Annotated in this window: 55 protein-coding genes and 1 tRNA gene (1 of these 56 only partly in view); 14 read left to right on the top strand and 42 right to left on the bottom strand. The window is 65.5% G+C overall.

The genetic code is table 11. The features are described from left to right. From ACO056_RS08630 to ACO056_RS08620, 3 genes are all read right to left on the bottom strand, one after another. Positions 1-1360: the 5' portion of a M2 family metallopeptidase gene (locus ACO056_RS08630; RefSeq protein ID WP_421854694.1), read on the bottom strand. The gene continues 461 nt to the left of window position 1, outside the view; only the first 1360 of its 1821 coding nucleotides appear in the window; its start codon is at positions 1358-1360; its stop codon lies beyond the left edge, outside the window. Positions 1361-1442: 82 nt separating this feature from the next. Next, positions 1443-2147 carry an alpha/beta fold hydrolase gene (locus ACO056_RS08625; protein WP_421855406.1) on the bottom strand — a complete coding sequence of 235 codons (705 nt, stop codon included), beginning with the start codon at positions 2145-2147 and terminating at the stop codon, positions 1443-1445. Positions 2148-2194: 47 nt separating this feature from the next. After that, positions 2195-2977, bottom strand: coding sequence for a sulfite exporter TauE/SafE family protein (locus ACO056_RS08620; RefSeq protein WP_421854691.1), 783 nt, complete (start codon positions 2975-2977; stop codon positions 2195-2197). A 208-nt stretch (positions 2978-3185) separates the two neighbouring features. On the opposite strand from ACO056_RS08620, the gene ACO056_RS08615 reads away from it, so the two are divergent. Further along, positions 3186-3923 (top strand): hypothetical protein, encoded by a 738-nt coding sequence (locus tag ACO056_RS08615; protein WP_421854688.1) that lies wholly within the window; start codon positions 3186-3188, stop codon positions 3921-3923. Positions 3924-3973: 50 nt separating this feature from the next. On the opposite strand, the gene ACO056_RS08610 is transcribed toward ACO056_RS08615, so the two are convergent. The 11 genes from ACO056_RS08610 to ACO056_RS08560 all read right to left on the bottom strand — a co-directional run bounded on the left by ACO056_RS08610 (position 3974) and on the right by ACO056_RS08560 (position 13763). Further along, positions 3974-4999: an aspartate-semialdehyde dehydrogenase gene (locus ACO056_RS08610; protein ID WP_421854685.1), complete on the bottom strand. Its 1026-nt coding sequence runs from the start codon at positions 4997-4999 to the stop codon at positions 3974-3976. A 171-nt stretch (positions 5000-5170) separates the two neighbouring features. Then, positions 5171-7429: a DPP IV N-terminal domain-containing protein gene (locus ACO056_RS08605; protein WP_421854682.1), complete on the bottom strand. Its 2259-nt coding sequence runs from the start codon at positions 7427-7429 to the stop codon at positions 5171-5173. A gap of 121 nt (positions 7430-7550) precedes the next feature. After that, a complete protein-coding gene (rplS, locus tag ACO056_RS08600; protein WP_421854679.1) occupies positions 7551-7931 on the bottom strand; it encodes a 50S ribosomal protein L19 in 381 nt (126 codons plus the stop codon). Between the two features lie 3 nt (positions 7932-7934). Further along, positions 7935-8804 (bottom strand): tRNA (guanosine(37)-N1)-methyltransferase TrmD, encoded by an 870-nt coding sequence (gene trmD / locus ACO056_RS08595; protein WP_421854676.1) that lies wholly within the window; start codon positions 8802-8804, stop codon positions 7935-7937. Continuing rightward, positions 8801-9100, bottom strand: coding sequence for a hypothetical protein (locus ACO056_RS08590; RefSeq protein WP_421854673.1), 300 nt, complete (start codon positions 9098-9100; stop codon positions 8801-8803). The genes trmD and ACO056_RS08590 overlap by 4 nt, the downstream gene beginning before the upstream one ends. After that, on the bottom strand, positions 9100-9480 hold the full coding sequence (locus ACO056_RS08585) for a type II toxin-antitoxin system VapC family toxin (protein WP_421854671.1): 381 nt from the start codon (positions 9478-9480) through the stop codon (positions 9100-9102). The genes ACO056_RS08590 and ACO056_RS08585 overlap by 1 nt, the downstream gene beginning before the upstream one ends. Continuing rightward, positions 9477-9749, bottom strand: a complete 273-nt coding sequence (locus tag ACO056_RS08580; protein WP_421854669.1) for an AbrB/MazE/SpoVT family DNA-binding domain-containing protein — start codon at positions 9747-9749, stop codon at positions 9477-9479. Before ACO056_RS08580 ends, ACO056_RS08585 begins: the two co-directional genes overlap by 4 nt. 60 nt (positions 9750-9809) lie before the next feature. Continuing rightward, positions 9810-11330 carry a serine hydrolase domain-containing protein gene (locus ACO056_RS08575; protein WP_421854666.1) on the bottom strand — a complete coding sequence of 507 codons (1521 nt, stop codon included), beginning with the start codon at positions 11328-11330 and terminating at the stop codon, positions 9810-9812. A gap of 93 nt (positions 11331-11423) precedes the next feature. After that, positions 11424-12260 carry a TIGR04222 domain-containing membrane protein gene (locus tag ACO056_RS08570; protein ID WP_421854663.1) on the bottom strand — a complete coding sequence of 279 codons (837 nt, stop codon included), beginning with the start codon at positions 12258-12260 and terminating at the stop codon, positions 11424-11426. Then, the gene (locus ACO056_RS08565) at positions 12257-12832 is read right to left on the bottom strand and encodes a glycine-rich domain-containing protein (RefSeq protein WP_421854660.1); all 576 of its coding nucleotides are present in this window, start codon (positions 12830-12832) and stop codon (positions 12257-12259) included. The genes ACO056_RS08570 and ACO056_RS08565 overlap by 4 nt, the downstream gene beginning before the upstream one ends. A 37-nt stretch (positions 12833-12869) precedes the next feature. After that, positions 12870-13763, bottom strand: coding sequence for a LysR substrate-binding domain-containing protein (locus tag ACO056_RS08560; protein WP_421854657.1), 894 nt, complete (start codon positions 13761-13763; stop codon positions 12870-12872). Between the two features lie 133 nt (positions 13764-13896). On the opposite strand from ACO056_RS08560, the gene ACO056_RS08555 reads away from it, so the two are divergent. Further along, a complete protein-coding gene (locus tag ACO056_RS08555; RefSeq protein WP_421854654.1) occupies positions 13897-14118 on the top strand; it encodes a hypothetical protein in 222 nt (73 codons plus the stop codon). Here ACO056_RS08555 and rimM read toward each other — a convergent pair. The 3 genes from rimM to ffh are packed head-to-tail and all read right to left on the bottom strand — an operon-like array spanning position 14103 to position 16626. Further along, positions 14103-14606 carry a ribosome maturation factor RimM gene (rimM, locus tag ACO056_RS08550; protein WP_421854651.1) on the bottom strand — a complete coding sequence of 168 codons (504 nt, stop codon included), beginning with the start codon at positions 14604-14606 and terminating at the stop codon, positions 14103-14105. The genes ACO056_RS08555 and rimM overlap by 16 nt on opposite strands. 8 nt (positions 14607-14614) lie before the next feature. Beyond that, the gene (gene rpsP, locus ACO056_RS08545; protein ID WP_421854647.1) at positions 14615-15082 is read right to left on the bottom strand and encodes a 30S ribosomal protein S16; all 468 of its coding nucleotides are present in this window, start codon (positions 15080-15082) and stop codon (positions 14615-14617) included. Positions 15083-15129: 47 nt separating this feature from the next. Further along, a complete protein-coding gene (ffh, locus tag ACO056_RS08540) occupies positions 15130-16626 on the bottom strand; it encodes a signal recognition particle protein (RefSeq protein WP_421854644.1) in 1497 nt (498 codons plus the stop codon). Between the two features lie 273 nt (positions 16627-16899). Between ffh and ACO056_RS08535 the strand changes: the two genes are divergently transcribed. From ACO056_RS08535 to ACO056_RS08505, 7 genes are all read left to right on the top strand, one after another. Further along, complete coding sequence (locus ACO056_RS08535; protein WP_421854641.1) at positions 16900-18570, top strand: putative bifunctional diguanylate cyclase/phosphodiesterase; 1671 nt, start codon at positions 16900-16902, stop codon at positions 18568-18570. A 40-nt stretch (positions 18571-18610) separates the two neighbouring features. Next, positions 18611-19420 carry a diaminopimelate epimerase gene (gene dapF, locus ACO056_RS08530; protein WP_421854638.1) on the top strand — a complete coding sequence of 270 codons (810 nt, stop codon included), beginning with the start codon at positions 18611-18613 and terminating at the stop codon, positions 19418-19420. Continuing rightward, positions 19417-20595 (top strand): MiaB/RimO family radical SAM methylthiotransferase, encoded by a 1179-nt coding sequence (locus tag ACO056_RS08525; RefSeq protein WP_421854635.1) that lies wholly within the window; start codon positions 19417-19419, stop codon positions 20593-20595. Before dapF ends, ACO056_RS08525 begins: the two co-directional genes overlap by 4 nt. Continuing rightward, the gene (ftsY, locus tag ACO056_RS08520) at positions 20592-21542 is read left to right on the top strand and encodes a signal recognition particle-docking protein FtsY (protein ID WP_421854632.1); all 951 of its coding nucleotides are present in this window, start codon (positions 20592-20594) and stop codon (positions 21540-21542) included. Before ACO056_RS08525 ends, ftsY begins: the two co-directional genes overlap by 4 nt. Further along, a complete protein-coding gene (locus ACO056_RS08515) occupies positions 21539-22186 on the top strand; it encodes an inner membrane-spanning protein YciB (protein WP_421854629.1) in 648 nt (215 codons plus the stop codon). Before ftsY ends, ACO056_RS08515 begins: the two co-directional genes overlap by 4 nt. 112 nt (positions 22187-22298) lie before the next feature. Beyond that, a complete protein-coding gene (locus ACO056_RS08510; protein WP_421854626.1) occupies positions 22299-22871 on the top strand; it encodes a urate hydroxylase PuuD in 573 nt (190 codons plus the stop codon). A gap of 124 nt (positions 22872-22995) precedes the next feature. Next, entirely contained in the window at positions 22996-23295 is a 300-nt protein-coding gene (locus ACO056_RS08505; RefSeq protein WP_421854623.1) for an entericidin EcnAB, read from the top strand. A 39-nt stretch (positions 23296-23334) separates the two neighbouring features. On the opposite strand, the gene ACO056_RS08500 is transcribed toward ACO056_RS08505, so the two are convergent. From ACO056_RS08500 to rpsB, 23 genes are all read right to left on the bottom strand, one after another. After that, positions 23335-25281: a potassium transporter Kup gene (locus tag ACO056_RS08500; protein ID WP_421854620.1), complete on the bottom strand. Its 1947-nt coding sequence runs from the start codon at positions 25279-25281 to the stop codon at positions 23335-23337. A 158-nt stretch (positions 25282-25439) separates the two neighbouring features. Then, on the bottom strand, positions 25440-26132 hold the full coding sequence (locus tag ACO056_RS08495; protein WP_421854617.1) for a tetratricopeptide repeat protein: 693 nt from the start codon (positions 26130-26132) through the stop codon (positions 25440-25442). After that, positions 26129-26554 carry a cytochrome c-type biogenesis protein gene (locus ACO056_RS08490; protein WP_421855403.1) on the bottom strand — a complete coding sequence of 142 codons (426 nt, stop codon included), beginning with the start codon at positions 26552-26554 and terminating at the stop codon, positions 26129-26131. Before ACO056_RS08490 ends, ACO056_RS08495 begins: the two co-directional genes overlap by 4 nt. Before the next feature lie 110 nt (positions 26555-26664). Beyond that, complete coding sequence (locus tag ACO056_RS08485) at positions 26665-27216, bottom strand: DsbE family thiol:disulfide interchange protein (protein ID WP_421854614.1); 552 nt, start codon at positions 27214-27216, stop codon at positions 26665-26667. Continuing rightward, positions 27213-29162, bottom strand: a complete 1950-nt coding sequence (locus tag ACO056_RS08480) for a heme lyase CcmF/NrfE family subunit (RefSeq protein ID WP_421854611.1) — start codon at positions 29160-29162, stop codon at positions 27213-27215. The genes ACO056_RS08485 and ACO056_RS08480 overlap by 4 nt, the downstream gene beginning before the upstream one ends. A gap of 12 nt (positions 29163-29174) precedes the next feature. Further along, positions 29175-29645, bottom strand: a complete 471-nt coding sequence (ccmE, locus tag ACO056_RS08475) for a cytochrome c maturation protein CcmE (RefSeq protein WP_421854608.1) — start codon at positions 29643-29645, stop codon at positions 29175-29177. Further along, positions 29642-29797, bottom strand: a complete 156-nt coding sequence (locus ACO056_RS08470) for a hypothetical protein (RefSeq protein ID WP_421854605.1) — start codon at positions 29795-29797, stop codon at positions 29642-29644. Before ACO056_RS08470 ends, ccmE begins: the two co-directional genes overlap by 4 nt. Positions 29798-29807: 10 nt before the next feature. Next, positions 29808-30536, bottom strand: a complete 729-nt coding sequence (gene ccmC / locus ACO056_RS08465) for a heme ABC transporter permease CcmC (protein WP_421855400.1) — start codon at positions 30534-30536, stop codon at positions 29808-29810. 146 nt (positions 30537-30682) lie between these two features. Then, positions 30683-30759: transfer RNA gene (locus ACO056_RS08460), tRNA-His, on the bottom strand. A gap of 275 nt (positions 30760-31034) precedes the next feature. After that, positions 31035-33431: a TonB-dependent receptor gene (locus ACO056_RS08455; RefSeq protein ID WP_421854602.1), complete on the bottom strand. Its 2397-nt coding sequence runs from the start codon at positions 33429-33431 to the stop codon at positions 31035-31037. 186 nt (positions 33432-33617) lie between these two features. Next, a complete protein-coding gene (locus ACO056_RS08450; RefSeq protein WP_421854599.1) occupies positions 33618-34067 on the bottom strand; it encodes a MarR family winged helix-turn-helix transcriptional regulator in 450 nt (149 codons plus the stop codon). 111 nt (positions 34068-34178) lie between these two features. Then, positions 34179-34403 (bottom strand): 50S ribosomal protein L31, encoded by a 225-nt coding sequence (gene rpmE, locus ACO056_RS08445; RefSeq protein ID WP_054123190.1) that lies wholly within the window; start codon positions 34401-34403, stop codon positions 34179-34181. Positions 34404-34665: 262 nt separating this feature from the next. After that, complete coding sequence (gene fabZ / locus ACO056_RS08440; protein ID WP_421854596.1) at positions 34666-35148, bottom strand: 3-hydroxyacyl-ACP dehydratase FabZ; 483 nt, start codon at positions 35146-35148, stop codon at positions 34666-34668. 11 nt (positions 35149-35159) lie between these two features. Continuing rightward, a complete protein-coding gene (locus tag ACO056_RS08435) occupies positions 35160-35867 on the bottom strand; it encodes an OmpH family outer membrane protein (RefSeq protein ID WP_421854593.1) in 708 nt (235 codons plus the stop codon). Next, on the bottom strand, positions 35867-38506 hold the full coding sequence (gene bamA / locus ACO056_RS08430; RefSeq protein ID WP_421855397.1) for an outer membrane protein assembly factor BamA: 2640 nt from the start codon (positions 38504-38506) through the stop codon (positions 35867-35869). The genes ACO056_RS08435 and bamA overlap by 1 nt, the downstream gene beginning before the upstream one ends. Positions 38507-38782: 276 nt before the next feature. Further along, positions 38783-39895 (bottom strand): RIP metalloprotease RseP, encoded by a 1113-nt coding sequence (gene rseP, locus ACO056_RS08425; RefSeq protein WP_421854590.1) that lies wholly within the window; start codon positions 39893-39895, stop codon positions 38783-38785. 8 nt (positions 39896-39903) lie between these two features. After that, positions 39904-41061 (bottom strand): 1-deoxy-D-xylulose-5-phosphate reductoisomerase, encoded by a 1158-nt coding sequence (locus tag ACO056_RS08420; protein ID WP_421854586.1) that lies wholly within the window; start codon positions 41059-41061, stop codon positions 39904-39906. Then, positions 41058-41807: a phosphatidate cytidylyltransferase gene (locus ACO056_RS08415; protein WP_421854583.1), complete on the bottom strand. Its 750-nt coding sequence runs from the start codon at positions 41805-41807 to the stop codon at positions 41058-41060. The genes ACO056_RS08420 and ACO056_RS08415 overlap by 4 nt, the downstream gene beginning before the upstream one ends. Next, positions 41794-42438, bottom strand: coding sequence for a polyprenyl diphosphate synthase (uppS, locus tag ACO056_RS08410; RefSeq protein ID WP_421855394.1), 645 nt, complete (start codon positions 42436-42438; stop codon positions 41794-41796). Before uppS ends, ACO056_RS08415 begins: the two co-directional genes overlap by 14 nt. A gap of 89 nt (positions 42439-42527) precedes the next feature. Beyond that, positions 42528-43085 carry a ribosome recycling factor gene (gene frr, locus ACO056_RS08405; RefSeq protein ID WP_421854580.1) on the bottom strand — a complete coding sequence of 186 codons (558 nt, stop codon included), beginning with the start codon at positions 43083-43085 and terminating at the stop codon, positions 42528-42530. Positions 43086-43101: 16 nt separating this feature from the next. Continuing rightward, positions 43102-43827, bottom strand: a complete 726-nt coding sequence (gene pyrH, locus ACO056_RS08400; protein ID WP_421854577.1) for a UMP kinase — start codon at positions 43825-43827, stop codon at positions 43102-43104. 150 nt (positions 43828-43977) lie between these two features. Then, complete coding sequence (tsf, locus tag ACO056_RS08395; protein ID WP_421854574.1) at positions 43978-44904, bottom strand: translation elongation factor Ts; 927 nt, start codon at positions 44902-44904, stop codon at positions 43978-43980. A 137-nt stretch (positions 44905-45041) separates the two neighbouring features. Next, positions 45042-45809 (bottom strand): 30S ribosomal protein S2, encoded by a 768-nt coding sequence (gene rpsB / locus ACO056_RS08390; RefSeq protein WP_421854571.1) that lies wholly within the window; start codon positions 45807-45809, stop codon positions 45042-45044. Between the two features lie 489 nt (positions 45810-46298). Between rpsB and ACO056_RS08385 the strand changes: the two genes are divergently transcribed. Then, complete coding sequence (locus tag ACO056_RS08385) at positions 46299-46577, top strand: hypothetical protein (protein WP_421854568.1); 279 nt, start codon at positions 46299-46301, stop codon at positions 46575-46577. On the opposite strand, the gene ACO056_RS08380 is transcribed toward ACO056_RS08385, so the two are convergent. Continuing rightward, positions 46528-47280 carry a CDP-alcohol phosphatidyltransferase family protein gene (locus ACO056_RS08380; RefSeq protein ID WP_421855391.1) on the bottom strand — a complete coding sequence of 251 codons (753 nt, stop codon included), beginning with the start codon at positions 47278-47280 and terminating at the stop codon, positions 46528-46530. The two genes, ACO056_RS08385 and ACO056_RS08380, sit on opposite strands and share 50 nt — an antisense overlap. 98 nt (positions 47281-47378) lie before the next feature. Then, positions 47379-48128, bottom strand: coding sequence for a phosphatidylserine decarboxylase (locus tag ACO056_RS08375; protein ID WP_421854565.1), 750 nt, complete (start codon positions 48126-48128; stop codon positions 47379-47381). A gap of 538 nt (positions 48129-48666) precedes the next feature. Between ACO056_RS08375 and ACO056_RS08370 the strand changes: the two genes are divergently transcribed. The 4 genes from ACO056_RS08370 to ACO056_RS08355 all read left to right on the top strand — a co-directional run bounded on the left by ACO056_RS08370 (position 48667) and on the right by ACO056_RS08355 (position 56455). Beyond that, positions 48667-49560, top strand: a complete 894-nt coding sequence (locus ACO056_RS08370) for a hypothetical protein (protein WP_421854562.1) — start codon at positions 48667-48669, stop codon at positions 49558-49560. A gap of 19 nt (positions 49561-49579) precedes the next feature. After that, on the top strand, positions 49580-50071 hold the full coding sequence (locus tag ACO056_RS08365; RefSeq protein WP_421854559.1) for a hypothetical protein: 492 nt from the start codon (positions 49580-49582) through the stop codon (positions 50069-50071). Between the two features lie 74 nt (positions 50072-50145). Beyond that, a complete protein-coding gene (locus ACO056_RS08360) occupies positions 50146-51216 on the top strand; it encodes a hypothetical protein (RefSeq protein ID WP_421854556.1) in 1071 nt (356 codons plus the stop codon). A gap of 121 nt (positions 51217-51337) precedes the next feature. After that, on the top strand, positions 51338-56455 hold the full coding sequence (locus ACO056_RS08355; protein WP_421854553.1) for an isopeptide-forming domain-containing fimbrial protein: 5118 nt from the start codon (positions 51338-51340) through the stop codon (positions 56453-56455). Positions 56456-56520 lie beyond the last annotated feature (65 nt).

Raw genomic sequence — 56520 nt, 5'->3', positions numbered from 1 at the left:
GACCGAAGGGCAGGAAGGCGACCTTGTCCATCGCCTGGCGGAGCAGCAGGCCGGTGTCCTTGTCCACCGATGGAACCTTGGCCCGGTCGAGCAGGCCGATCTGGACGAGATATTCGGGCGTGATCGAGAGCGCCATGGTATCGCCAATCGCTTCGTGGAAGCCGTCGTTGGCGCCTTCCATGTAGTAGCGGGAGGGTTGGCTGTTGTAGGCGCGCTGGTAGTAGTTGTGGCCGAGTTCGTGGTGGATCGTGACGAAATCGTCCGAATTGACCTTGATGCACATCTTGATGCGCAGGTCCTGCTTGTTGTCGATATCCCACGCGGAGGCATGGCAGACGACCTCGCGGTCGCGCGGCTTCGTGATCTGCGAGCGCTGCCAGAAGGTTTCAGGCAGCGGCGCGAAGCCGAGCGAGGAATAGAAGCCCTCGCCGGTCTTGACCATCTTCACCGGATCATAGCCCTTGGCGGTGAGCAGATCGCCGATATCATAGCCGATATCGCCCGCGCCCTTGGGGGCGACCACATCGTAGATATTGCCCCATTCCTGCGCCCACATATTGCCGAGCAGATCGGCGCGGATCGGGCCGGACTTGCCCTGCACGGCGGCGCCATACTTTTCGTTTAGCTTGGTGCGGGTGTAGCAGTGGAGCTGGACGTAGAGCGGGCGGACCTCGTTCCAGATCTTTTCGGTCAGCGCGGCGAAGGCGGCCGGGTCCATATCGTAGTTCGAGCGCCACAGCGCGCCGGTATCGGCAAAGCCCAGTTCGCGCGCGCCCTCGTTCGAAAGCTCGACCATGCGGGCATAATCGGCCTTCATCGGCTTGCCGACGCTGTCGTGCCACGAGAGCCACATTTCCTTGAGCTCATCCGGATTGCGATTGGTGCCCATTGCGGCCTCGATATCGCTGCCGTTGATGACCTCGCCCTTCAGGGTGCCTTGGCCCTTGCCGTAGAGGCCCTGAATGCGCGCCTGCCGCGTGCCGAATTCTTCCGCCGCGCCGGGAGTGGTGGGCACCGGGCTGGTGATCTGGGTGCGCATCATCACGAGCTTGCGCTCATCTTCCGCGGTCAGGCCGGGGACCTTGGCCATACGCGCGGCTTCGGCGGCGGTCTTGACCATGAACGTGTTCTGCTCGGCATTGGAGGCGGCGACGAGCGCTTCGGTATCGTCCGTGATGTTGGTTTCGTAGACCCACTGGGTGCGGCCGGCGCGGATGGTCTCAGCGAAATAGGCCTGATCGGCAGCCTTGATCCACGCCTGCGCGGCGGCGGCATCCGGGGCTGGGGCGGCCTGCTGCGCGAGCGCGGGCACGGCGGCAAGGGACGCCGCGAGCGCGGCGATGGAAACGAGGTTTTTCATGGGGCTGGCTCTCCGGTCAGTGCAACTGGACCGTGTTTGCGCCCGGTCCTTGCTGCCACCGATAGCCGCCCGGGAAATAGCGTCAAGCGGTAAGGAATGAAACCAGTTCGGCGCCCATCGCCGGCTCGGTCACGCTCGACATATGGCTGCCGGGGATGACTGCGCGGCGGGCATCGGGGAGCGCATCGGCCAGGCGGTCGGCGCTGCCGTTGTCGCTGTCCTTGTCGCCGCAGAGCACCAGCGTGGGCATGGTGATCGCGGCGAGCGCGGCGGGCGGCGTATCCTCCATCGAGCCGAGCAGAAGGCGCGCCGCGGCGGGATCGGTGCCCATGGTCTTCAGGAACTGCTGCGCGGCATAGGCAGGGTCGCCGAGCCGGATCGTGCCGAAGCGGTCCAGCATATCGAGGAAGAACGCCTGCCGCCGCGCCCAGCCGGCGAGGCCTTCGAGCCCCATGCCGGCCAGCACCAGCCGGCGGGGCCGCGCACCGGCGATGACCGCGCGGGCCGACGTGCGCGAGCCGAGCGAAAAGCCGACGAGATCGTAGTCCGTGAGGCCGAGGTGGGCGATCAGCGCTTCGAGATCGCGGGCGAGGACATCGGGCGGATAAGCAGCGGGATCGTGCGGGGCCGCGCTGGCACCATGGGCGCGCAGATCGGGCATCAGGCACTCGAACCCGGCCGCGACAAGCTGCGCAGCGGTGCCGAACTTGATCCAGTTGACCTGCGCGTTGGAGAACAGGCCGTGCAGCAACACGACGGGCCTGCCGCCGCCACCTTCTGGCCCCATGCGGTGCAGCACCAGGGGCGCGCCATCGAAGCCGGGATAGGTCTCGCTCACTGGCTGAGCAGCCTTACGCCGGAGAGCATCAGGACGGCGGCGAGCGCGGGGCGCAGCACGTGATCGGGCGAGCGGGTCGAAAGCATGCTCCCTATTACCGCACCGGGCAGCGAGCCGACAAGCAGGCTGGCGAGGAGGCCGAAATCGACATCGCCGATGATCCAGTGGCCGAAGCCCGCGACAAACGTGAGCGGGACGGCGTGGGCGATATCGGTGCCGACGATCTTGGCAACGCGCAGCGCGGGATAGAGCATGAGCAGCACCGTCACCCCGATCGCGCCCGCGCCGACCGAAGTCATCGTGACAGCCACACCGAGCAGCGCACCGAGCAACACCGTGGGAATGCGCGCCTGCCGATCATCCAGTCGGTCGTGCTGCTTGGCGAGCACCGCGAGCTGCTTCTGGAACAGGGTGGCGACCGAGGTGACGATGAGCATGGCGCCAAGACCGAGCAGGACGACATGGCTGGAGCCTTTGCTCATCTTGCCGAAATCGGAGATCAGGATCAGCGTGACGATGGCGGCGGGGACGCTGCCGATGGCGAGGCGGCGCATGATGTGCCAGTCCACCGTTTCGCGCTGTCCGTGGATCGCCGAGCCGACGACCTTGGTCACCGAGGCAAAGAGCAAATCGGTGCCGACCGCCGTGCCCGGCGCGACGCCGAACAGCAGGACGAGGATCGGCGTCATCAACGAGCCGCCACCCACGCCTGTCAGGCCGATCAGAAAACCCACGAGCAGCCCGGCGACGCCGTGTAGCAGATCGAAATGGGCCAGCATGGCAATCCCCCGGCAGGTCCCGTGGTCGGGTCCCTTTCGTTCGAGGTGGAGTAGAGCCGCAAGGGCCGCGCGGCAATGCAAGAAACTCTATCAGCAGGGTTGACGTTTCTATTGCCTGCAGCCGCTGCGACGGAACATCGCGGGCTGCGGCTCATTCAAGGAACCATGCGGCCCAACGCTCCCGTTCGGCTGCACGGAGTTCCCGATCATGAATCGCCCCACCCCCCGCCACGCCGCTTTCGGCCGCCTGCTCATGGCGACAGCGCTGTGCCTCTCGTTTGCCGCCCCCGCCTATGCCGAGGGCAAGGCCGACCGGGCCCGCACCGCGATTGCCGAAGCGCAGACCAAGATCGATACGGCCGAAAGCATGGGCACCTCGACTGCGCAGCCGGGCCGGACCGCCGAAGCCAACGCGGCACTGGCGCACGCCAAGGAAAACCTTGCGGCCGGGCACAAGCCTGAAGCCATCGCCGACGCGATCCGCGCCTCTGCACTGGCCGATACGGCGCTGGGCCAGATGCAGAAGAATGCAGCCCAGCACAGCGAAGCCATGCAGGCTCAGGCGCAGGCCCAGATGCAGGCCCAGATGCAGACACAGTCCAATGATATGGCCCGCGCGCAGATGAGCGTCGATGCCGCACACCAGCAGACCGACATGGCCAATGACCGGGCAAACCGCGCCGAAAACGCGGCCGCGGCTTCCGCTACCGATGCGGCGTTCTCACGCAATGCCGCGATGGCGGCTCAGGCTCAGGCTCAGGCTCAGCCGACGCAGGTGCAGACGACCGTTTCGACCGAGCGGTCGGAAACGGCGATGGAACGCCCCGCCCCCGCTGCGCAGGCGCCTCGCCATGCCGTGCACCACCGCCGCGTCGTCCATCACCGCCGCATGATGCATCACCGCAAGGTGACCACCACGACGACCGTAACGCATACGGGGATGTAAGCTGCTGTGCGGCCCCTCTCCGCAAGGGGAGGGGCCGCAGAGGCCGCGCGTCAGCCCTTCTTGAGGTGGCGGCGGCCGAGGAGTTCGGCGATCTGCACCGCGTTGAGCGCGGCGCCCTTGCGCAGGTTGTCCGAGACGCACCACAGCGAGAGGCCGCTATCGACGGTCGGGTCTTCGCGCACACGGGAAACGAACGTGGCATAATCGCCCACGCATTCGATGGGAGTGACGTATCCGCCGTCCTCGCGCTTGTCGATCAGCATGATGCCCGGCGATTCGCGCAGGATATCCTGAGCTTCCTTGGCCGAGATCTCTTCCTCGAACTCGAGGTTGATCGCCTCGGAGTGGCCGACGAAGACGGGCACGCGCACGCAAGTTGCGGTGATCTTGATCTTGGGATCGAGGATCTTCTTGGTCTCGGCGACCATCTTCCATTCTTCCTTGGTCGAACCATCATCAAGGAAGCTATCGATGTGCGGGATCACGTTGAAGGCGATCTGCTTGGTGAACTTGCGCGGCTCGACAGAATCGCCAACGAAGATCGCACGGCTCTGCTCGAACAGTTCGTCCATGCCGTCCTTGCCCGCGCCCGAAACCGACTGGTAGGTCGCGACGACGACGCGCTTGATCCTGGCCTTGTCGTGCAGGGGCTTGAGAGCCACGACCATCTGCGCAGTCGAGCAATTGGGGTTGGCGATGATATTGCGCGCCTTGTAGCCATCGATGGCGTCCGGGTTCACCTCGGGCACGATCAGCGGCACGTCCGGGTCCATGCGGTAGAGCGAGGAATTGTCGATCACCACGCAGCCCGCCGCCGCCGCGCGCGGGGCGTGGACCTTGGTCGCGGTGCTGCCGATGGCGAAGAGCGCGATATCCCATCCGGTGAAATCGAAGTTCTCGATGTTCTGGACCTTGATCAGCTTGCCGGTCTCGCCGAAGTCGATCTCGGTGCCCTGCGAGCGCGAAGAGGCAACCGCCGCGATCTCGTCGATCGGGAACTCGCGCTCGGCGAGGATATTAAGCATCTCGCGCCCGACATTGCCGGTCGCGCCTGCGACCACTACCCGGTAACCCATTGTACTCTCCTTGCGGCGGCCTTCTCGGCCCTATCTGATAGCCCTCTCCCCTTGAGGGGAGAGGGTTGGGAGAGGGGAAAAGCGCTGCGCTTGCCCCTACCCCCTCTCAACTGCGGCTAGGCACTCCGTGCCAAGCCTTCGTATCTCTCCCCTGAAGGGGAGAGAGCAAAGCTATTTGCCCGTTCCTACCCCATGACGGTCGAGGAAACGGAATACGGTTTCATAGAGATGCTTGCTGACTTTCGGCCCGCCGATGCGGTGGGTGAAGCCGGGGTATAGCATCATTTCGAACGGCACGGCCTCACCCTGCAGCTTGGCGATCAGCGCGGTGGAGTTTTCGAACACCACGTTGTCGTCGGCCATGCCGTGGATCAGCAGCAGCGGATCGCTGATTTTCGCGGCGTCGGCCAAGGCGCCCGAGGTTTCATAGACCTTGGGCTCCTTGTTCGGATCGCCGAGATAGCGCTCGGTGTAGTACGTATCGTAGAGCTCCCAGCGCGTGACAGGAGCGACGGCCACGCCGGCCGCCCATTCGCCGGGATGCTGTTCGAGCATCTTGAGCGTCATGTAGCCGCCGTAGGACCAGCCGAACGTGCTGACCCGCGCCGGATCGACGAAGGCGAGTGACTTCAGATAGCGCGCGCCCGCAAGCTGGTCCGCCACTTCGACCGAACCCATCGCGCGGTTGATCGCGCTTTCGAACTTGACGCCGCGGTTGTCGGAGCCGCGCCCGTCGATGGCGAAATAGATATAGCCCTTGTCCACGATCGCCTGCGCCAGCGCGCCCTGCCAGCCCTTGGCTACGACTTGCGCGTGCGGGCCGCCATAGTGGTAGGAGAACACGGGGTAGCGCTTGCCGGGCTCCAGCGGCGGGGTGATCATCATCCAGTGGAGCGGAGTGCCGTCTGCCGCCGGGATCGTGCCGAACCGGGCAGGCCGGTGACTGGCGAGAAATGGCGCATAGGGGTGCGCTCCCTCGACGCGGTTCTCCTCGATCCACGCGAGGCGCTTGCCGGCCGCATCGGCAAGATAGGACTGCGGCGGCTGATTATCGGCGCTGCGGGAGACAACGAGCGTCTGGCCCTTGCGGTCCATCGCGGCGCTGTTGTGGAAGGCAAGGTCGGTCAACCGGTCGAGCTTCTCAGGCGTCTTGAGATCGAAGGCGTAGACTTGCGGCGCAAGCACATCATCGCGCGTGCCAACAAAGGTGACGCGGCCCGCCTTCTCGTCAACGCCGACGAGATCGGTGACCACCCAGGGCCCCTTGGTGAGCTGGGTGAAATGGCCCGCCTTGTAGTGATAGAGATGCGCGAAACCGTCACGCTCCGAAAGCCAGATCAGGCTGCCATCGGCGAGGAAGCGGTAGGCGTCCGAGAGGTTGATCCAGCTGTCCTTGGCGGCGGTTTCGGTGAACAGCACCTCAGCCTTGCCCGTGGCGGGATCGACCTTGAGCATATCGAGCTTGGACTGCGCACGGTTCTCGCGCTGGACGTAGAGCGCCTTGCCATCGGGCGCCCAATCGACGCGCGCGAGGTAGATGTCCTTGTCTGCGCCAAGGTCGACCTGAACGCGGCTCTGGCCGTCTGAGCCGATTACCCAGAGCGAGACTTCGGCGTTGGCGCTGCCGGCGACGGGATAGCGCTGCTCGAAGGTCTTGGTGCCTTCGGCGCCGATGGCAGCGCGGGTGACGGTGCCGACCTTGGCTTCATCGAAGCGCTCGACAGCAAGGCGTGCGCCATCAGGCGACCACCAGTAGCCCTTGAGGCGGTTCATTTCCTCCTGCGCGACGAACTCGGCCTCGCCCCAGTGGACCGTGGCGGCGGTTTCGGCGGGGGTTATGGGTCGCGGCAGAACATCGCCAAAAACTTCACTCACGTAGAGTTGCCGATCACGGATGAATGCGAAATGGTCGCCTTTGGGACTGAGGGTTGCATCAAGATCACCCCCCTCGGTCCATTGAAGCTTGCGCGCAGAGCCTTCGAGATTGGCCAGATACAGCTCACCATCGATGGGGACGAGCACGGCGGAGCTGTCCGCCGTCCATTCGTAGCTGACGATGCCCTTGAGGTCCCCGATGCGCTGGCGCTCGCGCTGCATCTTCTCCGCTTCGGAAAGTTCGCGGCCCGAGGAGAGCTTCTTGGAATCGACCAGCATCTTCCAGCCGCCGGCCTTGCGGTCGAAGCCCCACAGGTCATAGCGCTCGCGGTCGTCCGGGCGGCCCCGCAGCACGGTGACATAGCGGCCATCGGGCGAGAGCTTGACCGCGCGCGGCACTGGCCCTGCCAGACTGGGGCTGGCGAAGACGCGTTCGAGCGTGAGGGCAGGTGCGGCTTGCGGTGCGGTCACGGCACTATCCTTCGTCTCGGCAGCAAGAACGGGCAAGGCAGCGACAAGCGCGCTGGCGGCAAGCAGAGAAGTCAGCAGTCGCATGGGTGCGATGGTCCTTGCTGGAGGTGGGGCAAAACGAAAAGAGGCGCCCTGGCCGGGTTGCCAGGGCGCCTCTTGAAGCACGCTACGGTGCCCGGGCGATGGGCTTATGGGCCCTCCCTGGTCAGCTTTCCGTAGTGGTTTTAATCGCCTTGCGCTCGGCAATACGCGCCGACTTGCCGGTGCGGCCACGCAGGTAATAGAGCTTGGCACGACGCACCACGCCGCGGCGGACCACGGTGATGCTATCGATGTTGGGCGAGTAGAGCGGGAACACGCGCTCCACGCCTTCGCCGAACGAGATCTTGCGAACGGTGAAGTTCGAGCCGAGGCCGCGGTTCGAACGCGCGATGCACACGCCTTCGTAGGCCTGAACGCGGGTGCGCTCACCTTCGACGACGCGCACGCCAACGCGCAGCGTATCGCCGGCGCGGAATTCGGGGATGGTCTTCTTCGCCTTGAATTCGGCGATGGTCTCAGCTTCGATCTGCTGAATGATGTTCATGACTCAATCGTCCTGCACTTCACGCTGCGCGCCAGAGGCAGACTGGACCCGAACGCCGGTGTGGCGCTCCCAAAGGTCCGGCCTGCGTGACCGGGTATCGTCTTCAGACCGGCGTTTCCGCCATGAAGCGATTTTCGCATGATCCCCCGATCGCAGCACTTCAGGGATCGTGCGCCCTTCCCATTCAGCGGGTCGGGTATAGTGCGGGTACTCGAGGAGGCCGTTCTCGAACGACTCCTCTGACCCACTGGAAGGGGCGCCCATTACGCCGGGAAGCAGCCGAATGCAAGCATCGAGGAGCATCAGCGCGGCAGGCTCCCCGCCCGACAGGACGATATCGCCGACGGAGACTTCTTCCACGCCCCGCCCTTCGAAGATGCGCTCGTCGAAACCTTCGAAGCGGCCGCACAGCAGGATGACGCCGGGGCCTGCCGCAAGCTCGCGCACGCGGGCCTGCGTGAGGGGTTTTCCGCGGGGGGTGAGCGCGATGACGGGGCGTTCCTCCCCGGCACGGGGAGGGGGACCATCCGCAGGATGGTGGAGGGGCACGGGCGGTTGTTCCGACCCGGCGAGGTCAGGCGCGTCCGAACCTGCCCCTCCACCACCTTCGGTGGTCCCCCTCCCCGTGCCGGGGAGGAATTGGCGCGCATGGTCGATAGCCTTGGCGAGCACATCGACGCGCAGAACCATGCCTGCGCCGCCGCCTGCGGGGGTGTCGTCCACTGTGCGGTGCTTGTCCGCCGCAAAGTCGCGGATCTGGACGGTATCGATGGCCCACTTGCCCTCCGCCATGGCGCGGCCTGCAAGGCTGACGCCGAGCGGGCCGGGGAACATCTCGGGGTAGAGCGTGAGGACGGTGGCTTGGAAGGTCATTTGGAGGCCCAACGGGCTACGGCCATATTCGCGGCCAAATTGATAAGTATCACGGGAAAGCCAACGAGCAGGAACATTGCTGGGCTGTACGCAGAATGATCCGCCGCGCCCTCACCCAACAGCCAGTAAATGTGACCGAACAAGGCCGCAGCGAATACAAAAATCGTCGGCACGAGACCAGCCAACGCCTGCCCAATCCCCAACTTGCGACCATGCCTGATCAATAGCAGCACAACAGGGACTGAGATAATCATCGGCACCAATACGAGCACAAAAACGTCGAAGAGATGGTTCATCACACCGTCCAGTTCTCAAGCCTGAGCCCCGGCACATAGGCGAAATCGGCTTCGTTGTTTGTCACCACCGTCGCCCCGATGCTGAGGGCATGGGCGGCCAGCATCCGGTCGAAGCGGGCGCGCTTGAATGGCAGGCGCGCGTATTCGCGCGCGGCGGCTTCATCGAAGGGCAGGATCGGAATCACGGCGACGAACGCATCGAGCACGTCTTGGCGTGGCGGCTTCCCGTTCCATGTGCCAAGCGCGACTTCAGCGAAGCTAATCGCCGAAATGCCAAGCGCGCCAGCGTCGCATCCCGCCAAACGCTGGTTGAGGCGCGAGTCTGCTGCGCCGCCCATAGCATAGATCGCGAGGTCTGAATCGATCAGATAACGGATCACTCGCCAGACAGTGCCTTGCGCCGCGCGATGGTGCTCGGGCGTTCTTCGAAGTCCTCACGCGGCGCAGGCTTGAAGCCCGGCAGTTTGCCGGCAAACCCACTGATATCGATCTTGCGCTTGGGGGCGTCTACCGGCTCGATCCGAAACGTCATTCGGTCCTCCTTGACCATGCGCACTTCGGTGCCTTCCTCGAAGCCCATGCCCTTTGGAAGGCGCAGGGCGACGGAATTACCGGACTTGAAAGTCTTGCCGAGGAATTCTTCGCTCATCACCGTCTCCGTATACACACACCGTATATACACAAGCTGCGCCGATTTGCAACCGCGCCCTCAATCCTTCCCCTCGAACGCAAACTCCAGCGATTGCAGCGTGATCGGCTTTGTCGGCGCCAGCAGCACGGTGCCCTTGATGCTGCCCTTCTCGCACTTCCACGCGAAAGTACCGCTCATCGCGCCTTCCGCCATGATCGGCGCGGCGGTTTCACACGCGCCGGACTTGGCCTTGGTTTCTGCCAGCACCTTGGCCCAGTTCGCCACCGTGCGGTCCATCGGGAAGTTCATCGCGACGCGGCCTTGGAGCGCGTCGATGGTCCCGGCGCTCCAGACTGTCTGCGCGGCGGTGTAGAAGCTGGCGAGGTCCGCCGAGACGGGCTCCACTTGCTTGGCCAGCGCGCCCTTGGCGGTGAGCAGGGCGGCGACGTCCCAGACCGCCTTGCTGGGGCCTGCATAAGTCCTGTTGGTGAGCGCAAAGAGCGCGGCGCCGTATTCGGGGAGGACCATCACGTGGCTGCCGTAGCCCGGGTAGCCGCCGCTGTGGGCGAGGACGGTGCCGTAGTCGCAATCGGTGAGGACGCGCCAGCCCATGCCATAGGCGGCCGCGCCCGGGCACTGCTTGTCGCCGCCGGTGGCGGGGCGGTGGAATACGGCGGAATTGTTTGCTCCGCGCATGATCTGGCGGACGGTGGCGCGCTTGACGAGGCCGGTATCGGCGCCATCACGCGGGGGCCAGGCGGAGACGATGAAGGCGAGCCACTTGGCGTAGTCGGTCGCGCTGACTTCGAGGCCGCCCATGCTGTTGAAGGCGCCGTCCTTCATCGTGGGTTCTTCGGCCCAGGCCTCGTTTTCCCAGCGGTAGCCCACGGCGCGCTTGTCCTTGGGGTGGGCGAAGACGTCGAAGCCGCTGGCGCTCATGCCGAGCGGGGCGAGGAGGCGGGTTTCGACGAATGTGCGGTAGGGCGCCTTGGTGATGTTGGCGATCACGCGGCCGAGGATGGCGTAGCCGAGGTTGGCGTATTCGTAGCGCATTTCGGGCGCGCGGGTGAAGGGAATGCCCGCGCGCAGCATCGCGGTGAAGGCGGTCTGCGGGAGGACCGTCTGCCTGTCCCCCCACGGATCGTCCGTCACGAAACCGGCGCTGTGGGTGAGCAGATCGCGGATGGTGATGCGCGGGGAATCGGTGGTGGGATAAGTCCAGCCGCGCATTTCAGGGACATAGCGGTCCGCCGGATCATCGAGCGCGAGGCGGCCTTCATCGCGCAGCTTGAGGATCGACATCGCGGTGAAAGCCTTGGTCATCGAGGCGATGCGGAACAGCGTATCGGGCGTGACCGGGCGCTTGGCGGTGATATCCTGCACGCCTTCGGTTTTCACATAAGCGAGGCGGCCGTCCTTCACTACGCCGAAGACCATGCCGGGGATGTGGTTTTCGGCCATCCAGCCCTTGAGGATGGCATCGATCTCGCTGTCGAACGCGGCTGGATCGGTGGCGGCGGGCGGCTGGGCGGTCTGGGCGAGTGACGGCAGCGGAGCGGTGATAGCCAGCGCTGCCAGAAGAAGTGTCGTGAACTGCATCGCCTGTCTCCCGCCCTGTGGAGTGGGACACTGGCACCAATTGCGGATCATGACGAGTGCAGCGCACCAATTTCGAGCAGTCTTTTCGGCGCCTCAGCTGCCGCAGCCGCCGCAGCCGCCACCGCCGCAACCTCCGCCCCCGCCCCCGCCGCTGCAGCCGCCGCTGCTGGAGCCATCGCCCCCGGTTCCGGCGCTGCGCATGCGATGGAAATCCGAGAGGTAGGAGCCTGCGAGCACTGCAGTGCCGAACAGCGCGACCGCGAGGGGCGCTTCATCGTTCGGCGCGGCACGGCGCAGGCGGGCGGCTTCCAGGCGAGCGTCTGCAAGCGCGGCCTTGCCGGCGCGGGTGCGGCGGTCAAACGCGGCGAAGCGAAGCACTATGGCGAAGAAGGTGAGGAGCAGCAGTCCGGCGAGGATGCCGACCGGCCGATCACGCAGCGTGCCGACGATAAGTTTGGCGAGGCCGAAGAGGAAGAGGAGCACGAACGGGGCGGTCTGGATCAGACGCATCTGCCGGACCGTCGCCGCGTCCATCAGGAGGCCGCGCTGCTCCAGCTTGCGCTCGGCCGTTTCGGCGGGGCCGGCAACCGCGAGGAGCATGTCGCGCCAGCGCACCGGGGAGCCGAGCGCGATCACCCGGCGCTCGGCCAATGTGCGGCCGCCATTGGTGTCGCGGATCTGGAGCGTGCCGCCTGCCTGCACGATGGCCGAGCCTGCCGCCAACAATCGCACCGCAACGGCTTCGGCAAAGCGTTCGCGGCCACCGGCGAGCACGGCAAGTTCGTCTTCGTCGGCAGGGCGGCCCGGGCGGCCATCGGGGCGCAGGTACCGGGGGATGACGATGCTGGCGAACACGGCGATGAAGGCAAGCATCAGGTAGAGCTGGAGAAACTCGGGGCCATGCAAATCGAGCGGGCCAAGGCCTGTCATAAAAGACTCCACAAGGCATACATCAGAAGCGCGAGCAGCCCGCCGCCGAAAAGCCAGCGCCAGGGCAGGATCAGCGCATCATGGGGGTGAACGCGACGCGCCATGGGATCGATCAGCAGGCGGCGGCGCGCATCAGGCCAGATATCCGCGGGCGCTGGGCCGAACGCGGCTTCGTAGCTGCGCAGCGTGAGCGCGTATTGCTCGAAGAAGCGCTCACCCTCGGCGCGGCCACCCATGGTCGGGCCGTGATGCAGCGCGCGGCCAAGCACTTCCGGGCAGAGCCGCTCCCAGTAATCGCGCGTGTAGGTGAGGTGGAGGTGCCAGGCCTGATCGACCGCGTCGGACGGGGTGACTGGATGCGGGGCCGTGACGGCGAGGTAGAGGAACCGGCGATATTCCTCGAAAACGCGGGCGGCGTGCGCATCGGTCCAGCCGTTTTCACGGGCGAGGCGCTGGACGAAGGAAAGATCGGCGGCGGCAGGCCCGACTTCGTAGGTGCAAAGAAGGGCCCAAAGGGTGTCGCACAGCGGGCTTGCTGTTGCCGAAAGTGACGAAGCGAAAGGCGCGTTCATCTGATCTTTCATCTAGCAGCGCGACGTTACCGGAGCGTTACTGCGGCGGGATCCAGATTTCGGGCGGGGCCAGCCCGCGTGCGCGTTCGGCAGCCATTTCGGCGAGGAGCCATTCGCGGAAGCGTTCGATCTTGCGCACGCCGTGGCGGCCTTCGGGGCGCACCAGCCAGAGCGAGACGGGGGGCATGAAGACCGGGGGGAACGGCTGGACGAGCGTGCCCGCCGCAAGCTCGTCGCGCCAGAACACCGGCGTCATCAGCGCGGCACCAAAGCCGGCGCCGGCGAGGCGGGCCTCTTCCATCTGGCTATCGAACGCGATGCCGGCACGCGGCGCTGCATCAGGCATGGTGACCCCCGCCAGCGCGAACCAGCCGGTCCACCATGGGTCTTCGGGCGCGAGGCGCTGGACGCGCAGGAGGTCTGCCGGTTCGCGAATGTCATTCGCCTCAAGGAAGCCGGGCGAGCAGATCGGCGTGACATGGTAGCGCATGAGGAATTCGCGAGTGAGGCCCGGCCACGGCCCCACCCCCGAACGGATCGCCACGTCGATCCCGTCGCGCGCGAAATCGGTGATGCGCCCGGTGGTGGCAAGGCGCAGCGCCAGATCCGGCATGGCGACCTGAAAGCGCCCGATCCGCGTGCTGAGCCAGGTGCCGCCGAACGAGGGGATCGTGCTGATCGCGAGAACGCCGCTATCGTCCGCGCTGAGATTGGCGAAGGCAGTGGCGAGATCGGCGAGCGCGGACGAGACCGCCGGGGCAAGGCGGCGGCCGGCTTCGGACAAGCGCACGCGCCCCTTTTCGCGCAGGAACAGCGGGCGGCCGACCCGGTCTTCCAATTGGCGTACCTGATAGCTGACGGCCGCCTGCGTCATCCCGAGTTCTTCGGCGGCGCGGCTGAAATTTTCCAGCCTTGCGGCAGCTTCAAACACGCGAACAGCGGACAGGGGCGGAAGCTCGGGCACTCGCCAACAATAAGGCCACCTTATAGGATATGCCAGACCTTTTGTTGGCCGGGCGCGCGGCGACAAGGCACAATGCGGCCATCAGCGAAGGAGACAGGCGATGATGGACGAATTCTGGAGCCGCGGTTGGGCCGAAGCCCACAAGGCAGCCTTGCAGGCGCGCGAGAGCAGGGCGAACGATGGTCGCCCGGTGCCGACGCTGTGGGACGACCTGCGCAAGCTGGTTCGTGACGTGGTTTCTCCGCCAGTGCGCAAGCAGGCTGAAGATGCGTGCGGGGAAGCGGCGACCTGCCAGCTACCTGCTTGTCAGTCAGCAGCGTAAGCCGCTTCGATAACCAGCCGTTCACCGTTCCATTCAGGCACGGCCTGCAGGCGCATCGGCACCATGAAACGTTTGGGGGGCTTGCCCTCTTCGGCAGGCCGCTCGATCTCGAGCACATCGCCCGCGCCGAAGTTTTCGACCGCGATGCAGGTGCCGAGCACCTCGCCCGCAGTCGAGACGGCGGGAAGGCCGATCAGATCAGTGTAATAGTATTCGCCTTCTGCCAGCGGCGGGAGGCTGGCGCGCGGCACCGTCAGCACGGTGCCGCGCAGCTTTTCAGCAGCAGTGCGATCAGCCACTTCGGCAAAGCGGCCGATGGCGCCGCCCTTGCCGTCATCACGCAGCTTGGTGAGCGTGAGAGCGCCGTCGTTGAAGCGGGCGTGAGCCTTGAGGCTCTCCACCCCTTCCCCGAACAGCTTGAGCCGCACTTCGCCGCCCACGCCATGCGCACCGCTGATGGCAGCGAGCGTGACGGGGCGGGCGTGCATGGTCCGGCTTAGCCTTCGGTCTGCTCGGCAGCAGCTTCCTCGGCGGGCGCTTCTTCAGCAGCCGGGGCTTCTTCAACTGCGGGAGCAGCGGCAGCAGCCGCGGCGGCCTCTTCGGCCTCACGCTTGGCTTCTTCGGCCTCGGCGATCTTCTTGGCGCGGTCTTCAGCGCGATCCTTGGCCTTCTTGCCCGGCTCACCCTTTGCGGGGTTCACAGTGGCGGTGCGTTCCTTGATGCCGGCCTTGTCGAGCATGCGGGCAACGCGGTCAGTCGGCTGCGCGCCGACGCCGAGCCAGTAGCGCACGCGGTCTTCGGTCAGGCGGACGCGGTTCTCGTCATCCTTGGCGAGGAGCGGGTTGTAGGTGCCGACCTGCTCGAGATAGGCGCCATCGCGGGGCGAACGGCTGTTGGCGACCACGACCTTGTAATAGGGGCGCTTCTTCGAGCCACCGCGCGAGAGACGAAGGGAAACCGACATACTTCAAACCTTTCCGAGTAAAACTGAAACTGAAACTGAACTTGAAATCACTTTTTCCTGAGCAGATCGCCGAGGTTGGCGGGCATGTTGCCGCCGCCAAGGCCGGGCAGGCTTCCGGGCAAGCCGGGCATGCCGCCCATCCCTGCCCCCATGCCGCCGCCGGGAAGGCCACCGGGGCCTGGACCGGCATCGCCGCCGCCCATTCCGCCGCCACCGAACATGGCAGCAAGGCCCTTGAGCCCGCCCATCTTGCGGATCTGCTTCATGGCTTTCGCCATTTCCATGTGCATCTTGATGAGCTTGTTGACGTCCTGCACTTGCGTGCCGGAGCCCTTCGCGACGCGGATCTTGCGCTTGGCGTTGAGCAGTTCGGGGCGCTCGCGCTCCTTGGGCGTCATCGAACCGATGATCGCGTCCATGTGGAGCAGCACGCGGTCGTCCATGCCGGACTGCGCCATCGCCTGCTTGGCCTTCTTCATGCCGGGCATCAGGCCCGCCAGCACGCCAAGACCGCCCATGCGCTGCATCTGCTGCAGCTGGGTGCGCAGGTCGTTCATATCGAACTGGCCCTTGGCCATGCGCTGCGCGAGCTTTTCGGCCTCGTCGGCCTTGACCGTGGCGGCCGCCTTCTCGACGATCGAGACGATATCGCCCATGCCGAGGATGCGGCCGGCAACGCGTTCGGGATTGAACTGCTCGATCGCATCGAGCTTTTCACCGGTGGCAGCAAACTTGATCGGCTTGCCGGTGACAGCGCGCATCGAAAGCGCTGCACCGCCGCGCGCATCGCCGTCCATGCGGGTGAGCACCACGCCGGTGAGATCAACCTCGCCCGCGAAATTCTGCGCGACGTTGACCGCGTCCTGACCGGTCAGCGAATCGACCACCAGCAGCGTTTCGCGCGGGGCCGAGACTTCGGCGACGGCCTTCATCTCGTCCATCAGGGCCTGATCGACGTGGAGGCGGCCCGCAGTATCGAGCATCAGCACGTCGACCGCCTGGAGCTTCGCGGCGCTCAGCGCGCGGCGGGCGATCTCGACCGGGGACTGCCCGGGCACGATCGGCAGCGTGGCAACGCCGGCCTGGGTGCCGAGCACCGCAAGCTGTTCCTGCGCCGCCGGACGATTGACGTCGAGCGAGGCCATCAGGACCTTCTTGCCCTGCTTTTCCTTGAGCAGCTTGCCGATCTTGGCGGTCGTCGTCGTCTTGCCCGAGCCCTGCAGGCCGACCATCATGATGACGACCGGCGGCGTGGCAGCGAGATCGAGCTCCGCCGTCTCGGAGCCGAGCATTTCAACGAGCGCGTCGTTGACGATCTTGACGACCTGCTGGCCGGGGGTGACCGAGCGCAGCACCTGCTGGCCGGTGGCCGCTTCGGTGACCGAATCGATGAAACGGCGGACAACCGGGAGCGCGACGTCGGCTTCGAGGAGCGCGATCCGCACCTCGCGCATGGCGGCCTGAACGTCTTCCTCGCGCAGCGCGCCGCGACCACGCAGGCGATCGAAGACGCCTCCAAGCCGGTCTGACAGACTATCGAACACGCAGCGACGCTCCTTTTCCCGGTGACCTGCAGCGAAACGCCAAAAACGCCGGTGGGCGAAACCTCGCCGACCAGCGTATGGTGTATCCACGGAAACCGGGATCAAACTACCCTGACAAGACGACCGGGGCCACCTTTCAGTGAGGCGCGCCTACGCGAAATGCGGCTGCGGCGCAAGTCCCTCCGCCCTGCGGTGCGAGACGCCCTCAGGCAAGCGGAGCTTAACCAAAACTTCAGGGCACTGCATTAAATATCCGGATCGGACCCGAAAGGAATGGGTAAGCCGATCATGGCCAATGCTGGGCAGGACAGGATTGATGCGACGGGCTTCGCGCCTTCGCCCCAACGCGCCGAGCGCGATCTCGTCGCGCTTGGCATCCTTGTGTCGGCCATTTTCCTGTTCGTCGGCACAGGCTCGACCGTGCTTACCGGCATTGCCCGCAGCTGGCTCTATGGTGTGGGCAGTCCGGACGTGCTGCTCACCAATGCACTGATCCTCAACATCGCGCTGCTGATCTTCGGCTGGCGCCGCTATACCGAACTGCAGACCGAGATCACCGAACGCCGCAAGGCCGAGCAAACCGCGACGCGGCTGGCGCGCACCGATGCGCTGACCGGCTGCCTCAACCGCCGCAGCCTCGACGATGCCATCGCGGCGCTGGTCGATGAGGGAGCGCAGCACGGCGACGAGATCGCCGTGATGATGATCGACCTCGACAAGTTCAAGCGCTCGAACGATCTGCTCGGCCACAAGGTGGGCGATGCCGTGCTGGTCGAAACGGCGCGGCGGATCGAAGCGCTGATGCCCCCGCGCGCCGTGGTTGCGCGGCTGGGGGGCGATGAATTCATCTGCGCGGTGATCTTCCCGCCGCGCAGTGACAGCGCCATCGAGCAGCTCGCCGTGCGGATCAATGACGCGCTGGCCCAGCCGATCTTCTCGGGCGACTTGCGCGCCGAAGTCACGGCCTCGATCGGGATCGCCGTAGGCGCGCGCGGGGCGGTGCACAGCGCCGTGCATGTTGCGCAGGATCTGCTCCACCGCGCGGACCTGGCGATGTATCAGGCCAAGCGCCGCGGGCGGAACCGCTTTGCGTGGTTCGAGCAGAGCATGGAAAGGGAGCTGCGCTTCCGCGGCGAACTTGAGCAAGGCATCCGGGAAGGGCTGAAGCACGGCGAGTTCGTGCCTTATTACGAAAAGCAGATCGACCTCGACACCGGCGAGATCACCGGCTTCGAGATGCTGGCCCGCTGGCTTTCGCCGCGCCACGGCATCGTCAGCCCGGAAGTGTTCATCCCGGTTGCCGAGGAAATCGGCCTGATCGCCGAGCTTTCCGAGGCGCTCATTACCCTCGCGCTGGTGGACGCCAAGGCCTGGGATCCGCGCCTCACGCTCTCGGTCAATATCTCGCCGGTGCAACTGCGCGATCCGTGGTTTGCGCAGCGGCTGCTGCGGATGCTGGTTGCGGCCAATTTCCCGCCGACCCGGCTGGAAATCGAAATCACCGAGACCTGCCTGCACGAAAACATCGCGATCGTACGCTCGCTCATCACCAGCCTGAAGAACCAGGGCATCCGCATCAGCCTCGACGATTTCGGCACCGGCTATTCGAGCCTCGCGCAGCTGCGCACGCTGCCGTTTGACCGGATCAAGATCGACCGCAGCTTCGTCTCCACGCTGGCGCGCAGTGCGGACAGCGCCTCGATCGTGGAAGCGATTTCGTCGCTGGGGCGCGGGATGGCACTGCCGATCACGGCAGAAGGCATCGAAAGCTCCGAAGTGCTTGCCGCGCTGCGCCAGTTCGGCCAGTTCAAGGGCCAGGGCTATCTCTATGGCCAGCCCGCATCGGCTGAGGACGTGAAGGCCGAACTATCGGCGCATGGGCTGCTTAGCGGCCAGTCCACCGGCAGCGCTGCCCCGGAGGGCCCGAGCGCCTGCAGCGCCTGAAACCGTTGCGCCGCGCGGCGCAGCCCCCTAGACGGGCGGCATGTCTGTCGCTTTCCGCAAGATGCATGGCCTAGGCAACGATTTCATCGTGATCGACGCGCGTGCGGCACCCGTGGCGATGTCTGCCGCGCGCGCCGCTGCCCTTGCCGAGCGCCGCACCGGGATCGGCTGCGATCAGCTTATCGTGCTCGAACCTTCGACCACGGCCGATGTGCGCATGCGCATCTTCAATGCCGATGGCAGCGAAGTGGAAGCCTGCGGCAATGCCTCGCGCGCGGTCGGCCTCATGCTGGGCGGCGCGCAGCGGATCGAGACGCTGGGCGGGGTGATCACCTCCACCGCTGGCGACAACGGCGTCACGGTCGATATGGGCCCCGCGCGCTTCGGCTGGGACGAGATACCGCTGGCTTACGGGATGGATACTCTTTCCATGCCGGTGGGCTGGGAGGATCTCGAGGCTCCGGCGGCAGTCAATCTGGGCAATCCGCATGTGGTATTTTTCGTGCCCGATGCCGATGTGGTGGATCTCGCGCGGTTAGGGCCGGTGATCGAGACTGACCCGCTGTTTCCCGAGAAGATCAATGTCGGCGTCGCTTCCGTGCTGGGGCCGCGCCATCTCAAGCTGCGCGTGTGGGAGCGCGGCGTGGGCCTGACGCGTGCCTGCGGGACGGGCGCCTGCGCGGCGGCGGTGCTGGCGCTGCGGCGGCGGCTGGTGACGGGGCCGGTGCGCGTGGACCTGCCCGGCGGGCCGCTCGAGATCGCATGGGAGGCGGGCGGCACGATCCTGATGACGGGGCCGGCTTCGTCCAGCTTTTCCGGTACCTTTGACGAGGATGCCTATCCGCTGTGACTGACGGTGTGGTCACGCTGGGCTGCCGGCTCAATCTGGCCGAGAGCGAAACGATCCGCAGCCTGATCGCAGGGGCGGAACGGCGGACAGTCGTGGTCAATTCCTGCGCAGTGACGGCCGAAGCCGTGCGCCAGTCGCGCCGCGCGGTGCGGCGGCTGCGCGCGGCCCATCCGGACGCGCGGCTGCTGGTGACGGGCTGCGCGGCAACGATCGCGCCCGAGGATTTCACCGCGATGCCCGAAGTCGACGGCGTGGTGGCCAATGCGGTGAAGCTCGATCCCGCGGCATGGAAGGTGCGTGCTACCCCCCTGCCCGCACCTAGTGCCCGCCACACCCGCGCTTTCGTGCCAGTGCAGACGGGGTGCGATCATGCCTGCACGTTCTGCATCATCCCAGCGGGGCGCGGCAAAAGTCTGTCGCAGCCGGTCAGCGAAGTGCTGCGCGTGGTGGAAGGGCACCTTGCCAGCGGCGCGCGCGAAGTGGTGCTGACCGGGGTGGACGTGACCGGCTGGGGCGCGGACTTGCCCGGCGCGCCGCGCCTCGGCGATCTGGTTGCCGCGATCCTTGCCGCGTTCCCGGCCCTGCCCCGCCTCAGGCTCTCCTCGCTCGACGGGGTGGAAATCGATGGCCTGCTGTTCGAGCTGATCACCGGCGAGGCGCGGATCATGCCGCATGTCCACCTTTCGCTGCAGGCCGGGCACGACCTTACCCTGAAGCGCATGAAGCGCCGCCACACGCGCGCCGAGGCGGTGGCGCTGAGCGAGCGGCTGCGCCGGGCACGGCCCGAGATCGCCATCGGGGCGGACCTGATCGCCGGGTTTCCCACCGAGGACGCGGCGATGCATGCGGCCAATCTCGCCATCGTGGCGGACTGCGGGATCGTCCACGGGCATGTCTTTCCCTATTCCCCGCGCCCGGGCACGCCCGCCGCGCGCATGCCGCAAGTGCCGCCACCCATCGTGCGCGAGCGGGCCGCCGAAGTCCGCGCCGCAGTCGCCGCCATGCGCGCGCGCTGGCTGGAGGGGCTGATTGGACGCAAACGCGAAGTGCTTGCCGAGCGCGACGGAACCGGCCATTCCCCCGAATTCGCCCCCTACCGGCTGCCTGAAGGCACCGCGCCGGGGGATATCGTGATGCTGCAACCGACCCGTATCCGCGAAGGCGTGCTGGAATGACCCCCGACGAGAGTGCAACCACGAGCGAGGCAGGCTGGACCGACCGCCTGCTCGGCGGCTTGCGCAAGACTTCCGAACGCCTGACCGAGAACCTGGCTGGCCTTGCCGGCGGCACCCGCCTGACCGACGTGCAGCTCGACGACCTTGAGGATGCGCTGATCCTCTCCGACCTCGGCCCGCGTGCCGCCGCGCGCATCCGCGCGAAGCTGGCATCGGCGCGCTTCGAGAAGGGCGTGGACGAGGCCGCGCTCGCCGAAGCGGTGGCCGAAGAGATCGCCGCGATCCTGCGCCCGGTGGCCAAGCCGCTGGAGATCATCGCCTTCCCGCGCCCGCAGGTGATTCTGGTGATCGGCGTCAACGGATCGGGCAAGACGACGACGATCGCCAAGCTGGCGCACCTGTTTCAGGAGCAGGACTATTCGGTCATGCTGGCGGCGGGCGATACCTTCCGCGCCGCGGCCATCGGCCAGCTGCGCGTATGGGCGGACCGGCTCGGCATCGAGATCGTCTCGGGCGCGGAGGGCGGCGATCCCGCCTCGATCGTGTTCGACGCGGTGAAGGCGGCGACCGACAAGGGCATCGACGCGCTGATCGTGGACACCGCCGGGCGGCTGCAGAACAAGCGCGAACTGATGGACGAGCTTGCCAAGGTGCGCCGCGTGCTGGGCCGGCTCAATCCGGACGCGCCGCACGACGTGGTGCTCGTGCTCGATGCGACCAACGGGCAGAATGCGCTGCAGCAGATCGAGACTTTCAAGGAAGTGGCGGGCGTTTCGGGCCTGATCATGACCAAGCTTGACGGCACCGCGCGCGGCGGGGTGCTGGTGGCGGCGGCGGAGCAGTATGGTCTGCCCATCCATGCCATCGGCGTGGGCGAGAAGATCGACGATCTCAGGCCCTTCGATCCCGATCTGGTCGCGCGGGTGATTGCAGGAGTGGTGCGGTGAACGAACCGGCAGCGAAGCCCAAATCGTCCTGGGTAAACCTCGCGGTCGATTACGGGCCGCTGCTCGTGTTCTTCCTCTCCTACCGCTGGTTCAGCCCCAAGGACGCGGGAGACCAGAGCCTTGGCGCGGTGGTGGCCGTGACCAAATCGACCGTGGTGTTCATGATCGCGACGGTGGCAGCGCTGGTGATCTCGAAATGGCGGCTGGGCCGGATTTCACCGATGCTGTGGCTTTCGACGATCCTCATCATGGGCTTCGGCTCGCTCACGGTGTTCCTTGGCGATCCGGTGTGGATCCAGATCAAGCCGACCGCGATCTATCTGCTGTTTGCCGGAATGCTGTTTGGCGGCCTGCTGCGCGGGAAGGCGATGCTGCGGCTGCTGCTGCAGAGTGCGTTTGACGGGCTTTCGGAGGAAGGCTGGCTCAAGCTTTCGCGCAATTGGGCGTGGTTCTTCCTGTTTCTGGCGGGGCTCAATGAAGTGCTGCGGCATGCCTTGTCGTTCGATGCCTGGCTGCTCGCCAAGCTCTGGGGCGTGACCACGCTCTCGTTCCTGTTCACCTTCGCGCAGATCCCCATGCTGCTGCGCCATGGTCTGGGCGAGGATGCGGAAACGGAAGTGGAGCAAAACCCGCCTGCCGGTTGACGAATCGCCCTAAAATGCAATGACAAGCGCACCTTATCGCGCATATGAAACCGACGGACCGGCTGGGTGGCCGGACAGCCATCAAAAAACCATCTCTTCGGGGGAAACCAAAATGGCAAAGTTCTTTGGAAATCTGCACCTCGTGCTCAGCGTCGGCTTTGCTGCCGCGCTCATTCTGATGTTCAGCTTTCACAGCTCGGTGCCGGTCACCAGCTACTCCGCCACGCTGTGGCTGCACGTGTTCTTCGGTATCGTGTGGATCGGCCTGCTCTACTACCTGAACTTCGTGCAGGTGCCGACCATGCCCAAGATCCCAGCCGAGCAGAAGGGTGCCATCACCGGGCACATCGCCCCCAAGGTGTTCTTCTTCTTCCGCTATGGCGCGCTGCTGACGCTGATCACCGGCCTCGCTGCCGCTGCCATCGGTGGTTACGGCCACGAATCGCTGACCTTCCAGGGCGTCGGCAAAGGCGGCCTGATTGGCGTGGGCATGTGGCTCGGCATCATCATGGCGTTCAACGTGTGGTTCATCATCTGGCCGGCCCAGAAGAAGATCCTCGGCATCGTCGAAGCGACGGCGGAAGAAAAGGCCGCTGCTGCGCCGCGCGCGCTTTATGCCAGCCGCACCAACCTGCTGCTGTCGATCCCGCTGATCTACTCGATGGCGGCCGCCAACTTCACTTGATTGCCTGAGCAATCGCGCCCACAACGGCGCGGCGTCCCGGGTGGACGCCGCGCCGTTTGCGTTTGTGGGGGGGAACCGCGCGCTCCGGACAAGAATGTCCACGCCAGAAAGGTTTCCCTGACCCATGCGTACTGTTTCCCTAGCGGTGCTTGCCGCTGCGATCGCGCTTTCCGCCTGTTCGGAAAAGACCAAGCAAAACGCCTCCGAGACCGCGACCTCAGCCGGTGAGGACATGTCCACTGCCGCGACCGATACGCGCGAGGCTGCCAGCACGGGTGCCGCCAAGGTCGGCGCAACGGCCGGCGCTGCGGTGGACCGCGCAGAAGAAGCTGCCGACCGCATGGGCAAGCGGATCAAGCAGGGCGCGGACGAGGCAAAGGATGCACTGAAGGCACCGCCTTCGCCGACGCCGTCGCCCAAGTAATCTGCAACGGGGGGCCCTCGTGCCCCCCAAAACCCGCCATCAGATCTTGAGCTGGCTGCCGAGTTCGACCACGCGGTTGGTGGGCAGGCGGAAGAAGCCCATCGCATCCGCCGCATTGCGCAGCATCCAGGCGAAGAGCATTTCGCGCCACAGCGCCATGCCCGGGACATCCGCCGGGATCAGCGTCTGGCGCGAGAGGAAGAAGCTCGTGCGCATCATGTCAAACGGTTCGCCGCAGACCGAGACGCCGCACAGCGCAGCGGGCACGTCGGTCTCCTCCATGAAACCGAAGCGCAGGATCAGGCGGTAGAAGCCCTGTCCGAAATCCTTGACCACCGCGCGCTCGGCCGGTTCGACCGTGGGCACATCGGCGATCTGCACGGTGAGCACCACCACGCGCTCGTGGAGCACCTTGTTGTGCTTGATGTTGTGGAGCAGCGCTGAAGGCACGCCCGCCGCAGCTGAGGCCATGAACACCGCCGTACCCGGCACACGGGCCGCGCTGGTGTGCGCCGAGCGGGTGAACACCTCGAGCGGCAGCGCGCCTTCGGCCATGTGCTGGCGCATCAGCGCGCGGCCGCGCGACCATGTCGTCAGCAGGGTGAAGATCGCCATACCCATCAGGAGCGGCACCCAGCCGCCATCGGGGATCTTGGCGAGATTGGCGCCGAGGTACGTCGCATCGATCGCGAAGAACAGCGCGAGGAGCGGCAGCGCGAAGATCGGCTTCCAGCGCCACAGCTTGAACAGCACGACCGCCAGCAGCAGGTTGTCGATCAGCATCGCGCCGGTGACGGCGATGCCATAGGCCGCGGTGAGGTTGCGCGAGCGTTCGAACACCAGCACGAGCAGGATGACCGCGATCATCAGCGCCCAGTTGATCGCCGGGATGTAGATCTGGCCAATACTCGTCGAGGTGTGGCGGATCGTCATGCGCGGGATGAAGCCCAACTGGATCGCCTGCTGCGTGACAAGGAACGCACCCGAAATGACCGCCTTGGCCGCAATCACCGCAGCCGTGGTGGCGATCACCAGCAGGGGCCATTCGAGGCCCGGCGGAGCGAGCAGGAAGAACGGGCTGTGGATCGCGCCCGGATCGCGCAGCAGCAGCCCCGCCTGCCCGAGATAGTTGAGCACCAGCGCGGGAAGCACGAAAACCAGCCACGAGACGCGAATGGGTACGCGGCCGAACTGGCCCATATCTGCGTAAAGCGCCTCCGCGCCCGTCACCGCGAGCACAGCGGTGCCCATGGCGATGAAGCCGTGCCACGGATCGGCCATGAACATCGCCAGCGCCCATTGCGGCGAGAGCGCCCAGATCACCTGCGGATCGGCGGCAATGCTGCGCAGGCCGAGCAGCGAGATCGTCGCGAAGTAGAGCAGCATGAACGGCCCCGCCCAGCGCGACGCGAGGCTGAGGCGCGTGCCGGTGGTCTGGCTCTTGGTGGCGAAGAGGCCGATCACAATGGCCACCACCAGCGGCACGACAAAGCCGTGGAGCGACGGGTTGTAGACCGACATGCCCTCGACCGCGCTCATGATCGAGACGGCCGGGGTGAGCATCGAATCGCTGTAGAACAAGGCGGTGGCGAGCACCCCGAGCAGGACGATGCCCTTGCCCCAGCGGCGGCCGGTGCCCTGCTGGTTGATCAGCGCGAGCAGCGCGAGGCTGCCGCCCGAGCCCTTGTTGTCCGCACGCATGATGACGGTGACGTACTTGAGCGTCACGATCAGCATCATCGACCAGAACATCAGGCTGACGATGCCATAGATATGCAGGCGATCGAGCGGGAGCGGATGATGGCCGGCAAACGTATCGCGCAGCGCGTAGAGCGGGCTGGTGCCGATATCGCCAAAGACGACGCCGATCGCACCGACGGCGAGGCTGAGCCCGCCGAGCTGCCGCGCCGCGGGCGCAGCTTCGGCGGCGCAGGGCGAGCCTCCCGCTCCGCTATCCGGTGCAGCGTCAACCACGGCTTCGTTCATTCTCGACAAGTCCCCGCGCCATGGCGCAAACAGACCGTGAGCATAACACAGATGCCCCGGACGGCGGCGCGCTTTAGCACTGCCCCATGGTACCCGCAATGGGATGCACACGTGTGTCAGCAAGGCCAAAAATGGCCAATAAGCTCTTGATTTTTAAATTATTGCTGGGCCGGCTTGGCACCGGAAGGTGCCTCTGCCGGTGCGCCGGCCATGCCGCCCTGCATCTGGGCCTGCTCGGCGATCATCGAGTCGAGCCGCTGCAGCCTTGCCTGCAAGTCAGCGCGGTAGGGTGCATCGGCGGGCGAGCGGGCGAGCAGCTGTGCCCAGAGCGTGCGTGCTTCGGCCAGCCGCCCGGTCTGCGCGAGCGCGAGGCCCATGAAGAACGGCGGGCCGGGATGATCGGGCGCGATGGTGGCGGCTTTCTGGAACGCGAACTGCGCGGCCGGCGTGATCACCCCATCGGTATGGCCGACGAGCGCATTGCCGAGCGCGACCCACAGATCGGCATCCTGCGGCGACTTGGCGATGGCACTGCGCAGCACATCGGCAGCGGCGCCGAACTGGCCCTGCCGGGTGAGCGCATCGGCGAGGATCAGCCAGGACTGGCCCTGCCCGAACGCCGTACCCATCTGCTGGCGTTCCTTGACCAGCGTCTGATCAGCCAGCTTTGCGCTTTCGACCGGCGCCTGCGGCGCACCCGGCTGCCCGGGGTGGCCTTGCAGCGCATAGCCCGAGATGCCGAACAGCAGCGCCGCAGCGGTGATTTCCCAGCCGGTGCGCGGCAGCTTGAGCACAAAGGCCATCACGCCCCAGACGACGACGGCAACGATCAGGATGAGCACCCAGGTCATGCGCCCTTACTCCGGCGGAAACGCCCGCGCAGCAGGAACGCCGCCAGCGCGAGGAAAAGGAGCGGCGCGGCAAACAGCGGCCAGGTGATCGGCTTCACTTGCGGCGTATAGCTGACGTAATCGCCGTAGCGCTCGATCAGCCACTGGCGGATGGCTTCGGGATCCTCCCCGGCAGCAATGCGCGTGCGCACCTGATGGCGCATGTCGCCGGCCATCGGCGCATCGGAATCGGCGATCGACTGGCTCTGGCACTTGAGGCAGCGCAGCGTTTCCATCAGCGCCTGCGCTTTGGCTTCCTGCTTCGGATCGGCCAGCTGCTTGTAGGCATAGGGCGCGGGTGGGAGCATGTCCTGCGCAGCCAGCGGGGCGGAGAGCGCGAGGGCGGCGAGGACGGTCAGGATCAGCACCCAGACCTTCGTCATCCCCGCGAAGGCCGGAAGCCAGGGCAAAGCTGCGCTGCGCCGCTCTGGATCCCCGCCTTCGCGGGGATGACGAACGATGGGGGCGGAGTGCCGGGTGGGAAGTGCCGTCATCACTGCGCCTCCGCCAGCTTGCGCATGATCATCGGCACATCCTCGGGCCGGATATCGCCGATGTGCTGGTAGCGTATGATCCCCTTGCCATCGACAACAAACGTCTCGGGCACACCGGACGAGCCGATGGCGAGCTGGACCTGGCTGAGATCGTCCTTGCCGATCCGCGCGAAAGGATTGCCATACTGACCGAGGAAGCGCGCGACATCCTCCTTGCGGTCACGGATCGCGACGCCGTCGATCTCGACGCCCTGCCTGGCGAGCGCGGCCAGCTGCGGCGATTCCACCGCGCAGGGCACGCACCAGCTGGCAAAGACGTTGAGAAGGCGCGGCTTGCCCTGCTGGAACACGGTGGTCGCCAGGCCTGGCCGCACGTCGGTGGCTGGGGGCAGATCGAAGGTGGGGAGCGGCTTGCCGATAAAGGCGCTCGAAACCTCGCGGTCCGCCGGCCAGTAGAGCCCGACGAAGACGAGCGCGAGGAAGCCAGCGAAGAGGCCGAGCGGCAGCCATACGGCGAGGCCGGGGCGCTTTGGGACGGTTGCGTCGCTCATCGCCCCTGCCTTTCGCGGCGCCATGCGATCTTGTCGATCGCGACGAGCCGCTTCACATCGCGCGCAACCCGGCCGAGCAGCGCGAGGAGGCCGCCCAGCGCGACGAGTGCGCCGCCATACCAGATCATCGGCACGAAGGGCTTCCACCAGAAGCGCATCTGCCAGCGGCCGTCATCACCCTCTTCGCCGAGCACGGCATAGAGCTGGCCGTTCCAGCGAGTGAGCAGCGCGCTTTCGGTGCGGTTGCCGGGAGGATTGGCGAAAGTGCGGGCCTGCGGGTGGAGCACGCTGGGTGCAGCGCCGGCATAGCTCACCGCAACGGTCGCCTCGAGCGCGGTCCAGTTCGGCCCGGCGACGGGATCGATGGCTTGCAGGCTGACCTTCCACGGGCCGACCTGCTGGCTGTCCCCGGGGCTCATCGCGGCGAGCCGCTCGGTCGAGAATGCGCCCTCGCTCGCCATGCCGAACAGCGCGACGGCAATGCCGAAGTGCGCGACAACCATGCCGTAGATGGGCAGCGGCGTGCGCCGCAAGTTGCGGCCCACGAGCGGCTGGAGCGAGGCCACGGCCAGCCCCGGCGCAATGGAAAGGCCGAGCGCAGGCAGCAGATTGATCGGCGCGAAGAGGAGTTCGACCACCAGCAGCGCGGCGGCCATGACCAGCGCGGGTACCGCAATCTGCCAGGTGATTCGCCCGCCCGTATCTTCGCGCCAGCGCAGCACTGGCCCGACCATCATGACCAGCATCATCGGGATCGCGAAGACTGCCGAAACCGGGTTGAAATAGGGTGGGCCGACCGAGACCTTCACGCCCATTGCCTCGGTCAGCAGCGGATAAAGCGTGCCGACGAGCACGATGCCAAGGATGCCGCAGAGCATCACGTTGTTGAACACGAGGGCAGATTCGCGGCTGACCACGGCAAAGCGCGCGCCTTCGGTGACGGTGCCTGCGCGCAAGGCGAAGAGCAGCAGCGCGCCGCCGATGTAGATCGCCAGCAGCGCGAGGATGAAGGTGCCGCGTGTCGGATCGACCGCGAAGGCGTGGACCGACGTGAGGATGCCCGAGCGCACGAGGAACGTGCCGACCATCGACATCGAGAAGGCGATCACGCCGAGCATCACCGTCCAGGTCCGCAGCGCATTGCGCGCGGCAAGCACGCTGCACGAATGCAGCAGCGCAGTGGCGGCGAGCCAGGGCATAAGGGAAGCGTTTTCGACCGGATCCCAGAACCACCAGCCGCCCCAGCCGAGCGTGTAATAGGCCCAATAGGAACCGGCGGTGATGCCCAGCGTGAGGAAGATCCACGCGCCGAGCACCCAGGGGCGCATTGCGCGGGCGAACGCCGGCCCGACATCGCGCGTGACGAGTGCGCCGACCGCAAAGCTGAACGCGATCGAGAGCCCGACATAGCCGACGTAGAGCGTGGGCGGATGGAACGCGAGGCCGATGTCCTGCAGCAGCGGGTTGAGCCCGGCGCCTTCGGGCGGTGGCTCTGCCAGGCGCGTGAAGGGGTTCGAGGCAAGCAGCAGGAAGGCATAGAAGCCGAGGCTGACGAAAGCCTGCCCGGCCAGCGTGGCGATGAGCGTTTCCTCCCGCAGCCGCTTTTCGATGAGCGCGACGAAACCGCCAGCCAGGCTCATGATCGTCACCCACATCAGCATCGAGCCTTCGTGGTTGCCCCATGTGCCCGCGAGCTTGAAGATGAAAGGCTTGGCCGAATGGCTGTTTTCAGCGACCAGCTTGACCGAGAGATCGGTGGTGAGGAACAGCGAGATCAGCGACGCGAAAGCGCAGGCGACGAGCACGCCTTGCAGGATCGCCACCGGACGCACGACGCCGGCAAGGTGCGCGGTTGCCGGGCGCAGCGCGAGCGCGCCGGCCACCAGCTGCAGGACGGCGAGCGCGGCCGCCATCCACAGCATCGCAAGGCCGAGTTCAGCTATCATGGTGGTAGGCGATCATTTCGTCTCCGCGATCACGGCCTTGGCCTGCGCTGTGGTCATGTTCTTCATTTCGCGCGGCACATACTTCTCGTCATGCTTGGCGAGCAGATTGTCGGCCACGAACGTGGCGCCTTCCATGCGTCCTTCGGCGACGACGCCCGAGCCTTCGACGAAGAGATCGGGTGTGATGCCGGAAAAGCGCACCGGAACGCGCGCCTTGTCGTCCCTGACGATGAAGTTGATCGTCACGCCATCGGGCAGCGTCTTGATCGAGCCCTTCTCGACCATGCCGCCAAGGCGCACCGCGCGGCCGGCCTCTGGCGGCTTGGCGACAAGTTCGCTCGGCAGGTAGAAGTAGGCGGCCTGCTTGCTCAGCGCATAGGCGGCGAGCAGCCCGGCACCGATCAGCGCGACGAGCGCGAGGATGATCAGCACGAGGCGCTGATGCTTGGGCTTGATCATGGCAGGCTTGCTGGTGGTGTTCATTTGTCGCGCTGCCCAGAGTTACGAACGACGTCGCGGCGCTTTTCGGCGCGCCGCATCGCCCACAGGGTCCAGCCCACGAGCAGGAGCGTGCCTACCACCCCGATGGTAAGCGCGGCGGCAACGAACTGCCATTGATCAAGCCTCTCGTGCATTTTCCGCCGCTTATGCCATTGCCTTGCGGCGCAGGCGCGCCTCGGTCTGGATATCGGCGAGCAGCATGCGCATGCGCGCCAGCACCAGTCCGCCGAAGATGAGAGTGAAACCCAGCGCCGCGATCAGCAGCGGATAGAGGAACGCCGCATCGATCGCCGATTTGCCCGCGGTGATCGAAGGCGGCTGGTGCAGGCTGTTCCACCACACCACCGATCGGTTGATGATCGGGATGTTGACCGCGCCGACAAGGCCGAAGATCGCGGTGACGCGGCTTGCACCCTCACCCGCCGCGGCATCGCGCTGCGCGGCGCCGGCGAGCGCGATATAGCCGAAATAGAGGAAGAGCAGGATGAGGAAGCTCGTGAGCCGGCCATCCCAGACCCACCAGGTGCCCCATGTCGGACGTGCCCAGATCGATCCGGTGGCAAGGCAGATCGCGGTGAACGCCGCTCCCGGCACCGCCGCCGCCCGCGCCGCAATGCCCGCGAGCGGATGGCGCCAGACCAGTTCGACCAGGCTCGCGATCGCAATCGTCGACCAGCCGGCCATGCCGAGCCAGGCCGAAGGCACGTGGATGAAGAGGATGCGCACCGTTTGCCCCATGAGCCGATCGGGCGGGACCATGAACAGGCCCCAGGCCAGCGCGCCGAACGCGAGGATCAGCCCCGGCACCAGCATCAACGGCATCAGCCAGCGCGCCATGCGCAGGAAGCGGGCAGGATTGGCAAAGCCGTGCATGAGCGGGCAGGTACGTCCGTAACTTGGCAGGACAGTCGAACCTGTCCTTGGCACCATCCTCTGCCACCTGCCCGCAGAGGGAGCAAGAGCTTAGCGCGCCTGAACCTTGGTGCAGGGGCGACAACTGTCTCAAGCTGGGGAGAAAATGGGGCGACCAATGGGGTTCGAACCCACGACCTCCGGTACCACAAACCGGCGCTCTAACCAACTGAGCTATGATCGCCACACGATCACGCCGCTGCGAAAGCACAGGCGGCGCGGGCGAGCGCCATTGCAGAACCGGCGCGAAATGGGAAGAGGAATCTTGCGGGGCGCATCATAGCTGCACACGAACCAGCGCGTTGGCTCAAAGCTGTAGGGCGGCGATGATCTGCTCGATTTCCGCAAAAAGCGCGGCTGCTGCTACCCCGAGCGCCTCGGCGCGCTCTCCAATGGCGGCGCAAAAACCCGGCGGAAACCTGTCCCGCCGGGGTCTTGCCGATCAGTCTTGCGCCGCGATCAGAACTTCGCGCCGGCCGAGACCATGAACGTCGCCGGGGGGGCCCAGCCCTGGAAGAACACGGTGGGCAGGGATTGGGTGCGGTAGTCCTTGTTCGTCAGGTTCTTGCCCGAAACGCGCAGGAAGTAGCCTTTGTAGTTCAGCGTGGCCGAGGCATCGAGCAAGCCGTAGCTGGGCTGGATATCGTTGAAGATGGCGAAAGTGCCCAGCGAGAAGCTGTCGATCCACGAATAGCCCGCAGTGAGCGAGACCTTGGCATCGGCGGAAAGATCTCGCGAATAGGTGCCGCGCACCGTGAAGTTGTTGCTGGGTACGCGCTGGAGGGTGGTGCCGCTGAAGTCCGCCGTGGTGCCGGGCGCACCGGCCTGTGCACCGGCGCCGATGGCGGCGGTCTGGCCGTTGATCTTGCCGTCCTTCACGTTGGCATCCTGAATGCCGACCGTGCCCGCGAGCATGAAGCCCTCAAGCGACGGGGTCATCTTCCCGAAATCGAGATTGAGCTCGAATTCGAGGCCCTTGATCTGCACCTTGGGATAGCTGGTGACATAAGTGTTGGTGCCCGGCCCGTAGCCCGGTGTGACGACAACTTGCGACTGCTGGAAGTTCTTGATGTCGTTGATGAAGCCGGCGACGTTGAAGGTCACGGCGCGGTTGAAGAACTTCGTCTTCAGGCCCGCTTCGTAGGTCGTGTTGGTTTCGGGCAGGAACGAGAGGAAGTTGTTGCCCGAGCAATCGAGCGCTGCCGCAGCACCGCCACCCTCGCCGCCGCCTGAAGGTGCCGGACCGCAATTGGTCTGACCGGGTTGCTGTTCGGAAAGCGTGCCGCGGATCGAGAAGCCGCCCGAGCGGAAGCCTTCCGAGCGGTTCACGTAGAGCAGCAGATCAGGCGTTGCCTGCCACTGCACGTTGAAACGGGTGATCAGCTTCTGCCAGCTGCGGCGATCATTGATCGGCCCCACCAGCGGGATCGTGCCCAGCAGGATGTAGCGGGTATCGAAGCGCTTGGCCTCGAAGATGTTGCGCAGACCGCCCGAGATCTTGATCGTGTCGGTCGGGTTGATGTCCACGTTGCCGAAGAACGACCAGCTGTGGTCTTTCTCGCCCGAGAACTGATCAATCGCTCCGTTGGTGTTCTGGTGCAGTGTGATCTTGTGATCGTAGTAGAACGCGCCGACGAGGTAATCGACGAGGCCGTTGGCGGCCTTGCCTTGCAGGCGAACTTCCTGCGTGAACTGCTTGTAAGTCTGGTCACGGATGGTCAGGAGCGCGCTGCCGGTGGCCGCCAGCAGCGGGTTACCGACACTGGTGCAGCCAGGCGCGCCCTTGCAGGTGCCATCGAAGTCCTGGTTCACCGTATCGCCCGAGGACATGTACGAGGTCTGCGAGGTGAGATCCCCGATCGGGGTCTTCGCCTTCAGGGTGAGGCTGCCAATATTGGTGTTCAGCCGGTCCTTGTCAGCGCCGAGGTTGTTGCCGATCTCACGCGGCTTGAGGCCATCGGGACTGCCGGTTACGGGGTTGTAATTCGGCCAGACGGCCGCCGGGCTGCCGCCGCTCAGGATGCCGGCAGTGAGCACGTTGCCGAACTGCACCGGGGTGCCGCCGCCGGTCTCGTGGATATGATCGAGGCTGAGATCGGCGTTGAGCCAGTCTGTCAGGTCATAATTGATCTTGAGGTTGAACGCGCGGTAATCACTGCCGCCGGCGCGCTGCTTGGTGAACACGTTGTTGTAGTAGCCGTCAGTCCGGCGATACTGGCCGGAAAAGGCGATGCCACCGTTCGCGCCAAGCGGCGCATTGAGCACGCCGCGGCCGTAGAACTCGTTAAACGAGCCGTAGCCAGCTTCAACCGACGCGCCCAGCTTGCGCGTGGGGGCGCAGCGGCTGACATTGATCAGGCCGGCGGTCGTATTCTTGCCATAGAAGATGCCCTGCGGGCCGCGATCGACCTCGACCGAGCAGACGTTGAACATGTCGAGTAGCTGGCCGGTGTTGTTGCCGAAGAACACGCCGTCCTGAATGACGCCGACCGGCGGGCTCTGCGTCTTTTCCACGTCGGCATAGCCCTGCCCGCGGATGAAGATGGCGCTCTGCCCCGGCGCGGCAGTGCCGATGCCGATGAACACGTTCGGAGCCGACCCTTGCAGATCCTGCAGCGTGCGCGGAGCGAGCAGGGCAAGGTCCTCGGAAGTGATCGCAGTGAGCGCGACGCCGACCTTCTGCTTGTCCGTCGCCTGGCGCGTGGCGGTTACGATAATGACATCCTTGCCGGTCGGTTCCGCTGCACCGCCGCCCTGAGCGGCAGCGTCTGCGGCCTCTGCCGCGTGGGCAGGCATGGCCAGGGAAACAGCGACCGCCGCAAGCGACGACCAGCCAAGAACGCGCGTATACCGCATGCCATTCTCCTCTCATCCAATGGACAGCCGGAGCCTGCGGTTTTTCCCTGCAGTGCTTGGTCCCGACTTCCGGGGAGAGGATTGGCGGCGGGCCCAACCACGACAACCGGTAAAAATGAGAGGATCGCACCGAATTCGCGGCGCCTGTGCAATCAGGTTACAGTATCGATTGTTAGGCCATGGCGGCTACGAGAGATCAGGCGCCCCGTCTTCCACAGCAGAACGCAGCACTGGCAGCGCAGTGAGCACGGTTTCGAGATCGGCGGGGTCGAGCCGCTCGCGGAAACGGGCCTCATGTTCGGCGATGCGGCGCCAGGCCTCCGCCGCCTGCGCCGCGCCCTTGTCGGTTACGCGCAAGGCAAGACTGCGGCCATCGACGCGGGTGCGCGCGACGAGGTCCCGCTCAATCAGCCGGGCGATGATCGGCACCATGTTGGCGCGCTTGATCGCGATCGCCTCTCCCACCTCGCTCTGCGAGCAATCGGGATTTTCGGCGATGACCAGCAGCGTGGTTATTTCCGCCGGACGCATATCGAAATCGGCAAGCGTGCGGACGAAATCCGCCATCAGCACCGCGGTCGCGCGGCGCATCTGATAGCCGAGCAGCTTGTCGAGTGCGTTGGTCAGGATCGCCATGGGCGCTGTTTCACCCCGCCGTGCCATGATGGCAAGGGCCGCGGAAAAAGGATTTCACGAAAAAAGGGCGACCGAAGCCGCCCTTTCCTTGAATCGGGACTTGCCTGACGCTCACTTCTTGAGCGTGAGACCGCCAAAGCGCTTGTTGAACTGGGCAACGCGGCCGCCCTGATCGAGCTGGCGGGTGCCGCCGGTCCACGCCGGGTGCGACAGCGGATCGATTTCGAGCGCCATGGTGTCGCCTTCCTTGCCCCAGGTCGAGCGGGTCTCGAACACGGTGCCGTCGGTCATCTGCACCTTGATCATGTGGTAATCGGGGTGGGTATTGGCTTTCATGGGTCTCGCTCCACACTGCGAAGCCGGTTCCGACCGGCCTCAGGGAATCTCGGAAAGGCGCGCCCTTAAGCGGTTTGCGCCGGAAAGGCAACGGGTGAACCGTGCATTGGTTCGCGCAGAGGCGCGGAGATCGCAATGCCGTGGTTTCGCGCCGCAGGCCTTGTTGCATCACTTCGACAGCAAGCAAGGGAAGCAGCAAAGCCGCAAACACGCCGTCTCTGCGAACTCTGCGGGCTCTGCGCGAAATAAATCTACCTGAAGTTCAGCTATCCGCGATCATCGCCGTGAAGCTGCACTCGGTCGCGATCTTGTCACCCAACATGGCGCGCGCCGAGAATTTGCAGACGCGGGCGCGCTTCTGGGTGAACTCGGCGTGGAGATCGAGCAGGCAGCCCGGCTCCACCGGCGTGCGGAACTTGGCTTCCTCGATCGCCATGAAATAGACGAGCTTGCCGGTCCCGGCGAGCCCGAGCGACTCCACGGCGAGGACGCCGGCGGCCTGCGCCAGCGCCTCGATCTGCAGGACGCCGGGCATGATCGGTCGGCCCGGGAAGTGCCCCTGGAAAAACTGCTCGTTCATCGAGACGGCCTTGATGGCGTGGATGCGCTCCCCCACCACCAGCTGCACGACGCGATCGACGAGCAGGAGGGGATAGCGGTGCGGTAGCGCCGCCATCACCCCCCGGATGTCCATGCTGAGCGGTGCCGAGGGCGAGCCCTCCGCGTCTCCCGAGACCTCGCTCATTCGCGCTTGCCTCAGCGGCCTTCGGGGGCCTTGCCCGCCGGTGCGGCGGGGGCAGCAGCGGGAGCAGCACCCTGCGCGGCGGCCTGCTGAGCGGCAGCTTCACGCTGGGCGCGCGGCAGCCAGCCAGCGGGCGGCACGAGCTGCACACTGGGGATCAGCGTGTTGAGCTCGTTCAGGATATCCTGATTGAGGTTGTAGACCGCATCGGCCTTCAGCACGCTCTGCGAATCGAACACGAGCGTGATCTTGCGCTTGGTCATCGCGGCCTGCGTGGCAGCGGTGAGCTTGTCGCTGATCTGCTCGATGATGTACTGCTGGGCCACGTTGAGCGGCTCAGCCATCTGCTGGATCTCGCGCTCGGCCGACTGCTCGAGCTGCTGGATCTGGGCGGCCTGCGTGCGGAGCGCGGCCTGATCGGGCTTCGCAGCCTTCTGGTCCGCCTCGAACTTGTCGTAGAGCGGCTTCAGCTGCGCGGTGATCTGGTTGCGGCGGGTGTTCACCGCATCGATCTGCGCCTTGTAGGTGACGGGCAGCTGGACCATCGCGGTCTTGTAGGCAGCCGAAGCGCCGACCACGGCCTGGGCGTTGGCATAGGCAATGCCGGGGGCGATGATGCCGCCGGGCGTGCTCTGGACCGGGGCAGCGGCCTGAGCCATGGCCTGGGGCGCCGTGCCAAGCGCGAGGGCGGCGACAAACGCCGCAAAAATACGATTTTGCATCAGAACTGGGTTCCTACGTTGAAGTTGACTGTCTGGGTACGATCGCCATCGACCTTGCTGAGGACTTTGGCGACGTCGATGCGGAATGGTCCGAACGGCGAGTTCCAGTTGACGCCGACGCCGACGGAAATGCGCGGCTTGGGGCTGTCACCAAGGAAAGTCTCGTCGAACTTCTGAGATACGTTGTTGGGCTTGCCGCTAGCGTCGGACGCCTTAGTCGTCAGACTGCCGGTGATGTTGTCCTGATAGAGCAGAGTGGTGCCGAACACGGCCGGCCGGGCCACGCTGAACACAGCGCCTGCATCCACGAAGATCGAGGGCCTGAGGCCAAGTTCGCGCGCACCAGCGCCCAGCGGAATCTCGAGCTCGGCATGGCCGAGGTAGTAGTACTTGCCACCGAGCGCATCGTCGACAAACTGGTTGCGGTCGGTGCTCACCGTGCCGCCGGTGCCGTCCTTGGGATCGAACCCGCTGTAGAACTTGCGCAGCACGCGCGGGCCGACGCCGCGAATGTCAAAGCCGCGCAGCTGCGGCTGGCCGAGGAAGAAGCGATCGGTCAGGCGGACGTCATCAACCGTGGGATCATTGGTGCGGTTGCCAAGCGCCTTGATCGCGCCGCCCTCACCGCGCAGCGAGAACACGAAGCCCTTGCCCAGCGCGAAGTAGCGCGAAGCGTTGGCATTGATGCGCGCATAACGCACCGAACCGCCGAGCCCGGCGACATCAACGCCGAGCACGAACTGCGTACCCTTCGTCGGGCGCAGCCGATTGTCGAGCGTATCGTAGACCACGCTGGCACCGATGATCGAGCTCGTGCGCTTGCCGATCGCGTCGCACAGGTAGCGGCCCGCGAGGTAGATCGAGCACTGCAGATTGCCGTTGGCATCGGGCAGATAATAGGTGGCCTGATCGAGGGTCACGTCCTCGAGATTGAGCGTGTAGCGCCCGATCAGCGACATGTACTCGGTCAGCGGCAGACCGGCACGGACCTGGAAGCCCGTGGTGGCGTTCTTGTAGGTCGTGTTGCGGTTGCTGTTGAAGAAGTTGAAGCTGTTGAAATCGCGGCGGTAGATATCAAGGCCGAGCGAAACGTTGCGATCGAACAGGTACGGCTCGGTAAAGCTGACCTGCACACTGCGCGAGTAGCGCGAAATGTCGCCCGAAAGGCCGATCGTCTGGCCGCGGCCGCGGAAGTTGTTCTGCTGGACCGAAGCCTGGAAGATGAAGCTTTCAAGGCTCGAGAAACCGGCCGAAAGCTGGAGCTGCCCGGTGGGCTTCTCTTCGACATTGGCCTCGAGCAAGATGCGATCCGCCGCGGAGCCGGGCTTCTGCTCGACCTCGAACTTCTCCTGGAAGTAGCCAAGCGACTTGATGCGGTTCGACGAGCGCTTGATCTGGAACGAGTTGAACGCATCGCCCTCGGCCACACGGAACTCGCGGCGGACGACCTTGTCCTGCGTGAGCGTGTTGCCGTTGACATCGACGCGTTCGACATAGACGCGGGGCGCTTCCGCAATGCGGAAGGTGACCGACATCGTCAGGTCGTCCTTGTTGCGGTTGAAGTCAGGCCGCACGTCGGCGAAGGCATAGCCGAAGCTGCCCGCCGTCTCGGTCAGGCTGTCGACCGTATCTTCGACAAGCTTCGCGTTGTACCAGTTGCCAGCCTTCAGTGGCAGGCGCTTGGCCAGCGCATCGCCATCGAAATCGCGCAGCTGGCTATCGACCTTCACGTCGCCGAACTTGTAGCGCTTCCCTTCCTCGACCACGTAGGTGATGATGAAATCGCGCTTGTCGGGCGTGAGTTCGGCCACGGCCGAGACGACGCGGAAATCGGCATAGCCGTTGGTGAGGTAGAACTGCCGCAGCTTCTGCTGATCGAACGCGAGGCGATCGGGATCGTAGCTGGTGCCGCTGGAAAACACGCGGAACACGCGCGCCTGCTTCGTCACCATCTCGCCGCGCAGCTGGCTGGCGGAGAACTTTTCGTTGCCGATGATGTTGATCTGGCGAACGCGCGACTTCGGGCCCTCGTTGATCTCGAACACGATATCGACGCGGTTCTGATCGAGCATGACCATCTTGGGCTCGATCGAGGCGGCGAAGCGGCCCTGGCGCTTGTAGAGCTCGATGATGCGGGCAACGTCCGCGCGGACCTTGGAACGCGTGAAGATCTGGCGCGCCGCGAGCTTGATCTCGGGCAGGATCTTGTCTTCCTTGAGGCGCTTGTTGCCTTCAAGGATGATGCGGTTGACGACCGGGTTTTCCTTGACCTCGATCACCACGTCGCCGCCATTGTCGCGCACCTGGACATCGGCGAACAGTTCGGTCGCGTAGAGGTCCTTGAGAACCTGGTCAGCGGCGGCCTGCGTGTACTTGTCGCCTTCCTTGAGGCGAATGTACGAGCGGATCGTATCAGCCTCGAGCCGCTGTGCGCCCGATATGGTGATCGAGTGGACGAACTCGACCGGAGCGGGCGGCGGAGCCGGGGCTGGAGCAGGCGCCGCGGCCGGAGCAGCAGGCGCGGCCGGAGCCGCCCGTGCCGATACGCCCTGCGCCTGCGCGAGGACCGGCATGCCGGCAAGGCAGGTAGTTGCCGCGAGCGCCGCTAGCGTGGCTGCCAGATTGCTCTGGCCGGTCATGCCGCGTGCGGTCCGGGGCAAGTTGCAAGCATTCATCACCAAGCGCCATCCCGTTTCTTCGTGCAGCGAAGCGGCAACAACCGCCTCACCCCGCACCATGGCGCGCGACGGCAACAATCCGTCACGCCCCGCGATGCCGCCTCCTGCCCGATGCAGGCCCGCCAATCAAGCAAGCTCACCGCAGCAGACCGTAATTGCCCCGCATTTTGTGGAAAATCCGGCTCCCCCCACCGTCCGGCGATGAAGCGCGGACAAAACCGGTCAATACAGGTCGCCTCACCCTCCGAAAACGCGCAGCGATGCAACGTCGTTGAAGGTCACGAACAGCATCAGCGCAACCACCAGAGCAAGCCCCGTGCGGAAGGCCCATTCCTGACTGCGTTGACTGACCGGTCGGCGGCTGACCGCCTCGATCGCATAGAATGCGAGGTGGCCACCATCGAGCACCGGAATTGGCAAGAGGTTGATGAACCCGAGGTTAATCGAGATGAGCGCGATGAACCAGACGTAGTTCGCCCAGCCCGAGACCAGCTGTTCGCCCGAATACTTGGCGATCTTGATCGGTCCGCCCAGTTCCTTGATCTCGCGCTTGCCGGTCACGATCTGGCCGATGCCGGTGATCATCATGCCCATGATGTCGCGCGTCTGGACCACCGCGTCGGCCACTGCTTCGACAGGCCCCACGGCAATACGCTCGGCCGTGGCCGGGCCGATCCCGAGATAGCCGATCTTCTGGGTGTTGCCGAACTTGTCGGTCTCTTCCTTGTAGGCCGCTACCGCCGGAAGCGCGATGCGCCGACCACCGCGCTCGATGACGAGATCGAGCGGTTCACCCGGATGCTGCGCGACGGCGAGGCGGATCTGCAGGAAGCTGTCGATCGCCGAGCCCTGCAACGAAACGACCCGGTCGCCGAGCTGAACACCGGCCTTCGCCGCGGCCGAGCCTTCCTGCACCATGCCGACAACTGGCGGGATGACGACTTTGCCATAGGCCATCGTGAAGCCCGCGAGGATCGCCACAGCGAGCAGGAGATTCGTCAGCGGCCCGGCGAGTACGATCAGCGCGCGCTGCCAGACCGGCTTGGCCTGAAACGTCCGCTCGCGCTCTTCGGCGGGCAGCGAGAGCCATTCGGCGCTGGGTGTGCTGGCGGGGTTCATGTCGCCCGCGAACTGCACATAGCCGCCCAGCGGCAGGATCGAGAGCTTCCAGCGGGTGCCGCGCTTGTCGGTCCAGCCTGCCACTTCCTTGCCGAAGCCAATCGAAAAACTGTCCGCCTTCACGCCGAACAGGCGGCCGACGAGATAGTGCCCGAGCTCGTGAATGAACACGAGCGGCCCGAGCACCGCCACGAAGGCCAGTACGGTGAGCAGCAACCCGGGGCTTTGCACGGCAACGTTCAGGACACGGTCTCCATCGTCTCGGCGGCGCGGATGCGGGCTTCCCGGTCCACCGCGATGACGTCTTCAAGGCTGGCGGGTGCCTGTGGGAGGCCCCTTGCCAGTACGTCCTCGGCACATTGCACGATGCGGGTGAACGCGATCTGACCGGCGAGGAAGGCGGCAACCGCGATTTCGTTGGCAGCATTGAGCACAGCGGGTGCAGCGCCGCCCGCCATCACTGCCTCGCGCGCCACGCGGGTGGCTGGGAAGCGCTGCTCATCGGGCTTGAAGAAGCTCAGGCTGCCGATGGCGGCGAGATCCAGCGGCGTGCAGGGCGTGTCCATCCGCGCAGGCCAGGCCAGCGCCGACGCGATGGGCACCCGCATGTCCGAGGGGCCGAGTTGCGCGAGGGTTGAACCATCGCGGTATTCGACCATCGAGTGCACGATCGACTGCGGGTGGATGACGATGCGCAGGCGTTCGACGCCAACCGGAAAGAGATGATACGCCTCGATAAATTCGAGACCCTTGTTCATCATCGTGGCCGAATCGACGCTGATCTTGGCGCCCATCGACCAGGTGGGATGCTTGACCGCCTCGGCCGGGGTAGCGCGGTGGATGCGCTCCATATCCCATTCGCGGAACGGGCCGCCGCTGGCTGTCAGCGTGATGGCGTGGACGTGCGCGGGATCATTGCCGGCAAGGCACTGGAAGATCGCATTGTGCTCGCTGTCCACGGGCAGCAGCGTCGCCCCGGTGCGCCCAACCGCAGCGGTCATCACGTAGCCCGCCGAAACGAGCGCTTCCTTGTTGGCGAGCGCGACGGCCTTGCCGCATTCGATCGCCGCCATGGTGGGTGCAAGGCCGGCACAGCCGACGATGGCAGCCATCGTGATATCCGCCCCGCGCGCCGCCGCCTCGATCACCGCGGCCGCGCCGCCAGCGGCCTCGACACCGCTTCCGGCCAGCGCCTCACGCAGTTCAGGCAGGCAGCTTTCATCGGCCACGACTGCGACTTCGGCACCGAATTCACGCGCCAGCGCGGCGAGCTGCGCGGCATTGCCGTTCGCCGTCAACGCTATCACGCGGAACATGTCGCGGTTGCGCCGCACCAGATCGAGCGTGGAGGCGCCGACCGAACCCGTTGCGCCCAGAATGGTAATCGTGCGCGTCATGCGCCACTTGCTCCCCCGCCTGCAGCCCCGAATGCGGCCCACGCTGTTCCTGTTATGATGGCGACCGGCAGAAGTCCGTCAACCCGGTCGAACAAGCCGCCGTGCCCCGGAATGAGCCGCCCGCTGTCCTTCACCCCGGCGCGGCGCTTGAGCCAGCTTTCGTAGAAATCCCCCGCCTGCGCCGCAACCGCGAGGCCCGCCCCGGCGAGCGCCGCCATGCCGAGGCGGGTGGTGCGGAAGGCTTCGGCAAGGCTCGGCCCGGTGGGGCTCATCGCCGAGAGGATGTAGGCGGCGAAGAGGATGTAGAGCATGGCCCAGCAGGCCGCTGCAGCCATGCCGCCGGCAAGGCCTGCCCAGGTCTTGGACGGGCTGATGCTCGGCGCGATCTTGGGGCCGCCGATGGCGCGTCCGGCGAAATAGGCCCCGGTATCGGTGCAGATGACAAGGCCGAGCACCGCGATGAGCAAAACGGCGGGCATCACGATCAGCGCGAACGCCGCCCAGCCGATGTAGAGCCCCCCGGTGATCACCCCCGTCACCATCCGGGCGGGATCGGGCGCGATCTTCGCGGCAAGCGCGGCATATTCGGCAAAGACCCCGAAGCCGACGAGCGCGATGAAGCCCTTGAGCACCAATCCGCCCTGCCACAGCGCGAAACCGGCAATGCCGAGCATGACGACCGCAGATGCGATGCGCACCGGCAAGTCGCTGCGCGCTGGTGCAGCAGGCGTTTCAGCGCCCTCCATAGCGGCGCTCACGGGTGGCGTAGTGATCGAGTGCCTCGCGCAGATGCCCCGGCGTGAAATCGGGCCAGAGCACATCGGTGAACCACATCTCGGCATAAGCCGCCTGCCACAGCAGGAAGTTCGAGAGCCGGACTTCGCCCGAGGTGCGGATGAGCAGATCGAGCGGCGGCAGGTCTGCCGTATCAAGCTCGGCCTCGATGGCCGCGACCGTAACATCGCCCTTGGCCGCCGCTGCTGCCGCCGCGCGGGCGATTTCCTGCTGCGAGCCGTAGTTGAGCGCGATGGCCAGCGTGGTGCTGCGCCCGTGGGCGGTGCGGGCCAGCGCATCGTCGATCATCCCGACGATATCGGGGGGCAGGATCTTGTAATCGCCGATGATCTTGAGCCGCACGTCGTTGGCGGCAAATTCATCGATATCGCTGCGGATGAAGGCGCGCAGCAGGCCCATGAGATCGGAAATCTCGTCCTCGGGCCGCTTCCAGTTCTCCGAGGAGAAGGCATAGAGCGTGAGCGCCTCAAGCCCCATGTGGCGCGCCGCGCGAACCACTTCGCGCACCGCATCGACACCGCGCTTGTGGCCCACGGCGCGCGGCATCAGGCGCTTCTTCGCCCAGCGGCCATTGCCGTCCATGATGATCGCGACATGGCGCGCAGGCCCCGTGTAGCCGCCGCCTTGCTGGCTGGCAGCTGCCGTTTCGGATCGAGGCGCCGGGGCCACGTTCACTTGCCGAGGATTTCCTTTTCCTTCTGCGCGCTGACCTCGTCGGCAGCCTTGATCAGCTCGTCGGTCAACTTCTGCAGTTCGGTCTCGAGCCGCTTGCGCTCGTCCTCGGAAATTTCCTTCTTGTTCTCGTCGGCCTTGAGCGCATCCATGCCGTCGCGGCGGACGTTGCGGATGGCGATCTTGGCCTTCTCCGAATACTGCGAGGCAAGCTTCGCCAGCTCCTTGCGGCGTTCCTCGGTGAGATCCGGGATCGGCAGGCGCAGCGTGTTGCCATCGTTGATCGGGTTGAGACCAAGGCCCGCCGAACGGATCGCCTTTTCGACGGGGCCGACGTTCGACTTGTCCCACACCTGCACCGACAGCATGCGCGGCTCGGGCGCAGAAACCGTCGCCACCTGATTGAGCGGGGTGTTCGCACCATAGACGGTGACCGTGATCGGATCGAGCAGCGCCACGTTCGCACGGCCCGTGCGCAAGCCCGAAAGATCACTCCTGAGCGATTCGACAGCGCCTTTCATGCGGCGTTCGAGATCGGCCTTATCGTACTTGGCCATGACTCAAGCTTCCTTGTTAAACGCTCATCTTCTGAACGATGGTCTGCGTGCCCTGCCCGGCCAGCACGCGGGCAAGATTGCCGCGCTCGCGGATCGAGAACACCACGATGGGGATGGCGTTGTCGCGGCACAGCGCCACGGCAGAGGCGTCCATCACCTTGAGATTATCCGCCAGAACCGTATCGAAATCGACAATGTCGTAGCGCTTGGCGTTCGGGTTCTTCTTGGGGTCGTCATCATAGACGCCGTCGACGCTGGTACCCTTGAAAAGCGCATCGCACTTCATCTCTGCTGCACGCAGCGCGGCGCCGGAATCGGTGGTGAAATAAGGCGCGCCGACACCTGCCGCGAAGATCACCACGCGCCCCTTCTGGAGGTGGCGTTCGGCGCGGCGACGGATCACCGGCTCGCACACTTCGTCCATCTGGATTGCGGATTGCACGCGGGTTTCGACACCGATCTTTTCGAGCGCGCTCTGCATCGCCAGCGCGTTCATGATCGTGGCGAGCATGCCCATGTAATCGGCCTGCGCGCGGTCCATGCCCTTGGCAGCCCCCGCCATGCCGCGGAAGATATTGCCGCCGCCGATGACAAGGCACAGCTCAAGCCCGGTGTCCCTCGCCGCCTTCAGCTCTTCCGCCATCTGCGCGACGAAATCGGTATCGATACCGAAGGGCTGGCTCCCCATCAGTACTTCGCCCGAAAGCTTGAGAAGGACGCGCTTGAGGGGAGGAAGGCTCATCGTCCGGGAGAACTCGTCAGAATGGAAAGCGCCGCCCTTATACGCACAGGACGGCGCGTGCCAAGGGCATGGGGCACAGGTTTGTGTGTGCCAAACGCGAAGACGGCGTTCCCGCGAGAACGGGAGACGCCGCCTTTGCGCGTAGTCGGCTTACTTGATGCCGGCAGCCGCGGCGACTTCGGCCGCGAAGTCCGTTTCAACCTTCTCGATGCCTTCACCGAGCTGGAAGCGGACGTAGTCGACCAGCGTGATCTTGGTGCCGGCGGCCTTGCCGGCAGCCTCGACGACCTGCGCGACCGGCGTCTTGTTGTCCATCACGAACAGCTGCGAAAGCAGCGCGTTGTCCTTGGCGAACTTGGCAATCGCGCCATCGACCATCTTGGCCTGCACTTCGGCGGGCTTGCCGCTTTCGGCAGCCTTTTCCGCAGCGATCTTGCGCTCGCGCGCGATCATCTCGGGATCAAGGTCATCGGCCTTGAGCGCGAGCGGGAAGGCGGCCGCGATGTGCATCGCGATCTGCTTGCCGAGCGGCTCCAGCACATCGGCCCCAGCTTCGGATTCGAGCGCGACGAGCACGCCGATCTTGCCAAGGTTCGGCGCAGCGGCGTTGTGCATGTAGGGCACGACGACACCGCTGGAAACCGCGACGGTCTTCATGCGGCGAACCTGCTGGTTCTCACCGATAGTGGCGACGTTGTTGGTGAGCTTGTCGGCAACCGTGCCGCCATCGGGGTAAGCTGCAGCCTTGAGCGTCTCGACGTCGTCGGCGGCAAGGCCCAGCGCGGTTTCGGTGGTCTTGCGCACAAAGTCCTGGAACTGGTCGTTCTTGGCGACGAAGTCGGTTTCCGAGTTGACCTCGACGGCCACGCCGCGGGTGCCCGAAACGGCGACACCGACGAGGCCTTCAGCAGCCGTGCGGCTCGACTTCTTGGCGACGGCGGCAAGGCCCTTGGCGCGCAGCGCGTCGACCGCAACCTCGATATCGCCGCCGGCTTCGTCCAGCGCCTTTTTGCAATCCATCATGCCGGCGCCAGTGCGCTCGCGCAGGTTCTTCACGTCAGCGGCGGTGTAGGCCATTGCGGTGATCCTTCTTGTCTCGTGAATATGGGTGCAGCCGCAGCCCGGTCACAGCTGCCTGGCGCGGCCCGTAAGGGGTATCCGGGTCAGTTCGGTGACGGCGCCATTGCAGGCACCGTCACCAGGAACCGACAGGATCAGGCTTCGGCCGGCTCGACCGCAGCTTCTTCGGGAAGCGGCTCGTCCATCGCGCCGAGATCCGCGCCCGAAGCGATCGCGGCATCACGGCCACCGCGCGTGGCGGCAGCGGCAATGGCTTCGCAGTAGAGGCGGATCGCGCGGCTGGCGTCATCGTTCGCCGGAACCGGGAACGCGATGCCATCGGGCGAGACGTTCGAATCGAGGATCGCCACGACCGGGATGCCGAGAACATTGGCTTCCTTGATCGCCAGCTCTTCCTTGTTGGCGTCGATCACGAACATCACGTCGGGAATGCCGCCCATGTCGCGGATGCCGCCGAGCGAGAGCTCGAACTTGTCACGCTCGCGGGTAAGCTGGAGCACTTCCTTCTTGGTGAGGCCCGCGGTGTCACCCGAGAGCTGCTCTTCCAGCGCCTTGAAGCGCTTGATCGAGCCCGAGATCGTCTTCCAGTTGGTGAGCATGCCGCCCAGCCAGCGGTGGTTGACATAGTGCTGGCCCGAAGCGCGCGCGGCCTGGGCAATCGGCTCCTGCGCCTGGCGCTTGGTGCCGACGAACAGGACCTTGCCGCCGCCCTGGACGGTCGCCGAAACGAACTCGAGCGCGCGGGCGAAGAGCGGCACGGTCTGCGAGAGGTCGAGGATGTGGATGCCGTTGCGGGCGCCGAAGATGTACGGCTTCATCCGCGGGTTCCAGCGGTGGGTCTGGTGGCCGAAGTGCGCACCGGCCTCGATCAATTGCTGCATGGTGACGACGGGAGCCGCCATAGGTCATTCCTTTCCGGTTCAGCCTCTGGAATGCAGGAACCGCAGGCGGGAAAAACCCCAGCGCGGCACCGGTATGGGCGCATTCCATGTGGATTGCCGCGCCCGACGCGAACACCGTGTTCGAATCATGACGTAGCGCTGGGGCCGTTAGCGCCGCAATGGCCCGGCGTCTACAGCCAAGTGCTCCGCCTGCTGGCAAAGCGGCCTCCTCCGCGCGCGAGGAGCGCAACCAAAACGCCGTTCAAAGCGTAAGTGCAGGCAGGTGTTGTGACAAATCAGCCCGGCGCGTCCATCGGGCCGACGCGGATTGCTACCCCACTGCATAATTTTTGAGGCGGCCCCTCGAATCACTTGACGAGGTAGAACAAAAAGAGAACAATCGGGCCATAGACGGGAAAGACTTGGAACTTTCGATTCTCTCCCCACTTTATCCACAGGGTTTCCACCGCCTGTCAAGCGGTTCGCCCAGGTTCGAAAGGCAGCGTTTCCATGTCCATGGTCTCCCTCCTCGCGTCGCTTGTGATGGCTGGTGCTGGCTGCGTGGCTTTTGCGGCGATCGCTGTCACCGTGCGTGCCCAGCTCCCCGCGGTGCGCCGGTTGCTGGCGGATTCGCGCGCGCTGGCGGCAGACCGCGAGTTCCTCGTGCAGATCACCGCTATCACTGCTCCCGCGGCGCCGCGCATTGCCGTGCGGCCTCGCCGGGCGCCGGTGCGCCTTGTCAGGCCTGTTCAGGCTTCGGCTGGCCCGCGCTGGCGCGCAGCAGCCTGATCCGGCGATAGCGCCACACACCCACGGGCATCAGCGCGAGGTAAATGGCGCAAAGTCCGACAAGGCTCAGCCAGGGTTCGGTCAAGAGCGCAACGGTCAGCATTCCGGCGAGCGCGATCACTTCAAGCCGGATTGCCCGGCGCGGACGCAGCGCTCCCCAGCCCAAAGTCGGCAGGTTAGATATCATCAGGAATGCGATCAGCAGAGCCCAGGGGCCCACCACAATGGGCGCGCGCAGCAGATCGATCCCGCTGGCAAACCACAAGTAGAGCGGCAGGAAGGCGAGGCCAGCCCCGACCGGCGCTGGCACACCGGTCATGAACCCGGCAGACTTGTGCGGCTGGCCGGGCAGATCGATCGAGGCATTGAACCGGGCGAGCCGCAGCGCACAGCACACCGCCAGCGCCAGCGCGGCAAACCAGCCATAGCGCGGCACCGCGCTCAACGACCAGAGGTAGAGGATCAGCGCCGGGCCGACCCCGAAGGCAATCGCATCGGACAGGCTGTCGAGCTCGGCCCCGAAGCGCGACTGTGCCTTCATCAGCCGCGCGACGCGGCCGTCGATCCCGTCGAGCAGCCCGGCAAGCATGACTGCCAGCACGGCCGAGTGAAAATCGCCGCCGATGGCAAAACGGATGCCGGTCAGTCCGCTGCACAGCGCTGCCGATGTAATCGCATTGGGCACCAGCGCGCGGAGGGTCAGCCCGCGCGGGAGGCGGCGGCGGCCGAAATCTTCGCCCGAGTAGGCATTTCCGGCCCCGTCCCTTGCCGCGGCGCGCTTGCCCGGCGGGGGCAGTTCGGTCACTGGCGCACGCCCTCGATCATCGGGCTCTGGCCGAGCACGGCGAGTACCGTCTCCCCGGCGACAACGCGCTGGCCGATCAACACACGCGGCTCGGTACCAGTCGGCAGATAGACATCGACGCGGCTGCCGAAGCGAATAAGCCCGACCCGCTGGCCTCCCGCGACAATATCCCCAGCCTTGACGAACGGCACGATGCGCCGTGCCACCAGGCCAGCGATCTGGGTAAAACCGATGCGCACGCCGTCGCCGCGTTCGACGACGAAGTGCTGGCGCTCGTTCTCTTCGCTCGCCTTGTCGAGATCGGCGTTGAGGAACTTGCCCGGGATATAGACCACCCGCCGGATCGTGCCGCCGATGGGCGTGCGGTTCACGTGCACATCGAACACCGACATGAAAATGGAAACCCGTGTGACCGGAGCATCAGCCAGTGCGGGCTGGCCGCTACCGTCATCCGCGGTCATCTCGCGCGGGGGGACAACCGTGCAGATCAGAGTGATGAGCCCGTCAGCCGGCGCCACGATCATGCTGTCGTCGCGCGGGGTCACACGTTCTGGATCGCGGAAGAAAGCAAGCACACACAGCGTCAGCAGCGCTAGCGGCCAGCCCAGCAACGAGCCGCCCAGCAGCGCGCCCACGAGGCAGGCTGCCCCGGCGATCGCACCGAACTTGCGCCCCTCCGGATGGATTGCGGGCCAGGTGAACCCGGCCGAACCACGCCCACGATTGTCTAGAATTTCTCCCGGCATCCCGCCCCTCTAGGCCCCGGCGCGCGCGCGGACAAGCACCCAGCGCAAACACTCGCCACGAGCGGCCAGCCCGCGCTCCGACTCTTAACCTTCACCGCCGATCCGGTAACCGATTGCCGCCGGGCAAAGGTAAGATTCATGATGAATTTTCCGAAATTCTGACCGTTTCGGACCAATTTCAAAAATATTTTCAATGGGATCCGGCGGTCCCCTTAGCCCCCGGCGCAGTAACCTTTGGCGGGCGACAGCGGTCTCGAGTTCACAATTACGCAGTGTTTTCCGTAACTTAATCGAACTCGTCCACCAACATACTAACTATTGATGGTTAACGTCGTGGCAAAGGAAATAGGCACGCCGCGGCGCCGCGGCACGGCCCATCGCCGCTTTGCTCTTACCTGATGTTAACCACGCTCGGTGAAAGCACTCACGTATGAATACGTACCTAACACCCCTTCGCCGGGCTGCGGGCATCGCTGGATGTTCGCTTGTTGCCCTATCTGTAACGGCTCCCCTGGCGGGCACCGCGCATGCCACTGGCGTGCTCGCTGGCACGCTGATCGAGAACACCGCGACCGCCACCTACCAGACAGGCACGGGCACCGGCTCGGTCACGTCGAACAAGGTTACGGTGAAAGTTGACGAACTGCTGGACGTTGCAGTGGCGACGCTCAGCACCGCGCCGGCCACGGCGAGCAGCGAGCCAGCCGTCCTGATCTACTCGGTTACCAACAGCGGCAACGGCCCCGAAGCATTCAATCTGGCCGCCGATCCCAAGATTTCGGGCAACGCCTTCGATGGCGCGGTCAAGTCGGTCGTGCTCGATAGCAATGCCAACGGCATTTATGACCCCGGTGTAGATACCGTGCTCACGGCCGGTGCCCTCGCCACGCCGGTTCTGGCACCCGACAAGAGCGTCAAGGTTTTCGTCCTCGTTACGCTTCCGACCGGGGCGAGCGACGCGCAGACCAGCCAGGTCCGCCTTACGGCCACGGCGCAGACCGGCACCGGAACCCCCGGCACCAGCTTTGCCGGCAAGGGCGAAGGCGGCGGCGATGCCGTTGTCGGCCTGACCACCGCTTCGGCCAATTCGCTCGGCGCGCTGATCGCCAGCCTTGCCAACATCACACTGACCAAGTCCGCCACGATCCTTGATCCCTTCGGCACGGCCAAGCCCGTGCCCGGCGCGGTCGTCACGTACTCGCTGGCCGCCAAGGTGACCGGCAGCGGCTCGCTCGATGGCCTGCATGTCATCGACACGATCCCTGACGGGACGACCTACGTGCCCGGCTCGCTCAAGCTCGATTCCTCGGTGCTCACCGATGCAGCCGATGGAGATGCCGGCACCGGCGGCACCGGAGGGATCGATGTCACGCTGGGCAAAATCACCGGCGGAACCACCCGAACTGTCAATTTCGCCGTCAAGATCAACTGATTAGCCAGGGAATCCAACCATGAAAGTTTCCTTCATCGTCAAGTCCCTCATCGGCGCGACAGCCATGGTCGCCATGGCTGGGCCTGCCCTCGCGGCAGCCCAGTCGGCACCGTCGCCGGTCTCGCTCAAGGGCGATGTCATGCTCGAGAAGACCGTGACCGAAAACGGTGTCAGCAAGGTCCAGCTCGTAGAGCCCAAGGTCGTCATTCCGGGCGACCACCTGCTGTTCACCACGCGCTATCACAACGAAGGCGCGCAGCCTGTCACCAATTTCGTCGTCACCAACCCGCTGCCCTCGGCTGTCGTGCTTTCGAGCGAAGCGGTGGCCGGCACGGAAGTCTCGGTCGATGGCGGCAAGACCTGGGGCCAGCTCGGCAGCCTCAAGGTCGCCGGCAGCGATGGCAACGCGCGCGTGGCCACCACAGCCGATGTGACACACGTTCGCTGGACCATTCCCGCAATCGCTCCGGGCGCTTCGGGTGAAGTCCAATACCATGGAATCGTTCGCTAAATTAGCGAGACGGGGGGTCGCCATGCCTGTGAGCGACCAGAATATTCGCAGGCAACCCAGTGGAGCATAAGAAAATGACGTATCGCAGCAGACTGCTGGGTGCGGCGGGCGTTTGCGCCCTTGCCGTTCTCGGCGCCAATCCGGCCTACGCGGCCGGTACAACCGCAGGGTCGACGATCACCAATACGGTGTCGGTGACCTTCACTGTCAACAGCATCGCGCAGACCGGCACGAGCGCTTCCGACACGCTCACGGTCGACCGCAAGATCAACCTGACGGTCGCTGAAGTGGGCTCAACCACGACGACGGTAACGCCGGGTGCGACCAACCAGGTGACGACCTTCACCGTGGTCAACACCTCGAACGCGCCGCTCGATCTCGCGCTCTCCGCAGCCCAGCAGGTGGGCGGCTCCGGTGCGCACTCGAACACAGACTCGTTCGACGTGACCAACGTGCGCATCTTCCGCGACGTGAACAATAACGGCATTTACGACTCCGGCACCGACACTGCGGTGACCTACCTCGACGAAGTGGCCGCCGATGCTTCGGTCCAAGTGATCGTCGTTTCCGACGTGCCGCTCGGCCAGGCCAACGGCGCAGTTGCCGCAGTGACGCTGACCGCCACCGGCCGCGAAGCGGGTGGTGCTGGCAGCATGGGTGCTGCGCTGGTTCAGACCACGGGTGCCAACACCGCGGGCATGGATACGGTCTTCGCCGATGGCGCAGGTGCGGGCGACTCGCTGCGTGACGCTTCGTTCGCCGCCAAGGACGATTATACCATCTCGGCTGCGACGCTCAGCGCAATCAAGTCCTCGCGTATCATCAGCGATCCGATCAACGGGGGAACCAACCCGAAGATGATCCCGGGTGCGACGATCCAGTACTGCATCGCAATCAGCAACGCCTCGGGCAGCGCTACGGCAAATTTGGTCGCCGTGAGCGACCCTATCCCGACGAACCTGACCTACGACACGGCCTTCGGCGTGAGGACAGGCGGCACGGCGACGATTGTGAGCGGCGTGGCGACCTGCGCGAACGACACGACCGGCACGGGCTCGGTGGCCTCGAACACGGTGAGCGGCACACTGCCCTCGGTCGCTGGCGGCGAAACCAAGACGGTGGTGTTCCAAGCCACGATCAATTGAGCGGGGCCTAGGCGGCCACCACTCAGGACATCGAGGATCATGGACGGTCAGGCGGCGGCAAGCCCGGGGGGGATGCCGCCGCCACACCCCCCTTTTGTCCTGAAAACAAAGAAAAGAAGCCATGTCGGCATTGCGGAACAGGATCTGGGCGATAGCCGCGCTGCTCTTTGCAGCGCTGCTTATCACGACCAGCGTTCCCGCCGCGGCAAACACCATCACCAACACCGCGCACGCGCACTGGAACCAGGGCGAAGCCGAACTGACGACCGATTCCAATGTGGTCTCGTTCGATGTGGTGCGCGACGACACCCGGATTTTCGTGCTGCCCCTGCCCAATGGCAGCGAAACGCTGGCGATCAACGCCGGAAATTGCGGCGGCACGGCGCTGCCGAGCGTCAATATCGACCCCAAAGGCGCCGATCCGGCCGAACCTGCGACCATTTCGAGCATTATCGTTGGCCAACCGGTGGTCTTCCGCCTCGTGCTGGGGCGCGCCGGGCTCGATCCCGGGCGGATCGACACGGTCAATGTCACGATCACATCTGCAAGCGGTGACAAGGAACAAGTCGCCATCACCGAAACCGCGGCAGATAGCGGCGTGTTCTATGGCGCCATCCCGACCAGCGCGATCCCGCCGCAGCCCAAGGATGGCGATTGCCGGCTCAGCATCTCTGGCGGGGATCGGGTTACGGTGACTTACAACGGCACGAGCGGCGACGGTTCGGTGATCAAGACCGACGTCGATGTGCTGGCTGACCCCTATGGTCTTGTTTTTGATAGCGAAGATGCCGCCCCCATCGATGGCGCGCGGGTTACGCTGGTCGATGTCGCCACCGGCCAGCCCGCGCGCGTCTTCGCCGATGACGGGGTGACCACATGGCCTTCGACGATCGTCACCGGATCGGTCATCACCGATGGCGCGGGGCGCACCTGGCAGATGCCGGAGGGCGAATACCGCTTCCCGCTTGCCCCGCTCGGTGCATATCGGCTGGTCGTCGTCCCGCCCGACCCGTACACGGCGCCATCGGCGCTTACTCCGAAGAATTTCACCGGCCTGAGACGTCCCGATGGGGGCGATTTGGTTATTTTGCCTGCATCCTATGGTGAGAGTCTGGCACTTTCGAGCCCAGCACCGGTCCGCGTCGACATTCCGGTCGACAGGCCGCCGGTTGCGGTCAGCCTCAGCAAAGTCGCCTCGCGGCAAGTCGCCCAGCCGGGCGATGCCGTGTTTTATACCATAACCGTGCGCAATACCGACCCCGGGCGGGCGAAACGCGGCGTGGTGCTCAGCGATACGCCCTCGGCGAGCCTGCGCCTGCGCGCCGGAACGATCCGCGTCGACGGCGTGAAAGCGCCGGAGGACGCGGTGACCGTCGCGCCGGACGGGCGGACCATGACCATTGCCATCGGCACGATCAACCCCGGCGCAACCCGGACGGTGACCTACGCGATGACGGTGCGGCCCGAAGCTTCCGCTGGCAACGCAGTTAACCGCATCAACGCTGTAGATGCCCGTGGGCTAACCGCAACGGCGAGTGCGGCGATCCGTATCGAGCGCGACAATCTTGCCGCAACGATGACCCTGATCGGCCGCATCACGCTGGGCAGCTGCGATGTGCCGAACACGCGGGCAGCTCCGCGGCCGGGGATCGGCGGAGTGCGCCTCGTGCTCGAAGACGGCAGCTTTGCCGTTACCGATGCGGATGGGCGCTACCACTTCGAAGGGCTGATGCCCGGCACGCATGTGGTTGAAGCACAAGCCGTTACCCTGCCCAAGGGCGGCAAGTTCGTGGATTGCACGCGCTCCACCCGCAGCGCAGGGAGCGCGACCAGCCGCTTCGTGATCGGCCAGGGCGGCAGCCTTGTCGTGGCCAATTTCGCCGCCACCGTGCCCGCTGAAACGCTGGCTGCGGCCGCCGCAGCTGCAGCCGCCAAGCCTGCTGCGGAGACCGACCGCCGCGCTGCGGGCGGCGATACCGACTGGATCGCCAAGGGCGATGGACCGAGCGAATTCCTCTTCCCCGCCGCAGATTACAACCCGCGCGCGCCGACCACCCGCATCGTGATCCGCCACCGCAAGGGGCAGACGGTTTCGCTGAAGATCGACGGCAAGCTGGTCGACAAGCTCGCCTTCGACGGCGCGCAGAGCTCGCCCGAGGGCTTTGCAGTCAGCGTGTGGCGCGGCCTGCCGCTGACCGGTGAGGACACCCGTTTCGATGCGGATATCCGCGATGCCGGCGGCGCCGTGGTGCAGACGCTGACCCGCACAGTCCACTTCGGCTCAACACCCGCCAAGGTCGAACTCGTGCCCGAACGCACCCGCCTCGTCGCTGACGGCGCGACGCGGCCAGTGATTGCGGTGCGCGTGCTCGATCGCACCGGTCGCCCGGTTCACGCCGGCATTTCCGGCCCGATCGCGCTGTCCGCTCCCTACGAAAGCGCGGCGGCGCTCGATGCCATGCAAAGCCGTGTGCTCTCGGGCCTCGACCGGGCGGCGCCGACGTGGATCGTCAAGGGCGACGACGGCGTCGCGCTGATCGAGCTTGCACCGACCATGGTCAGCGGCAGCCTCGACCTCACGTTCCAGTTCACCGACCGCGAAGTGAAGCGGCAGCAAGTGCTTGAAGCCTGGGTCGTGCCCGGAGAGGCGAAGTGGACGCTCGTCGGCCTTGCCGAAGGCGCAGTCGGTGCAAAGACGATTGCCGATCACATGCAACGCACCGGGCACTTCGACAGCGACCTTGGCAACCATGCCCGCGTCGCGTTCTATGCGAAGGGCCGGATCAAGGGCAAATGGCTGGCGACCGTGGCCTATGACAGCGCCAAGCAGCGCGCTGAGCAGCGCCTGCTTGGCGGACTTGATCCCAAGGCCTATTACACGGTGTTTGCCGATGGCTCGGACCGCCGCTTCGATGCCGCCAGCGTCAACAAGCTCTACGTCCGCATCGAAAGCGCAAAGGTGCGCGCGATGTTCGGCGATTTCGACACCGGCTTCGATCACACCCAGCTCGGCCGCTACCAGCGCACGATGACCGGCGTGAAAGCCGAAGCGCGCGTGGGCAAGCTGCGGGGCGAGGCTTATGCTGCCAAAGTTGCCACCACGCATCGCCGCGATCAGATCCCCGGCGGCGGCATCAGCGGGCCCTATCGCCTCTCCAGCCGCGCCATCGTACCCAACAGCGAGACTGTGACCATCGAAGTGCGCGATCGCTTCCGGTCCGAAGTCGTCGTCTCCAGCCAGGTGCTGACGCGCTTCCTCGATTACGACATCGACCTGCTTGCGGGCACGATCAGCTTCAAGCAGCCGGTGCTGAGCCGCGATGCGAACCTCAATCCGCAGCAGATCGTGGTCGATTATGAAATCGACACGCTGAATGGCGGGGCGTGGAATGCCGGTGCGCGGGCCGAATGGCGCAACAAGTCGGAAAAGGTGCGCCTTGGCGCGACCGCGATCAGCGATGCTTCGGCGAATGCGGGCGCAGCGGTGACGCGCACCAATCTCGGCGCGGTCGATGCCAAGGTTTTCCTCGGCACCAAGACCGAAGTGCGCGCCGAAGCGGCGATGAGCCATGCGACTGGTGGCAGCACCAAGGCGGCATGGATGATCGAGGCCGAACGCCATGACGCGCGGCTCGACGTGCTGGCCTATATCCGCTCGCTCGATGCCAATTTCGGCGTCGGCCAGGTCAGCATCGGCGAACTGGGCCGCCGCAAGATCGGGCTCGATACGCGCTATCGCCTCAGCCAGAAGTGGCTCGTGAGCATGGCCGCGTGGCGAGATCAGTCGCTGATCGATGGTTCGCGGCGCAGCGCGATCCAGGTTGGCACGACATGGAATTCGGCCGGTACGGAAATGCGGCTCGGCATCGCGCGCTACAGCGAGACGCTGGCGGATGGCGCGGCGGTCGGCCCGACCGGGGCGAAGGGCGGCAGCACCACCTTGATCGAGGCCGGCACCACCAAGCGTCTGTTCGACAACAAGCTGGAGCTGAGCGCAGCGGGTTCGATCTCGATCGGCCGCCGGGATGCGACATCGTATCAGGCGCCGCGTTACCGGCTGGGCGTGCGCTATGCGATCACGCCGGATGTGCGCCTGATCAGCGATTACGAGATCGGCAACGGCAGCCAGGGCGAGACGCGCACGCTGCGCGGCGGGCTCGAAGTGCAGCCGTGGACTGGCGCGAAGATCGCCACGGTGATCGGGCAGCAGACCACCAAGGGCCTCGCCGCGACCGGCGACCAGCAGGCGATCACCGAGCAGGGCAGGCGCGCCTTTGCCTCGTACGGCCTTGCGCAGTCGCTGCCGGTCAGCAAATCCCTGACGCTCGACGCGACGATTGACGGTAACAAGGTGATCGGCGGCAAGAGCGCGCTCGCCACCAATGGCGGAACGGCGGTGGTCGGCGCGAGCAGCCAGACCACGATTGCCGAGGACTTCACCGCCTATACGCTGGGCGCGACATGGCGCGCGGGCCGCTGGAGCGCGACCGCGCGCGCCGAACTGCGCAGCGGCGAGCTATCGAAGCGCAAGGGCATTACCTTCGGCATGATCCGCCAGATGGGCGAAGGCAGCGTTATCGGCGGGGCGGTAACATGGTCCACGATGCACGACGCCAGCGGGGCAACGAGCGAAGTGGGCAGCGCCGCGATCTCGATCGCGCATCGCCCGGCGGCTTCGGCCTTTGCGTTCCTCAGCAAGCTGGAATTCCGCAGCGACCGCATTTCCGGCGTGACTGCCGCGACAGGCAGCGGCGCCGGCGCAGCGACGGACGGGACCGCACTCACCGTCGATGGCAATGCCCGCTCGCGCCGGATTGTCGCCAGCTTTTCGGGCGATTGGGCGCCGAACGGGCGCGTGGACGGGCAGATGGTCCAGCGCACCGAGATCGGCGTGTTTGTTGCCGCACGGCACAATCTCGATCGGTATCAAGGGTTTGATCTGGCCGGGACGACCGTGCTCGGCGGGGTCGATGCGCGGATCGGCATTGGCCGGCACATCGAAGTGGGCGGCAGCGCCACTGTGCGCCGCAGCCTTTCCGATGGCACGACGTCCTATGCCTTTGGCCCGCAGATCGGCATCGTTCCGGCGGACAACGTGATGGTCGTGATCGGCTACAACCTGACCGGCTTCCGCGACCGCGATTTTGCCGCCGCGCGCAACACGACCAAGGGCGTTTTCGCCACGATGCGGGTCAAGTTCGACAGCAATAGTCTCGGATTCCTGGGCCTCGGCCGTTAAGGAAACCGGTTAAGATCTCCTTCCAGAGCGTACCGGGGCGGGACTAAGCACGGCAGCGCCCTTGC

It is taken from the genome of Novosphingobium sp., from assembly GCF_965228995.1.
Lineage (GTDB): Bacteria > Pseudomonadota > Alphaproteobacteria > Sphingomonadales > Sphingomonadaceae > Novosphingobium.
The sequence above is the reverse complement of the archived record's forward strand: the minus strand, read 5'-3'. Positions and strand labels throughout refer to the sequence as shown.

Bases quoted from the DNA above. Each gene is read 5' to 3' on its own strand.
- ACO056_RS08625 (WP_421855406.1), bottom strand. From the start codon at position 2,147: ATGGGGCCAGAAGGTGGCGGCGGCAGGCCCGTCGTGTTGCTGCACGGC.
- ACO056_RS08620 (WP_421854691.1), bottom strand. From the start codon at position 2,977: ATGCTGGCCCATTTCGATCTGCTACACGGCGTCGCCGGGCTGCTCGTG.
- ACO056_RS08615 (WP_421854688.1), top strand. From the start codon at position 3,186: ATGAATCGCCCCACCCCCCGCCACGCCGCTTTCGGCCGCCTGCTCATG.
- ACO056_RS08610 (WP_421854685.1), bottom strand. From the start codon at position 4,999: ATGGGTTACCGGGTAGTGGTCGCAGGCGCGACCGGCAATGTCGGGCGC.
- ACO056_RS08605 (WP_421854682.1), bottom strand. From the start codon at position 7,429: ATGCGACTGCTGACTTCTCTGCTTGCCGCCAGCGCGCTTGTCGCTGCC.
- rplS (WP_421854679.1), bottom strand. From the start codon at position 7,931: ATGAACATCATTCAGCAGATCGAAGCTGAGACCATCGCCGAATTCAAG.
- trmD (WP_421854676.1), bottom strand. From the start codon at position 8,804: ATGACCTTCCAAGCCACCGTCCTCACGCTCTACCCCGAGATGTTCCCC.
- ACO056_RS08590 (WP_421854673.1), bottom strand. From the start codon at position 9,100: ATGAACCATCTCTTCGACGTTTTTGTGCTCGTATTGGTGCCGATGATT.
- ACO056_RS08580 (WP_421854669.1), bottom strand. From the start codon at position 9,749: ATGAGCGAAGAATTCCTCGGCAAGACTTTCAAGTCCGGTAATTCCGTC.
- ACO056_RS08575 (WP_421854666.1), bottom strand. From the start codon at position 11,330: ATGCAGTTCACGACACTTCTTCTGGCAGCGCTGGCTATCACCGCTCCG.
- ACO056_RS08570 (WP_421854663.1), bottom strand. From the start codon at position 12,260: ATGACAGGCCTTGGCCCGCTCGATTTGCATGGCCCCGAGTTTCTCCAG.
- ACO056_RS08565 (WP_421854660.1), bottom strand. From the start codon at position 12,832: ATGAACGCGCCTTTCGCTTCGTCACTTTCGGCAACAGCAAGCCCGCTG.
- ACO056_RS08555 (WP_421854654.1), top strand. From the start codon at position 13,897: ATGATGGACGAATTCTGGAGCCGCGGTTGGGCCGAAGCCCACAAGGCA.
- rimM (WP_421854651.1), bottom strand. From the start codon at position 14,606: ATGCACGCCCGCCCCGTCACGCTCGCTGCCATCAGCGGTGCGCATGGC.
- rpsP (WP_421854647.1), bottom strand. From the start codon at position 15,082: ATGTCGGTTTCCCTTCGTCTCTCGCGCGGTGGCTCGAAGAAGCGCCCC.
- ACO056_RS08535 (WP_421854641.1), top strand. From the start codon at position 16,900: ATGGGTAAGCCGATCATGGCCAATGCTGGGCAGGACAGGATTGATGCG.
- dapF (WP_421854638.1), top strand. From the start codon at position 18,611: ATGTCTGTCGCTTTCCGCAAGATGCATGGCCTAGGCAACGATTTCATC.
- ftsY (WP_421854632.1), top strand. From the start codon at position 20,592: ATGACCCCCGACGAGAGTGCAACCACGAGCGAGGCAGGCTGGACCGAC.
- ACO056_RS08510 (WP_421854626.1), top strand. From the start codon at position 22,299: ATGGCAAAGTTCTTTGGAAATCTGCACCTCGTGCTCAGCGTCGGCTTT.
- ACO056_RS08505 (WP_421854623.1), top strand. From the start codon at position 22,996: ATGCGTACTGTTTCCCTAGCGGTGCTTGCCGCTGCGATCGCGCTTTCC.
- ACO056_RS08500 (WP_421854620.1), bottom strand. From the start codon at position 25,281: ATGAACGAAGCCGTGGTTGACGCTGCACCGGATAGCGGAGCGGGAGGC.
- ACO056_RS08495 (WP_421854617.1), bottom strand. From the start codon at position 26,132: ATGACCTGGGTGCTCATCCTGATCGTTGCCGTCGTCGTCTGGGGCGTG.
- ACO056_RS08490 (WP_421855403.1), bottom strand. From the start codon at position 26,554: ATGACGAAGGTCTGGGTGCTGATCCTGACCGTCCTCGCCGCCCTCGCG.
- ACO056_RS08485 (WP_421854614.1), bottom strand. From the start codon at position 27,216: ATGAGCGACGCAACCGTCCCAAAGCGCCCCGGCCTCGCCGTATGGCTG.
- ACO056_RS08480 (WP_421854611.1), bottom strand. From the start codon at position 29,162: ATGATAGCTGAACTCGGCCTTGCGATGCTGTGGATGGCGGCCGCGCTC.
- ccmE (WP_421854608.1), bottom strand. From the start codon at position 29,645: ATGAACACCACCAGCAAGCCTGCCATGATCAAGCCCAAGCATCAGCGC.
- ACO056_RS08470 (WP_421854605.1), bottom strand. From the start codon at position 29,797: ATGCACGAGAGGCTTGATCAATGGCAGTTCGTTGCCGCCGCGCTTACC.
- ccmC (WP_421855400.1), bottom strand. From the start codon at position 30,536: ATGCACGGCTTTGCCAATCCTGCCCGCTTCCTGCGCATGGCGCGCTGG.
- ACO056_RS08455 (WP_421854602.1), bottom strand. From the start codon at position 33,431: ATGCGGTATACGCGCGTTCTTGGCTGGTCGTCGCTTGCGGCGGTCGCT.
- ACO056_RS08450 (WP_421854599.1), bottom strand. From the start codon at position 34,067: ATGGCGATCCTGACCAACGCACTCGACAAGCTGCTCGGCTATCAGATG.
- rpmE (WP_054123190.1), bottom strand. From the start codon at position 34,403: ATGAAAGCCAATACCCACCCCGATTACCACATGATCAAGGTGCAGATG.
- fabZ (WP_421854596.1), bottom strand. From the start codon at position 35,148: ATGAGCGAGGTCTCGGGAGACGCGGAGGGCTCGCCCTCGGCACCGCTC.
- ACO056_RS08435 (WP_421854593.1), bottom strand. From the start codon at position 35,867: ATGCAAAATCGTATTTTTGCGGCGTTTGTCGCCGCCCTCGCGCTTGGC.
- bamA (WP_421855397.1), bottom strand. From the start codon at position 38,506: ATGACCGGCCAGAGCAATCTGGCAGCCACGCTAGCGGCGCTCGCGGCA.
- ACO056_RS08420 (WP_421854586.1), bottom strand. From the start codon at position 41,061: ATGACGCGCACGATTACCATTCTGGGCGCAACGGGTTCGGTCGGCGCC.
- ACO056_RS08415 (WP_421854583.1), bottom strand. From the start codon at position 41,807: ATGGAGGGCGCTGAAACGCCTGCTGCACCAGCGCGCAGCGACTTGCCG.
- uppS (WP_421855394.1), bottom strand. From the start codon at position 42,438: ATGGACGGCAATGGCCGCTGGGCGAAGAAGCGCCTGATGCCGCGCGCC.
- frr (WP_421854580.1), bottom strand. From the start codon at position 43,085: ATGGCCAAGTACGATAAGGCCGATCTCGAACGCCGCATGAAAGGCGCT.
- pyrH (WP_421854577.1), bottom strand. From the start codon at position 43,827: ATGAGCCTTCCTCCCCTCAAGCGCGTCCTTCTCAAGCTTTCGGGCGAA.
- tsf (WP_421854574.1), bottom strand. From the start codon at position 44,904: ATGGCCTACACCGCCGCTGACGTGAAGAACCTGCGCGAGCGCACTGGC.
- rpsB (WP_421854571.1), bottom strand. From the start codon at position 45,809: ATGGCGGCTCCCGTCGTCACCATGCAGCAATTGATCGAGGCCGGTGCG.
- ACO056_RS08385 (WP_421854568.1), top strand. From the start codon at position 46,299: ATGTCCATGGTCTCCCTCCTCGCGTCGCTTGTGATGGCTGGTGCTGGC.
- ACO056_RS08375 (WP_421854565.1), bottom strand. From the start codon at position 48,128: ATGCCGGGAGAAATTCTAGACAATCGTGGGCGTGGTTCGGCCGGGTTC.
- ACO056_RS08365 (WP_421854559.1), top strand. From the start codon at position 49,580: ATGAAAGTTTCCTTCATCGTCAAGTCCCTCATCGGCGCGACAGCCATG.
- ACO056_RS08360 (WP_421854556.1), top strand. From the start codon at position 50,146: ATGACGTATCGCAGCAGACTGCTGGGTGCGGCGGGCGTTTGCGCCCTT.
- ACO056_RS08355 (WP_421854553.1), top strand. From the start codon at position 51,338: ATGTCGGCATTGCGGAACAGGATCTGGGCGATAGCCGCGCTGCTCTTT.